The sequence below is a fragment of the Novosphingobium sp. fls2-241-R2A-195 genome (assembly GCF_030209485.1).
In the GTDB taxonomy this organism is placed as follows: Bacteria; Pseudomonadota; Alphaproteobacteria; order Sphingomonadales; family Sphingomonadaceae; genus Novosphingobium; species Novosphingobium resinovorum.
This window is the reverse complement of sequence record NZ_JARVRY010000025.1, coordinates 1-57,671: the sequence shown is the minus strand read 5'-3', so window position 1 is coordinate 57,671 and position 57,671 is coordinate 1. Positions and strand designations below refer to the sequence as shown.

At 65.7% G+C, this 57,671-nt stretch carries 46 protein-coding genes (1 of these 46 running past the window's edge); 27 read left to right on the top strand and 19 right to left on the bottom strand.

Annotation, left to right across the window (positions count from 1 at the left end; all coding sequences use genetic code 11):
- Positions 1 to 10 carry the beginning of a LysR family transcriptional regulator gene (locus QRN25_RS19020; protein ID WP_271184014.1) on the bottom strand. The gene continues 908 nt to the left of window position 1, outside the view, so only the first 10 of its 918 coding nucleotides appear in the window; it begins with the start codon at positions 8 to 10; its stop codon lies off the left edge, out of view.
- Positions 11 to 99: 89 nt separating this feature from the next.
- On the bottom strand, positions 100 to 660 hold the full coding sequence (locus QRN25_RS19015) for a DUF3598 domain-containing protein (protein WP_231958331.1): 561 nt from the start codon (positions 658 to 660) through the stop codon (positions 100 to 102).
- A 165-nt stretch (positions 661 to 825) separates the two neighbouring features.
- Between QRN25_RS19015 and QRN25_RS19010 the strand changes: the two genes are divergently transcribed.
- Both QRN25_RS19010 and QRN25_RS19005 read left to right on the top strand, forming a co-directional pair.
- On the top strand, positions 826 to 2,283 hold the full coding sequence (locus tag QRN25_RS19010; protein WP_285020810.1) for a flavin monoamine oxidase family protein: 1,458 nt from the start codon (positions 826 to 828) through the stop codon (positions 2,281 to 2,283).
- Positions 2,284 to 2,404: 121 nt separating this feature from the next.
- Entirely contained in the window at positions 2,405 to 3,412 is a 1,008-nt protein-coding gene (locus QRN25_RS19005) for an alpha/beta hydrolase (protein ID WP_285020809.1), read from the top strand.
- 19 nt (positions 3,413 to 3,431) lie between these two features.
- Here the strand turns inward: QRN25_RS19005 and QRN25_RS19000 are convergent, their stop codons facing one another.
- Both QRN25_RS19000 and QRN25_RS18995 read right to left on the bottom strand, forming a co-directional pair.
- A complete protein-coding gene (locus tag QRN25_RS19000) occupies positions 3,432 to 4,439 on the bottom strand; it encodes an alpha/beta fold hydrolase (RefSeq protein ID WP_285020807.1) in 1,008 nt (335 codons plus the stop codon).
- Positions 4,440 to 4,596: 157 nt separating this feature from the next.
- Entirely contained in the window at positions 4,597 to 5,802 is a 1,206-nt protein-coding gene (locus tag QRN25_RS18995) for an FAD-dependent oxidoreductase (protein WP_285020806.1), read from the bottom strand.
- Between the two features lie 404 nt (positions 5,803 to 6,206).
- On the opposite strand from QRN25_RS18995, the gene QRN25_RS18990 reads away from it, so the two are divergent.
- Positions 6,207 to 7,640: an aldehyde dehydrogenase family protein gene (locus tag QRN25_RS18990; protein ID WP_083274806.1), complete on the top strand. Its 1,434-nt coding sequence runs from the start codon at positions 6,207 to 6,209 to the stop codon at positions 7,638 to 7,640.
- A 231-nt stretch (positions 7,641 to 7,871) separates the two neighbouring features.
- Here the strand turns inward: QRN25_RS18990 and QRN25_RS18985 are convergent, their stop codons facing one another.
- Complete coding sequence (locus tag QRN25_RS18985) at positions 7,872 to 9,989, bottom strand: TonB-dependent receptor (protein ID WP_285020804.1); 2,118 nt, start codon at positions 9,987 to 9,989, stop codon at positions 7,872 to 7,874.
- Positions 9,990 to 10,271: 282 nt separating this feature from the next.
- On the opposite strand from QRN25_RS18985, the gene QRN25_RS18980 reads away from it, so the two are divergent.
- From QRN25_RS18980 to QRN25_RS18960, 5 genes are all read left to right on the top strand, one after another.
- Positions 10,272 to 11,006, top strand: coding sequence for an SDR family NAD(P)-dependent oxidoreductase (locus QRN25_RS18980; protein WP_271183785.1), 735 nt, complete (start codon positions 10,272 to 10,274; stop codon positions 11,004 to 11,006).
- Positions 11,007 to 11,101: 95 nt separating this feature from the next.
- A complete protein-coding gene (locus QRN25_RS18975) occupies positions 11,102 to 12,325 on the top strand; it encodes a class I SAM-dependent methyltransferase (RefSeq protein ID WP_285020803.1) in 1,224 nt (407 codons plus the stop codon).
- Between the two features lie 23 nt (positions 12,326 to 12,348).
- On the top strand, positions 12,349 to 12,684 hold the full coding sequence (locus tag QRN25_RS18970) for a hypothetical protein (protein WP_036529014.1): 336 nt from the start codon (positions 12,349 to 12,351) through the stop codon (positions 12,682 to 12,684).
- 8 nt (positions 12,685 to 12,692) lie between these two features.
- Positions 12,693 to 14,252: an FAD-binding oxidoreductase gene (locus QRN25_RS18965; RefSeq protein ID WP_285020802.1), complete on the top strand. Its 1,560-nt coding sequence runs from the start codon at positions 12,693 to 12,695 to the stop codon at positions 14,250 to 14,252.
- Positions 14,249 to 15,064, top strand: coding sequence for an alpha/beta fold hydrolase (locus QRN25_RS18960; RefSeq protein ID WP_271183788.1), 816 nt, complete (start codon positions 14,249 to 14,251; stop codon positions 15,062 to 15,064). The genes QRN25_RS18965 and QRN25_RS18960 overlap by 4 nt, the downstream gene beginning before the upstream one ends.
- Before the next feature lie 104 nt (positions 15,065 to 15,168).
- Here the strand turns inward: QRN25_RS18960 and QRN25_RS18955 are convergent, their stop codons facing one another.
- Positions 15,169 to 15,675: a VOC family protein gene (locus tag QRN25_RS18955; protein WP_271183789.1), complete on the bottom strand. Its 507-nt coding sequence runs from the start codon at positions 15,673 to 15,675 to the stop codon at positions 15,169 to 15,171.
- A gap of 261 nt (positions 15,676 to 15,936) precedes the next feature.
- Here QRN25_RS18955 and QRN25_RS18950 point away from each other — a divergent pair, with 261 nt between their 5' ends.
- The 5 genes from QRN25_RS18950 (at position 15,937) to QRN25_RS18930 (ending at position 21,087) form a co-directional block, all read left to right on the top strand.
- Complete coding sequence (locus tag QRN25_RS18950) at positions 15,937 to 16,698, top strand: maleate cis-trans isomerase family protein (RefSeq protein ID WP_211150940.1); 762 nt, start codon at positions 15,937 to 15,939, stop codon at positions 16,696 to 16,698.
- Positions 16,699 to 16,786: 88 nt separating this feature from the next.
- Entirely contained in the window at positions 16,787 to 17,701 is a 915-nt protein-coding gene (locus QRN25_RS18945; protein ID WP_271183791.1) for a polysaccharide deacetylase family protein, read from the top strand.
- Entirely contained in the window at positions 17,701 to 18,864 is a 1,164-nt protein-coding gene (locus tag QRN25_RS18940; protein ID WP_285020799.1) for an FAD-dependent monooxygenase, read from the top strand. Before QRN25_RS18945 ends, QRN25_RS18940 begins: the two co-directional genes overlap by 1 nt.
- Position 18,865: 1 nt before the next feature.
- Positions 18,866 to 20,377 (top strand): aldehyde dehydrogenase family protein, encoded by a 1,512-nt coding sequence (locus QRN25_RS18935; protein ID WP_285020798.1) that lies wholly within the window; start codon positions 18,866 to 18,868, stop codon positions 20,375 to 20,377.
- Positions 20,378 to 20,388: 11 nt separating this feature from the next.
- Positions 20,389 to 21,087: a hypothetical protein gene (locus QRN25_RS18930; RefSeq protein ID WP_285020796.1), complete on the top strand. Its 699-nt coding sequence runs from the start codon at positions 20,389 to 20,391 to the stop codon at positions 21,085 to 21,087.
- 124 nt (positions 21,088 to 21,211) lie between these two features.
- Here the strand turns inward: QRN25_RS18930 and dmeF are convergent, their stop codons facing one another.
- Both dmeF and QRN25_RS18920 read right to left on the bottom strand, forming a co-directional pair.
- Complete coding sequence (gene dmeF / locus QRN25_RS18925) at positions 21,212 to 22,147, bottom strand: CDF family Co(II)/Ni(II) efflux transporter DmeF (protein ID WP_271183795.1); 936 nt, start codon at positions 22,145 to 22,147, stop codon at positions 21,212 to 21,214.
- A 16-nt stretch (positions 22,148 to 22,163) separates the two neighbouring features.
- The gene (locus tag QRN25_RS18920; protein ID WP_008832657.1) at positions 22,164 to 22,439 is read right to left on the bottom strand and encodes a metal/formaldehyde-sensitive transcriptional repressor; all 276 of its coding nucleotides are present in this window, start codon (positions 22,437 to 22,439) and stop codon (positions 22,164 to 22,166) included.
- Positions 22,440 to 22,639: 200 nt separating this feature from the next.
- Here QRN25_RS18920 and QRN25_RS18915 point away from each other — a divergent pair, with 200 nt between their 5' ends.
- Together QRN25_RS18915 and QRN25_RS18910 are read left to right on the top strand one after the other, a co-directional pair.
- On the top strand, positions 22,640 to 23,821 hold the full coding sequence (locus QRN25_RS18915; RefSeq protein ID WP_285020795.1) for a mechanosensitive ion channel family protein: 1,182 nt from the start codon (positions 22,640 to 22,642) through the stop codon (positions 23,819 to 23,821).
- A gap of 80 nt (positions 23,822 to 23,901) precedes the next feature.
- Entirely contained in the window at positions 23,902 to 26,007 is a 2,106-nt protein-coding gene (locus QRN25_RS18910; protein WP_285020793.1) for a transglycosylase domain-containing protein, read from the top strand.
- Between the two features lie 142 nt (positions 26,008 to 26,149).
- Here QRN25_RS18910 and QRN25_RS18905 read toward each other — a convergent pair whose 3' ends face one another.
- Positions 26,150 to 26,614 (bottom strand): Lrp/AsnC family transcriptional regulator, encoded by a 465-nt coding sequence (locus tag QRN25_RS18905; RefSeq protein ID WP_285020792.1) that lies wholly within the window; start codon positions 26,612 to 26,614, stop codon positions 26,150 to 26,152.
- Between the two features lie 142 nt (positions 26,615 to 26,756).
- Between QRN25_RS18905 and QRN25_RS18900 the strand changes: the two genes are divergently transcribed.
- Positions 26,757 to 29,096: a thiamine pyrophosphate-binding protein gene (locus tag QRN25_RS18900; RefSeq protein ID WP_285020790.1), complete on the top strand. Its 2,340-nt coding sequence runs from the start codon at positions 26,757 to 26,759 to the stop codon at positions 29,094 to 29,096.
- 130 nt (positions 29,097 to 29,226) lie between these two features.
- On the opposite strand, the gene QRN25_RS18895 is transcribed toward QRN25_RS18900, so the two are convergent.
- Entirely contained in the window at positions 29,227 to 30,237 is a 1,011-nt protein-coding gene (locus tag QRN25_RS18895; protein WP_285020788.1) for a LacI family DNA-binding transcriptional regulator, read from the bottom strand.
- 201 nt (positions 30,238 to 30,438) lie between these two features.
- On the opposite strand from QRN25_RS18895, the gene QRN25_RS18890 reads away from it, so the two are divergent.
- Positions 30,439 to 30,585: a hypothetical protein gene (locus tag QRN25_RS18890; protein WP_285020787.1), complete on the top strand. Its 147-nt coding sequence runs from the start codon at positions 30,439 to 30,441 to the stop codon at positions 30,583 to 30,585.
- A 104-nt stretch (positions 30,586 to 30,689) separates the two neighbouring features.
- Positions 30,690 to 31,991, top strand: coding sequence for a sugar MFS transporter (locus tag QRN25_RS18885; protein WP_036529039.1), 1,302 nt, complete (start codon positions 30,690 to 30,692; stop codon positions 31,989 to 31,991).
- 207 nt (positions 31,992 to 32,198) lie between these two features.
- Here QRN25_RS18885 and QRN25_RS18880 read toward each other — a convergent pair whose 3' ends face one another.
- The gene (locus QRN25_RS18880) at positions 32,199 to 32,666 is read right to left on the bottom strand and encodes a MarR family winged helix-turn-helix transcriptional regulator (protein WP_285020786.1); all 468 of its coding nucleotides are present in this window, start codon (positions 32,664 to 32,666) and stop codon (positions 32,199 to 32,201) included.
- A gap of 113 nt (positions 32,667 to 32,779) precedes the next feature.
- Here QRN25_RS18880 and QRN25_RS18875 point away from each other — a divergent pair, with 113 nt between their 5' ends.
- From QRN25_RS18875 to QRN25_RS18850, 6 genes are all read left to right on the top strand, one after another.
- Positions 32,780 to 33,943 (top strand): HlyD family secretion protein, encoded by a 1,164-nt coding sequence (locus QRN25_RS18875; protein WP_285020785.1) that lies wholly within the window; start codon positions 32,780 to 32,782, stop codon positions 33,941 to 33,943.
- The gene (locus QRN25_RS18870; RefSeq protein ID WP_285020784.1) at positions 33,940 to 35,475 is read left to right on the top strand and encodes an MDR family MFS transporter; all 1,536 of its coding nucleotides are present in this window, start codon (positions 33,940 to 33,942) and stop codon (positions 35,473 to 35,475) included. The genes QRN25_RS18875 and QRN25_RS18870 overlap by 4 nt, the downstream gene beginning before the upstream one ends.
- Positions 35,476 to 35,483: 8 nt before the next feature.
- On the top strand, positions 35,484 to 36,911 hold the full coding sequence (locus QRN25_RS18865; protein ID WP_285020782.1) for an efflux transporter outer membrane subunit: 1,428 nt from the start codon (positions 35,484 to 35,486) through the stop codon (positions 36,909 to 36,911).
- A 138-nt stretch (positions 36,912 to 37,049) separates the two neighbouring features.
- Positions 37,050 to 37,499 carry a tRNA (cytidine(34)-2'-O)-methyltransferase gene (locus tag QRN25_RS18860; RefSeq protein ID WP_271183805.1) on the top strand — a complete coding sequence of 150 codons (450 nt, stop codon included), beginning with the start codon at positions 37,050 to 37,052 and terminating at the stop codon, positions 37,497 to 37,499.
- A gap of 87 nt (positions 37,500 to 37,586) precedes the next feature.
- Positions 37,587 to 38,954: an amidohydrolase family protein gene (locus QRN25_RS18855; RefSeq protein WP_285020781.1), complete on the top strand. Its 1,368-nt coding sequence runs from the start codon at positions 37,587 to 37,589 to the stop codon at positions 38,952 to 38,954.
- A complete protein-coding gene (locus tag QRN25_RS18850; protein ID WP_271183807.1) occupies positions 38,939 to 39,790 on the top strand; it encodes a TauD/TfdA dioxygenase family protein in 852 nt (283 codons plus the stop codon). Before QRN25_RS18855 ends, QRN25_RS18850 begins: the two co-directional genes overlap by 16 nt.
- Positions 39,791 to 40,102: 312 nt before the next feature.
- Here QRN25_RS18850 and QRN25_RS18845 read toward each other — a convergent pair whose 3' ends face one another.
- The 8 genes from QRN25_RS18845 to QRN25_RS18810 all read right to left on the bottom strand — a co-directional run bounded on the left by QRN25_RS18845 (position 40,103) and on the right by QRN25_RS18810 (position 49,559).
- Positions 40,103 to 40,900, bottom strand: coding sequence for a FadR/GntR family transcriptional regulator (locus tag QRN25_RS18845; protein WP_285020780.1), 798 nt, complete (start codon positions 40,898 to 40,900; stop codon positions 40,103 to 40,105).
- 71 nt (positions 40,901 to 40,971) lie between these two features.
- Positions 40,972 to 43,905, bottom strand: coding sequence for a PAS domain-containing protein (locus QRN25_RS18840; protein WP_285020779.1), 2,934 nt, complete (start codon positions 43,903 to 43,905; stop codon positions 40,972 to 40,974).
- The gene (locus tag QRN25_RS18835) at positions 43,902 to 45,374 is read right to left on the bottom strand and encodes a sensor histidine kinase (protein ID WP_285020778.1); all 1,473 of its coding nucleotides are present in this window, start codon (positions 45,372 to 45,374) and stop codon (positions 43,902 to 43,904) included. Before QRN25_RS18835 ends, QRN25_RS18840 begins: the two co-directional genes overlap by 4 nt.
- Positions 45,371 to 45,652, bottom strand: coding sequence for a circadian clock KaiB family protein (locus QRN25_RS18830; RefSeq protein ID WP_271183811.1), 282 nt, complete (start codon positions 45,650 to 45,652; stop codon positions 45,371 to 45,373). Before QRN25_RS18830 ends, QRN25_RS18835 begins: the two co-directional genes overlap by 4 nt.
- A gap of 2 nt (positions 45,653 to 45,654) precedes the next feature.
- Positions 45,655 to 47,331: a circadian clock protein KaiC gene (kaiC, locus tag QRN25_RS18825; protein WP_285020777.1), complete on the bottom strand. Its 1,677-nt coding sequence runs from the start codon at positions 47,329 to 47,331 to the stop codon at positions 45,655 to 45,657.
- Between the two features lie 93 nt (positions 47,332 to 47,424).
- Positions 47,425 to 48,840 (bottom strand): L-serine ammonia-lyase, encoded by a 1,416-nt coding sequence (locus QRN25_RS18820; RefSeq protein WP_285020776.1) that lies wholly within the window; start codon positions 48,838 to 48,840, stop codon positions 47,425 to 47,427.
- A 115-nt stretch (positions 48,841 to 48,955) separates the two neighbouring features.
- Entirely contained in the window at positions 48,956 to 49,252 is a 297-nt protein-coding gene (locus QRN25_RS18815; RefSeq protein WP_271183814.1) for a putative quinol monooxygenase, read from the bottom strand.
- 4 nt (positions 49,253 to 49,256) lie between these two features.
- A complete protein-coding gene (locus QRN25_RS18810) occupies positions 49,257 to 49,559 on the bottom strand; it encodes a putative quinol monooxygenase (protein WP_271183815.1) in 303 nt (100 codons plus the stop codon).
- A 313-nt stretch (positions 49,560 to 49,872) separates the two neighbouring features.
- Here QRN25_RS18810 and QRN25_RS18805 point away from each other — a divergent pair, with 313 nt between their 5' ends.
- The 3 genes from QRN25_RS18805 (at position 49,873) to QRN25_RS18795 (ending at position 57,380) form a co-directional block, all read left to right on the top strand.
- Positions 49,873 to 52,365: a TonB-dependent receptor gene (locus QRN25_RS18805; RefSeq protein WP_285020773.1), complete on the top strand. Its 2,493-nt coding sequence runs from the start codon at positions 49,873 to 49,875 to the stop codon at positions 52,363 to 52,365.
- 237 nt (positions 52,366 to 52,602) lie between these two features.
- Entirely contained in the window at positions 52,603 to 54,702 is a 2,100-nt protein-coding gene (locus tag QRN25_RS18800; RefSeq protein WP_285020771.1) for a PQQ-dependent dehydrogenase, methanol/ethanol family, read from the top strand.
- Positions 54,703 to 54,899: 197 nt separating this feature from the next.
- Complete coding sequence (locus tag QRN25_RS18795) at positions 54,900 to 57,380, top strand: AMP-binding protein (protein WP_271183818.1); 2,481 nt, start codon at positions 54,900 to 54,902, stop codon at positions 57,378 to 57,380.
- The last annotated feature ends 291 nt before the right edge of the window (positions 57,381 to 57,671 follow it).

Below are 57,671 nucleotides of genomic sequence, written 5' to 3'. Positions count from 1 at the left end.
CCAGGTCCATGCGCGTCACCGTTGATCGTCGGGCTCGGGTTTGTCCAGCCTTGCAAGCAGGGAGGGGCCATCGGCCGCACTCCCCGCCGTGCAGGGCGTTCAGTTCTGCGGAGCGCCGGTGTCTTGGAAGTTCTGCCAGTCGCGGGTGACGAGGCGTTCGTCGATCAGCGTGCGCTGGTAGCATTCGCCGTCGCGGAACCACTGCCAGGTGCGGGCGCGCTTGGTGAAGTCCTCGTTCACCTGGATCATCTCGTAGAGATAGATGCCGGGCTCGTTGTGGCGGGTCCAGTTGAGGCAGGTCGAGCGGTTGTAGTCGTCGGGCTGCATCGCGGCGGCCCAGCCCTTGATCAGCTCGTTGTCCCAGCGGATGCGGCCGTCTTCGTACCACGCCGGGAAGTCGCGCACGTCGACACGGCCGTCGTCCCAGAAGTAGTGGTTGGTCTGGTGGTATTCCTCGTGGCCCGGCTCGCCGACGAGGCGGCAGAACAGGCGCGAGCGATGCTGGTCGGTCAGTTCGCCGGTCTTCGCGTCGTAGTAGCGATACCAGCCTTCCCACACGCCTTCGTTGTTGCACAGCAGAGGCATGGCTTCCCGGATGCCGGGTTGCGAGACCTTGTTCACCATCATCGCCACTCCATAAGATGTCTTGAAAATGCCCATCGGCTGCCCCTTGCCTAGTTGCAGGAGGTGCACGCGCGAGCCTTTTGCGTCCCATTGATCGCTGTTCGATCATATTGATCGCTTGCCTGACCGCTTCCGCGCGGGCGTGGCATTGGGGTGTCGAATCAGTTGATCACTGCAAGAGAGTCTAGGAGTCTTCGAGCCATGACGATGGACAGGCGTAGCTTCACCCTTGGTATGGCCAAAGGCGCGATCGGCGTGGGAATGGCCGCGATGCTGCCCGCTGCGGCGCGTGGCGCCCCGGCGAAGAAGGCAGCGGCCGGGCTCGACGTGCTGGTGCTGGGCGCGGGTGTTTCCGGCCTGCAGGCCGCGTGGATGCTGGAGGAGCAGGGGCTCAAGGTCGCCGTCCTCGAAGGGCGCCAGCGCGTCGGCGGGCGGGTGATGACGCTGCTGGACGAGCCGGGCTATCCCGAGATGGGCTTCAACTCGATGGGCGAGGGCTATGGCCGCGGCATCGACGCCGCGCAGCGCGCCGGGGTGACGCTGGAGGACATCGGCGGCCGATACCGCGTCGGCAAGCCGCCCATGCTGTGGATGAACGGCCAGCCCCTCACGCGTGAGGAATGGGCGCGCCATCCCGGCAACCCGTTCCCCGATGCGATGAAGTCGGTACTCCCCGCCGAGATGGTCAACAAGCTCCTTGCCGAGCGCACGCCGCTCAAGGACTGGAACGCCTGGACCGACCCGGCCAGCGCCGTGCTCGACGTTCCGTTGCATGATTTCCTGCGCGCGCAGGGTCTTTCGGACACGGCGATCCGCCTCGCCAACGACGTATCGCCTTATTACGGCACCAATTCGTGGGACGTCTCCGCGCTGATGCTGGAGTTCAACGACGGCTTCGTGAAGGCCCAGTTCGAGGCGGGGACAAAGTCGTTCGGCGTCAAGGGGGGCAACCTGCACTTGCCGATGGGCATGGCCAAGCTGCTCAAGGGCGACGTCATCCTCGGCAAGGAAGTGGTCGCGATCGAGGCCACCGACAGCGGCTCGACCGTCTATTGTCGGGATGGCTCAACGTTCAGCGCCAGGCGGGTGATCTGCTCGCTGCCATTCTCGACGCTGCGCTACGTGAAGATTCTGCCGGGCCTGTCCGGCGCGCAGGCGGAGGCGGTGTCGCAGATCGCCTATCAGCCGCTGTCGATGGCTTTCCTCACCGCCACCGCGCCGTTCTGGGATGAGGACGGATTGTCGCCCGGCATGTGGACGGACGGCCTCGCGGGCACCGTCATTCCGCAGCACTACGGCGCAACGCCGGAGGAAGTCACCGGCCTGCTGGTGCAGGCGCGCGGCGGCCTCGCCAACTACTGGGACCGTCTGGGCCGGGACAAGGCGCTGGCAATGATCGTTGCGCAGATCGAGGCGATGCGCCCGGCGGCCAAGGGCAAGCTGGTGGCGCGCACGTACTTCAGCTGGTCGCAGGAAGTCTTCAACGGCGGCGACTGGGCCTACTTCGGTCCGGGACAGGTGAGCCGCCTCGTACCCGAAATGTCGAAGCCCGCCGGTCGCCTGCACTTCTGCGGCGAGCATACCGCCACCGGCGCGCGCGGTCTCGAAGGTGCGCTGGAGTCGGCTGAGCGCGTGGCCCTCGAAGTTCTCGAAGCATGACGCAAACACTTCTCCGAAGTGCGATCAGTTTTCGTAATCACTGATAATAATTTCCATTGAATGCGCATGATCCGGGTGGTTTTCGGCCACCCGGATTTCGGCCGTTTCAGGGAGATTGCACGTGCGTCGTTCTCTTTGCGCCTTGCTGCTTGCGGTAACTGTTCTTTCCCCGGTGTCGGCCTCTGCCGCTCTTTCCACGCTCGGCAATGCGCCTGCGGGCCAGCAGGCCGATGGGGTTGAGGTGCAGGCGCCCACCGTGATCTGGCCCAAGGGCGCGCCGGAGCTGAAGGGCTGGCCGGGCAAGGCCAGCGCCCCGGTGACCGAAGAACTGCGCGATGACGGCGAGACGCTGTGGAACGTCACCGTTCCGTCCTATCAGGCGTTCCTGCCCCCGCCCGGCAAGGCCACGGGAGCGGCGATGATCATCGCGCCGGGTGGCGGCTTCCGCCTGCTCGCCATGCGGCACGAGGGGACGCGCGTGGCGCAATGGCTGGCGGAGCACGGCATCGCGGCCTTCGTGCTCAAGTATCGCTTGATCCAGACCCTTCCCGGCGAGACCAACGAGGCGATGCGCAAGCGTGTCAACGCGACGATTCCCGCCGGTGTCGGCGGCGATCCGGGCGTTGCGGACGGGCTGGAAACCTTGCGCCTGCTGCGCTCACGCGCGGCCGAGTACCGCATCGATCCCAAGCGCATCGGTGTCGTCGGCTTTTCGGCGGGCGGTCATGTCGCGGGCATGATGGCTTTTGCTCCCGAGGCCGTCCGGCCCAATTTCGCCGGGCTGATCTACGGCATGCCATTCGGTGCGAAGCTGCCGGAAATCCCGCCCGCGAACCTTCCCTATCCGGAAGGCGCGCCCAGCGATCCCTGGTTGCGACCTGCGCCCGAGCCCGCGCCGGGCCGCCTGCCGCCTCTGTTCCTTGCCATGGCGCAGGACGACATGGCGGTCGGCTATGGCTTCCGGCCCTTCTACGATGCCCTGTTCGCCAGCGGCTACCGCCCCGAAACCCACCTGTATGAGCGGGGCGGCCACGGCTTCGGCATGAAGCAGACCGGCGGCACGACCGACTATTGGCTCGAGGAATTCCGCTGGTGGATCGCGGGCGAGGGCTTCACGCCCGGCAAGTAGCCGGGCGCGGGTTCCGGCCTCAGGGAGCGGTGGTTTCCGCAGGCAGATTGGGGGTGCCCGCCTCGACATAGGCGGCGATGAACTGGGCGAAACGCTCGGGCACTTCCAGCGGCGGATAGTGGCCGACGTCGGGCATCATCACGCGCGAGATCTGCGCGTTCTTGAGGTAGCGCGCGATCGCATTAGCGGCCGATTCCGGGAGCAGATGGTCGGCGGCGCCCCAGATCAGGAAAGTCGGCTTGCGGACTTTGGCCATTTCGACGGTGGCCTGCTTGCCGTCGCCGATGCGGGCGACGAGGGCGATCAGGTTCTTCTCAGGGATACGGCGGTAGAAGTCGTAGTATTCCTTGCGCGTCTGGGCGGAGATACGCGTAGCATCGCCCGCGAAATAGCTCAGGAATTCGTTCCAGAAGGTCTGGTCGCGAAAGCCTGTCTGCTTGGCCCGCTCGGTCGCGTCGGTGAACGACTTGGGCATGACGAGGTGGCTGGTATCCACCGGATCGGACGGGGTGTTGGACAGGATCAGCCGCTCGACGAGGTCGGGGCGGCGGGCGGCCAGATACATGCCCATCGTGCCGCCGCTCGACACGCCGACGAACGTGAGCTTTTTCACGCCGAGGCGGGTGAGCAGTTCCACCGGAATGTCGGTCGGTTGCATCGTCTTCGCAGCAGCGTCGGTGGCGCCGTCGGACAGGCCGTAGCCGGGAATGTCGTAGCGGATGATGCGGTAGCGGCCCTTGAGCGCCAGCGCGATCCGGTCCCAGGTGCGCAGGCTGCTTTCCGATCCATGGACCATGAACAGCACCGGCGCGTTCCTTGGCCCTTCATCCTTGTAGTGGATTTTGAGCCCGCCGATCACGGCATAGCGGCTCTGCGCATCGGCATACTTGCGGCGCAGTTCCTCGATGGTGAGGTAGGGCACGGCAGGCTTGGTCGCGGCTGCGGCGCTCTGCGCATGGGCGGCAGCCGGAACAACGCCCAGCACCGAAATTGCGACTGTTGCGGCAAGCAGCGGAATGCGGATCATGGCTAACCTTCTTTATCAGGGACAGGCCGAGTTTATCGACTGCTTTCCCGATGTCCGAAAGATCGCCCGGACTATCCGACTGGCGGGCGTGCCCATACGCAAAGGCCCCGGCGAACTTGCGTCCGCCGGGGCCTCTATCTGTTTGCGATTCGGACGATCAGACGATCGCGGCCGCCTTTTCAAGACTGCGGAACATCGCCTGCTGTACGATGTACTCGTGCCGCGCATCGGCATCAGCCTCGAGGTGGGCGAGGTGCGTTTCGCGGGCATCGACCTTGTCCTCGACCGCCGCCTTGTTGGCGATGGTCTGCGCCTGCACGAAATCGCGCGTCACGGTGCGACGCTGGCGGTCGTAGAGCGAGAGCTGCGCTTCGGCGTCTGCGCCTTCGAGTATCACGCGGCTCAGCTTCTCGACGAGGTTCACCGCGTCATGGATGCCCGAGTTCATGCCGAAGCCGCCCAGCGGGTTGTTGAGGTGAGCGGAATCGCCCGCCAGCATGATGCGGCCCTGACGGAAGCTGTTCGCCACGCGCTGGTGGACGCGGTAGCAGGTGCGGTGCTCGGTCTCGACGGGAATGTTGACGCCCAGCAGTTCGGCGAAGACCGCGTCCTTGGCGGCGTCGCTGGTCACTTCAGCGACCGAAGCGCCCGACTTCTGCGGCACGAGGACGCGCCACAGACCGGGAACCTTCAGCAGGACGCACCAGAACGGATCGCCGCTGACGTAGTTGACTTCCTTGACCCAGGGCAGGTGCTCCTCGATCGGATAGGCGGTCGAGAGGGTCAGGAAGGTTTCGTCGTAGGTGAAGCCATCGAAGCCGATGCCCAGCCACTTGCGCACGGTCGAATTGCCGCCGTCGGCGCCGATCAGGTAGTCCGCGTGGAACAGCTTGATGTCGAACGGGGTCTCGACCGAAACCTGTACACCGTTGGAGCCCTGCACGCAGTTGGCGACCTGATGCGAGAACAGCACTTCCGCGTTCGGCATCTCGGCCAGCTTGGCGGCGATAAGGCGGGTCAGCTTCCACTGCTCGCACTGCAGGCGATAGGGATAGGGCGTGATGTCGCCGATTTCGCTCATGTCGAGCGAGAAGGTGCGGCCGGTGTTGCGGTTGCTGTACTGGTACAGCGGCGCGCGTAGGCCCTGGTCTTCCAGCGTCTGGCGCAGGCCGAGCTTTTCCAGCATCTCGAGCGTCGGCGGATGCAGGGTGGAGGCGCGCATGTCCTCAAGGCAGGTCGGCGCGCTTTCCAGAACGCGGACTGAAATCCCCTGCAGTGCCAGAGCATAAGCAGCCACCATGCCCACTGGGCCGCCACCGGCGACCAGTACCTGCGAGCGTGAATTGTCTAGTGGTAGCAGCAAGGCGTCCCCCGATGAGTAAATGCCTGTCAGGTAAGGTCGCCAAACGTCGCCGTGACTTGCACGACTGCGCGAAGACCGTCCCCCAGTGAACTGAAAACGACGTGTCGGACTGTGCGCCGCCTGCAGGACTGCCCTTCGACTTTTCGCGAATTCTGGTCCCAAGAGGCGCGCTGCCCTGTTTCGGCATAAGCGAGTTTGGCGGGAGGTGATCCGGTGATTGCACCGATGTTCGCGCTGCGATCACTCGGCCTTGATCACCCCTTGCCGTCCGGGGCATGTGGCAGAACGCAGGACAGGGAAACTCGGCCATGCCGGCCTACAGAATTGGAAAACCGATGTTACTTGACCCCAAGCCCCAGAGTTCCGCCGTTTCCGCGCTGCTCGATGCCCCCAAGGCCGCCCGCATGCTCATCGGCGGACAGTGGGTCGATGCGGCGGACGGCGCCGTCGTCGAGACTCTCGATCCGGCCAGTGGAAAGATCATCGGCACGATCCCTGACGCCTCCGCTTCCGATGTGGACGCCGCCGTCGCCGCAGCGCGCAAGGCGCAAGGGCCGTGGGCCGCGACGCCGCCCGCCGAGCGTGCGCGTATCCTCTGGAAGATCGCCGACCTTATTGAAGCGAACATCGACGAATTGTCGGAACTGGAAGCGCTCGACCAGGGCAAGCCGCTCTACGTGGCGCGCTGGGCCGAGATTCCGGGCGCGGTGGGCCAGTTCCGCTTCTTCGCCGGGCAGGCCATGGCGATCGAGGGGCAGACCATCACCCCGTCGATCACCTATCAGCCGCAGGGCAAGGAAATGCGCGCCTGGACCGTGCGCGAGGCCGTTGGCGTCGTTGCGGCAATCGTGCCGTGGAATTCGCCGCTGGTGCTCACCGCGATGAAGCTGGCCCCGGCCTTCGCGGCGGGCTGCGCGGTCGTGCTCAAGCCGGCAGAAGACACCTCGCTCTCGGCGATTCGCCTGGGTGAGCTGATCCAGGAAGCGGGCCTGCCCGACGGTGTGTTCAACGTGATCACCGGTCGCGGCGCGATTTCGGGTGCGGCGCTGGCCTCGCATCACGACGTCGACAAGGTTGCCTTTACCGGCAGCACTGCGACGGGCCGGGCGATTCTCGACGCGTCGAAGGGCAACCTCAAGCGCGTCAGCCTTGAACTGGGCGGCAAGTCGCCGGTCGTGATCATGGGCGATGCCGACCTGAACCTCGCGATTCCCGGCGCGGCGAACGCGATCTTCTTCAACGCCGGGCAGGTCTGCGTGGCGGGGTCGCGCTCCTACGTCCACGCTTCGGTCTACGATCAGGTGGTCGAGGGGCTGGCGGCTTATGCAGGCGGGCTCAAGCTCGGCCACGGTCTTGACCCGGCGACGCAGATGGGCCCGCTCGTCAACGCGCGCCAGGCCGAACGCGTCAGCGGCTTCATCGCCGGTGCGCGCAGCGAAGGCGCGGCCATCGTCGCGGGCGGCGAGCGCCTTGGCCCGGCCGGCACTTTCATCACCCCGACCGTGGTGGCGAACGTGACCGCCAGCATGGAAATCGTGCGCGAGGAAGTCTTCGGTCCGGTCCTTGCCGTGCAGAAGTTCGATGACGTGGAAGAAGTCGTCGCGATGGCCAACGACAGCGTCTACGGCCTTGCCGCCAGCGTCTGGACGGAATCGCTCTCGCACGCGCATCGCCTGTCGTCGCGGATCAAGGCGGGTACGGTGTGGATCAACTGCCACTCGATGTACGACGCCAGCCTGCCGATCGGCGGCGTCAAGCAGTCCGGCTACGGCCGCGACAGCGGGCGCGAGGCGCTGGAAAGCTACCTCGAGACGAAGACCATCTGCGCTGTGGTGTGACGCATAGAATCCTCCCTGTCCCGAAGGGATGGGGAGGGGGACCGCCGACGCAGTCGGTGGTGGAGGGGGAATTTCCCCTCCGTCAGCCGCTTCGCGACTGCCACCTCCCCATTGCTACGCAACAGGGAGGATGAAGGACAAAAAAGAAGGCCCGGTAGGACTTGCATCCCGCCGGGCCTTTTAGGGTGAGGGTGGGCCGGGCACCATTTCTGGCACCCGGTCCGGGAGAGATCAGAAGCTGTAGCGGGCAGTCGCCAGCACGGTGCGCGGGTCGGTCATGAAGCGCGGGTTCACGACCGAGAAGCCGAAGCCGGTCTGCCAGTTGATCTGGTTGAGCAGGTTCTTGCCAGCGACCTGGAACTGCCACGGCCCGACGTCGTACCCGACATAGGCATTGACGATCTGCGTCGAGGTCACCGCGCCGATTGCGGCGTTGTCCGCGGTCGAGAAGAACTTGTCGCGGAAGTTGGCGTCGGCGCCGAACTTCACCTTGCCCGAGCCGAGATCGAAGTTGTAGTCGAAGCCGACAGTCGCCTGGTAATCCGGCAGGAACGGCGGCGCATTGCCTGCGAGTGAACCGCCCGAAGTGCGATACTTGCCGCGGTTCAGTGCGCCGTTGCCCCAGATCTGCAGGCCGTAGGCCGGCTTCCACGCGATCTCGGCTTCGAGGCCCTTGATCGTCATGTTGTAGTTTTCGATCAGGAAGCCGCCGTCGCCGAGGTTGATCGATTCCTGACGGTTCTTGATCTTGTTGACGAAGCCCGAGAGCGCCACGCGCACGGTGCTGCCGAGGTCGGCCTTGATGCCCGCTTCGAAGGCGTCGGTGCTCTGCGGCTTGAACGCGGCGGCCAACTGCGCGGCGGTCGATGCGAGGCCATTATAGCCGCCCGACTTGAAGCCGACGCTGTACGAGCCGTAGAGCAGCACGTCGTTGCTCGGCTTGAAGTTGACGCCCAGCTTGGGGGTGAACTTCTTGTAGTGGTCGCGGCTCACGGCCGGATCGCCGCCGATGTCGGCGTTGAGCGCCTTGTCCTCGAGCGTGTAGCGGCCGCCGGCGATCAGGGCGAGCTGGTCGGTGACGTTGAAGGTCAGCTGGCCGTAACCCGCCCAGGCGTCGGTCTTGGCATGGAAGTTGGTGCGCGAGGGCACGAAGAACGTCGTCGTGTCGACGATCTGGTCGCCGTTTTCGTGGAAGTAGTAGAAGCCGACCACGTAATCGACGAGGCCGTCAGCCAGCGAGCCGGCGGCGTTAACTTCCTGGCTGAACTGCCACTGTTGGGAATCGCTGCTGCGCACGAACAGAGCAAGCGGTGTCGTGCCGGTGGAGCCGATCATCGAAGGATAGACGCCGCCCGAGAAGTCCTGAATCCAGAAGTCGTCCATCTCCGAGTAGCCGGTGATGGAGGTCAGCGTGCCGCCCGGATAGTCGGCCGAGAGGTGGAGCGATCCGCCCTTCTGCTTGACGCGGGTGTCCGATGCCACCGGCGAGAGCACGGTGCGGTAGGAACCCGAGAGCGGGACGATCTTGCCCTCGTCGTTGGTGGTGGTGTTGACCGACCACTGGCCGTCCGAGTTGAGGTCGAGGTAGAACAGGTTCAGGCGGGCCTTCACCACGTCGCCCTTGTAGGCGAGGTCGAACTGGCCGCCCTTGAAGTCTTCCTTGCCCACCTTCTTGTCGAGCGTGGCGTTGTACTGGCGGCCGCCGTCACGGGCGCGCACGATGCCGTTGAACGATGCGGCCCACTTGCCGTCCTCGCTCAGCGGGACCGAGATGTAGCCCTTCACGCGGCGCTCGTTCCAGGTGCCGTAGCCGACCTGCACGTTGCCGGTGAACTCGTCCGAGGGCTGCTTGGTGATGATGTTGATCGCACCGGCCGAGGCATTGCGGCCGTAGAGCACGCCCTGCGGGCCGCGCAGGACTTCGATCCGCTCGATCTCGGCGAAGTCCATCAGCGCGCCCTGCATGCGGGCGTTGTAGACGTCGTTGATGTAGAGCGCGACTTCGGCTTCCGACATCACGTAGCCGCCGTCGGTGCCGCCGCCGCCGCGGATGTAGGCCTTGAGGCCCGCCGAGCCGCCGGTCACGCCGTCCAGCTTGAGGTTGGGGACGAGGCGCGCGACGTCGGTGGGGGTGTTCACCTGACGGGTCTGGATTTCGTCAGCGGTGATGGCGGTGACGCTGATGGGCACGTCCTGCAGGCGCTGTTCGGTGCGCTGCGAGGTGACGACGATGTCGCCGAAGCCGTTGGCATCGCTGCTCGCATTTGCGGCGGCGTCCTGCGCGGCGGCCATGGCGGGGAAGGAGCCGATCGCGGTCGCGAGCAGCAGCCCCTTGGAGAATGCCTTCATCATGGTGTCGAATGAACCTTTGTGCGTAGTATCTTCTGAACCCTGGCCCGTGGCGACGTGGCTCTTTTCGAAAGGAGCTTTGCGTCGGCGCCCGTCAGGCAAAGCGGAAGCTGTCGGTGATAAGGTTTTGTGGCAATGCTGCGCCGCAAACTGTCCGCAGGATGATAACTCAGACGCATCGCTCCATGCATGAACCGCTGTGCGGATAAAAACGGCCGGGTAGCGCGCCACTTTTCGGGGCAAGCGTCAGACTGCGGCGAAATCAACGCAGTGGAGGTCATGATGGCAGAGCTTACCGCAACGCAGGGCGCGGGCGTCGTACTGGTCACGGGCGCGGCGTCCGGCATCGGCAAGGCGGCGGCGGACCTGATCGAAGCGGCCGGGCGCACGGTGGTTCGCGCGGATTTGCACGACCAGGACGGACGCGGCGTCGCGCTCGATGTCGCCGATCCCGCCGCATGGGATGCACTCGTCGCGCGGCTGGAGGCCGAGGGTGGTATCGACGGCCTCGTCAACTGCGCGGGCGTCGGCGGCCTAGGCGCCATCGACGAGATCGCCATCGAGGACTGGGACCGCATCATGGCCGTCAACCTGCGAGGCACGGCGCTCGGCTGCCGCGCGGTGCTTCCGGCGATGCGCGCGCGGGGGCACGGGTCTATCGTCAATATCGGTTCCACCTTCGGTCTCGTCGCGCGCAACGACTGCGTGGCCTACGGCGTGAGCAAGGCGGCGGTCATCCACCTGACCCGCTGCATGGCGGTAGACCTTGCCGACGCGGGCGTGCGCGTGAACTGCGTGTGCCCCGGCCTGATCGAGACGCAGATGACGGCCCCGCTCGCCGATGCCGGGCTGGAGGCGCTGATGCAGGCCAACCTTCAGGCCCACGCGCTGCGCCGCATCGGCAAGCCCGCCGAGGTTGCGGAAATGGTCGCTTTCCTTATCTCGGATGCAGCCAGCTTCGTGACCGGGGCGGCGATCCCGGTCGATGGCGGCTACACCTCGGGCAAGTGGGTGTGACGCCCCACTGTCCGAGGAGTGGAGATTCCACTTTCGCAGGTGCGTGATCGCCGGCCCCGCTTATAGTTTGCGCATACGTCTTCAGGGATAACCCAATGCTCAACACCTTCCAGCAGCAGCTCCATGGCATGCTGCCCACCCCGACCTCGGAAGAAGCCTCGCGGCAGGAGTTCGCGAAGAGCCTCAAGCACTTCATCCAGCAGGGCCTGCTGCCCGGCCTGCACCCGATCTATTCGGGCCGCGCCGCCCAGCGCTTCGAGAAGGAAGCGGGTCGCGCGCCGATCGATCGTCACGACATCCGCAAGGCGATGGTGCCGGACAACTACTTCCGCCACTACGCCGCCGTGAACCGCATCAGCCAGGAACTGCTGTGGGACAGCGTGATCGATTCGATCGAGCGCGAGGAAGACCGCCTCAAGGCCGCCGCCGCAGAGAATTCGGCGAAGAACAAGGGCGAGCTGCGCATCCCCGAGGGCTTCGAGGTTCCGCGCTACGTCTCCTCGCTCGACATCCACTGCATGCCGGGTGGTTATGCGGGCGGCCCGGACGATGCTTCGGACGTCTCGCTCGGCGTGCTCTACGACCGCGGTGTGTACCTCTATTCGATGGGGTACACCGGCCCGTTCAACGACGACATGGGCCGCTCGGTGGTGAACTACCTCAAACGCAACATGCCGGACTTCAAGCCCAGGCGCATCCTCGACCTGGGCTGCACGGTCGGCCACTCGACGCTGCCGTACAAGGAACTGTTCCCCGAGGCGGAGATCTGGGGCGTGGATGTCGGCGGTCCGATGGTGCGCTATGCCCACGCCCGCGCCGGTGCGTTCGGCCTCGACGTCAACTTCGCGCAGATGAACGCCGAGAAGACCGAGTTCGAGGACGCCTCGTTCGACCTCGTCGTCAGCCACATCCTGCTGCACGAGACCAGCGGCAAGGCGATGCCCCGCGTGTTCGAGGAATGCGCCCGCGTCCTCAAGCCCGGCGGCCTGATGATCCACGCGGATCTGCCGCCGTTCGACCTGATGGACCCGTTCACGCAGTTCATCCTCGACAACGAGACGTACTACAACAACGAGCCGTTCTGGGGCGCGATGCGCGACATGGACCAGATCGCGCTGGCCACCAAGGCGGGCTTCGACCCGGCGACCATCCGCTTCGACACCGCTCCGATGGCCGTGATGGAATATGCGGGTGCGGGCTATACCGAGGAATCGGCCGCCGACGTCGCCGAGCGCGAGTTCACGGCGGGCGAGTTCGCTCCCGGCGGCGGCTGGGAAGTCCTCATCGCCCAAAAGCCCCACGCTCAGCCGACTGCCTGACCCCTTAGGAACGAGACAAAGACATGAAGCGCGACGCACGGGGCAAGCGGCCCCAGTTCTACCAGGACCCGGCCCTCGACCAGATGATGGGCATGATCATGGTCCTCGCGGGTGAGGTTTCGGTGCTGGCCGACCAGCTCGATTCCACCCAGCGCGTGCTGGCCAACCACAACATCGACGCGCGCGCCGAAGTCGATGCGCTCGTCCTCGACGACGCGGCGCTGGAAGCGCGCGAGGCGCGCCGCCAGCAGATGCTGGAACGCATGTTCTACCTCGTCCGCAAGGAAGCTTCCGAGGCGGCAGGCAAGGAAACAACCGAAGGCTACATCGCCACCCTCGACGCGATCGCGGAAGGGTAAGCGATACAATGAGCATGAATGCGAGCGCGCTGGCGAACATCGTCGGTGCGGACAACCTGCTGACCGACCCGGCCAAGGTCGCCTACTTCGCCACCGACGTCTACCGTGCACAGATCATGCCGGGCGCGGTCGCGCGTCCTGGCACGATCGAGGAACTGCAGGCCGTGGTGCGCGAGGCGGCGGCCGCCAAGCTGCCGTTCACCGTGCGCGGCGGCGGCGCGTCCTACACCGATGGCTACAATGCGGTGGACGGCTCGCACCTGCTGATCGACATGAGCCGCCTGAACCGCATCGTCGAGATCGACGAGTTCAACGGCTACGTCACCGTCGAGGCGGGCGTTACCTGGCTCCAGTTGTCCGACGCGCTGGAGGCCAAGGGCCTGCGCACGCCGTTCCGTGGGCCGTTCTCGGGGATCGCGGCGACCATCGGCGGATCGATGTCGCAAAACTCGATCAGCCACGGTTCGGGCGCATGGGGCATCTCGGCGGAATCGGCACTGGCCTTCGACATCGTGCTTGCCGACGGCAGCCTGCTGCGCACCGGCACAGGCGCGCTGGGCGAGAAGCCGTTCGGCCGTCATGCCGGGCCGGACCTCACGGGCCTGTTCACCGGCGACTGCGGCGTTTTCGGCCTCAAGGCCCGGGTTACGCTGCCGTTGCTGCGTCACAAGCCTGCGCATCGCGTGCTGTCCTTCGCCTTCGCCGAATTCGCGCAGATGCACGAATCGATGCGCCGCATCGCCATGGAGCGGGTCGAGGATTCGCACTTCGCGCTCGACGCCGCGCTGTCGCAGGGCCAGATCGCCAAGCAGGAGCGTGCGGGCGGCCAGCTGGCGATGGCGATGTCCATCGTCAAGAGTTCGCCCTCGGTCTTCGCCGGGCTCAAGCAGGTCGCGGCGGCGGGCATTCTCGCCCGCAAGCAGATTTCCGCTTCGAACTTCATGACGCACTACATCGTCGAGGGTTTTGACGATGCCGAGTGCCGCGCCAAGCTGCAGCGCCTGCGTGACCTGACCGCAGACCTCGGCCGCGAAATCGTCGCGACGGTGCCTTCGGTGGTGCGCGGCATGCCCTTCGCACCGCTCTACAACACGCTCGGCCCGGGCGGCGAGCGCTGGGTGCCGCTGCACGGCGTCATGGCGCATGACCGCGTGCGTGATTTCCACGAAGCGCTCCAGCGCTTCTACGCGGACCGCGCCGCCGACATGAAGCAGCACGGCGTGTGGGGCGGCGGCATGTATTCCACCGTTGGGTCGAGCGGTTTCCTTTACGAAATCGCGCTCTACTGGCCGGACGAGCAGACCGCCTACCACGCGGAATCGGTGCCCGGCGACTACCTCGCCAGCCTGCCGAAATTCCCGGCGAACCCGGCCGCGCGTGAGTACGTCCATCGGCTCAAGGGTGAACTGGTCGACCTCTACGACGCCCACGGCGCGCTGCACTTCCAGCTCGGCCGAGCCTATCCCTACGCCGCGCGCCTCGGCGCGGAGCCCAAGGCGCTGGTCAGCGCGATCAAGTCGGCGCTCGATCCGCAGGGCCTCGTCGGTCCGGGCGTGCTGGGCCTGTGACCCGCAACAGCGTCCGCAAGTCCTACGTGGACCTTGCGGACGGGCAGCTGCACGTGCGCGAGGTGGCGGGCCTTGAAGCGCCGGGCGGGGAGCCCGCCATCGTCTTCCTGCACCAGACCGCGTGCTCGGCGCAGAGCTACGACCCGCTGCTGGCCGAACTCGATCTGCCCAACCGGCTCGTCGCGATCGACACGCCGGGCTTCGGGGGCAGCTTCGATCCGGTCGGCTGGCCTTCGCTCGCGGACTATGCGGCGTGGATTCTGGAAGGGATCGACGCGCTCGGGATCGGGCGTTTCCATGTCTTCGGGCATCACACCGGCTCCAGCCTTGCGGTGTACTTCGCCGCGAACCATCCCGAGCGGGTGGCGTCAATCATACTGGCGGGCGCCGAGCTGATGACGCCGGATGAGCGCGCGCACTTCGAGCAAACGCATGGCGAGCCGATCGGCCTCAAGCGCGACGGATCGCACCTCCAGACCAACTGGGACTACGCCGCCGGCTACAACGAGGGCATCGACGTGGAGATCATCCATGACGAAGTCGTCGCCATGCTGCGCGCATGGAAAGCCCGGCCGCAGGCCTACATGGCGGTGGCAAAGTCCGACACGCCTGCACTGGCAGCGCGCGTCACCGCGCCAGTGCTGCTGCTGACCTCACCCGACGACTACTTCCACGCCGAGCTGGACCGCGCGAAGGCCGCTTTCCCCGGCGCGAGCCTTGCCGTCACCGGCGGGGCGAACTTCCAGGCCACCGCGGACCCGCAAGGCGTCGCGCGCGCGGTGGAAGAGTTTCTGGCGTCGTCCCGGACTTGATCCGGGACCGCTGGCGGTCTTTAGGCGCGCGCTATCAGGACGATCCCGTCGAGAGGCGGGCTGGTCCTGATAGCGGTCCCGGATCAAATCCGGGACGACGTGTATCAGGAATAGTCCAGTTCCGGGCGGGTGCGCTCCTGCTGCGCGGGGTCGGTTTCAACGAGGTTGATGAATACCCCATCGCAGTCGCGGATGCAGACTTCCAGCTGCGCGCGGTGTTCCATCGCGAAGACCTGCGGCTCCGGCGCCCACGTTGCGCCGAGGGCGCGCAGCCTTTCCATCGTTCCGGCCATGTCGGTGACGTAGAAGACCAGCGCCACCTCGCCGATGCGCGCCGGGCCGGTTGCGGGGGGGATGGCCTCGTTCGTGGTGCCGTCCGCCAGCTTGAACAGGCCGACCATGCCGTAGTTGGGGCCGGGGCGCTTGACGATGCGGATCTCGAATGGGCGCGGGTCGTCGAAGCCCAGGATCTCGGTCGCCGAAGGATGGCTCAGCTTGCCCTCGAAGTAAGTCTCGGTGAGGCCGATGGCGCGGTAGAACTGCGTCGCCTTGTCGAGATCGCGCACGAAGATCGTCGCACGCACGAGGGCGGAGGAGGGATGCTCGGTCATCGGTCTGCCTTTGCTGGTTCGCCCCGATAGTTCCCGTCCTGCCGCGCCGCCGCGAGCGCGCGGGCGCCAATGGTCGTCAGGTGGACAACGGGACGGGTGCCGCCTTGCGGAAGGTCGGCCCGGGGCGCGATGAACGGTCATGATCGGGAGCATCAGCAGCCCCCGGTCCGCAAGGGCGACACGATCTTCCGGCCAGGGTTCTGCCGGCCCGTCTGCAACTCTTTCGGAGAGTCCGCTCTCCAGCTGCGTGGGATATAGAAAATGACGGATTCTCTCGGTTACCGCATGAAGTTCGCGGTGGTCGCCCCCTCGACCAACACCAGCGTCGAGCCCGAGTACGCGGACATGCGCCCGCGCGGCGTGACCAACCATTTCTCGCGCATCGCGATTCCCGACACCAAGGTCGTGGACGACGCGACGTTCGTGGAGATGCTGGAGAACATCCGCAGCGCCACATTCGATGCGGTCGACGTGTCGATGTCGATGGACCCGGGCTGCGTCGTCATGGGCATGTCGGCCGAAACTTTCTGGGACGGCGCCGAGGGCGCCGAGCGCCTGCACCAGCGCATGCTGGAGCGGACCGGCGGCGTGCCGGTGATCATGGGCTCCACCGCCGTGGACGCCGCGATCCGGGCCTATGAGGAGGCTGACGGCAAGAAGATCCGCAAGATCGGCATCCTCACCCCTTATGCGCCGGTGGGCGACGCCAACGTCAAGAAGTTCTTCGAGGACCAGGGCTACGAGGTCGTCCACGTCGAGGGCCTCAAGTGCCAGTCGCCGATGCTGATCGCGCACGAGAGCAAGCAGACCCTCAAGCGCGCCGCCATCAAGGTAAGCGAGGGCGTCGACGCGGTGATCCAGGCGGGCACCAACCTCGCCTTCGCCGAAGTCGCCGCCATGGCCGAGTTCTGGCTGGAAAAGCCGGTGATCGCGATCAACACCGCCACCTACTGGCACGCCCTGCGCACGATGGGCTTCACGGACCAGAAGGAAGGCTTCGGCCGCCTGCTTGCGGATTTCTGATCCGCCACTTGCAAAGCAAGCACTGGCGATACGGCATCGGCGCTCTAAGCTGACCTCAGGGTCGAGAGATTAGAATACGGAGTTCACAATGGAATACGATTACGTCCCGATGCCGCAGCGCCAGCCGCTCCAGTGGCCGGACGGCAAGCGCGTGGCGCTGCTGATCACCTTCAATCTCGAGACCTGGGATCTCACCAAGGATACCGACAAGCCTTACTACGCGGGCGGCCCGGCGATCCTGCCCGACATCCTGCCCGGCAACACGCCCGACTTCCCGAACTACACTTGGCGCGAATACGGCCAGCGCGTGGGCATCTGGCGCCTGTTCGACCTGTTCGACGAACTGGGCGTCAAGGCCAGCTGCACCACCAACGCCGTCACCTTCGAGCGTCGCAAGGCGATGACCGATGCGGTGCTGGAGCGCGGCTGGGAACTGCTCACCCACAACTGGGAGCAGGGCGAACTGCTCACCACCTTCGCGCACGAGCCCGAGAAGGAGCGCGACATCATCATGCGCTCGCTCGAGCAGTTCGAGAAGTACACCGGCCGCAAGTCCAAGGGCTGGCTCTCGTCGTCGCTGCGCGGCACGATGCAGACGGCGGACATCCTCGCAGGGGAGGGCTGCACCTTCTACTGCGACATCATGAACGACGACCAGCCGTACCTGCTGCGCACGCCGAACGGCCCGATCGTTTCTGTCCCGTATTCCAACGAGATCAACGACTTCACCTTCATCACCCGCAAGAACTTCACCACCGACCAGTTCCGCGATGCGCTGATCGAGGAACTCGACGTCCTCTATGCGGAAGGCGCCAAGAGCGGCCGCATCATGAACATCGGCCTGCACCCGCACGTCGCCGGCCGCGCCCACCGCGTCCGCGCGGTGCGCGAGTTCATCGAGCACGCCAAGTCGCTCGACGGCGTCTGGTGGACCACGCGCGAGGAAATCGCCGAGTGGTATCTCCAGAACCACGAAAGCCATATTCCTGGCCAACTCGGCTGATGGAAAAGGCCCGGGTTCTCGTCGCCGGCGGCGGCATCGGCGGGTTGACGGCGGCCATCGGGCTCCTGCGCAAGGGGTTCGAGGTCGAAGTCTTCGAAGGCGCGCAGAGCTTCGGGGAAGTGGGGGCGGGCGTCACGCTCGCGCCCAACGCGATGGCCGGGCTGCAGTACCTCGGGCTCGGGCCAAAGATCGAGGCTGCGGGTAGCGAGCCGGTGCGGCAGGTCGTGCGGCACTGGGAAGATGGCCGCGTTCTCAAGACCTTGGAGCGCGGTAACCAGATGCGCGAGAAGTACGGCGTTCCGTACCTCTACATGCACCGTGCCGATCTTCACGCGATCCTCGTCGAGACGGCGCGGGAGCTGGGCGGCAAGCTGCACCTCTCGGCCCGCGTGGCCGAGGCCGGGCATGATGGCGCGGAGGCCCGGCTGAAGCTGGAAGACGGCACCGAGCATCGCGGCGACCTGCTCGTCGGCGCTGACGGACTCAAGTCCGTAGTGCGCAAGATCTTCGAGCCGATCTCCGCTCACTTCACCGGCCACGTCGCGTGGCGCGGCGTGGTGCCCGTGGACGAGCAGCTGCGCGAGCTGGCAGAGAATCCCGGCAACTTCATCGGGCCGGAGCGCATGGCGGTGTGGTATCCGCTGCGCGGCGGCACGCAGCTCAACCTCGTCTTCTTCGCCCGCGAGGAAGGCTGGACCGATGACGGTTGGACGATTCCGGCCAGGCGCGCCGAACTGCAGCAGGTCTTCGCCGGCTGGTGCGAGCCGATCCAGTACATGATCGCGCATCTGGAGGAAGACCGCCTGTTCAAATGGGCGATCAACGCCCGCTCTGCGCTCTCGACCTGGAACCAGGGCGGCTGCATCACCCTGCTCGGCGATGCGGCGCACGCGATGACGCCGTTCCTGGGGCAGGGCGCCTCCTGCGCGATCGAGGACGCGGTCGTGCTCTCCCGCGCGATGGAGGGGAGCGACACGGTGGCCGAGGCGATCGAACGCTACGAACGCGCGCGCATCGAGCATGCGACGTTCATCCAGGCGGAATCGAACGCCAACGCCGAACGCCTGCAGAGCAAGGACGCGGACAACTTCGGCAAGAAGGAAGTCCGCAACGAGGAAACGCTGGGCCTGTTCGCCTACGATGCCGGCAAGGTGGAAGTATAAGATGACCCTGACTGCAGCCGATTTCCCTGTCGAACTATCGCCCGGCACCTGGGACGTCCTGCGCGGCGACTTCCCGCTGCTGATCGACGGCAAGTTCGTATCCTCCGCAAGCGGCGCGGCGGGCGTAACCCACGATCCCGCGACCGGCGCCGCGCTGGCGGACTTCGCGCTCGGCGATGCGGTGGACGTGGACCTTGCGGTCCGCGCGGCCCACAAGGCCTTCGGCGGCCCGTGGTCGAAGCTCTCGCACTTCGAGCGCGCAAGGCTGCTGCGCAAGCTGGCCGACCTGTTCGAGGCCAACACGCAAGTGCTGGCCGAACTCGAGGTCATCGACAACGGCATGCCGATGTGGCTCGCCGGACTGACCGCGCGCAACAATGCCGAACTGTTCCACTACTACGCGGGCTGGGCGGAGCGGATCGAGGGCACCACCACGACCCCGCCCGCGCATGTCCTCGCGGCGGGAGAGGCGCTGACCTACACCCTGCGCGAGCCGGTCGGCGTCGTCGGCCAGATCGTGCCGTGGAACGTGCCGCTCTCGATGGCGTGCCTCAAGCTCGCTCCGGCGCTGGCGGCGGGCTGCACCGTGGTCCTCAAGCCCGCCGAGGAGACGCCGCTCAGCGCCGTCGTGCTCGGCCGGCTGATCATGGAGGCGGGCTTCCCCGAGGGCGTCGTCAACATCGTCAATGGCGATGGCGCGACGGCGGGCGCGGCGCTGGTCAGGCACCCGCTGGTGTCCAAGATCTCGTTCACCGGGTCGACCGAAGTGGGCAAGCTGATCGTGCGCGAATGCGCCGACGATCTCAAGAAAGTCAGCCTCGAACTGGGCGGCAAGTCGCCGGTGATCGTCTTCCCGGATGCGGACATGGCCAAGGCCGTGCCGGGCGTTGCGATGGCGACCTTCTTCCTGCAGGGCCAGAACTGCATGGCGGGCACGCGCATCTTCGTCCACGCCGATATCTACGACGAACTGCTCGAAGGCATGGCCGCGTTCGCCGGGTCGATGAAGATCGGCCACGGCCTGCATGCGGACACGATGATCGGCCCGCTGATCTCCGCCAAGCAGAAGGCCCGCGTCATGAGCTACGTGGACGAGGCCAGGGCAGGCCCGGCGCGCATCGTCGCGGGGGGCAAGGCGCCCGAAGGCCCGGGCCACTTCGTCGAGCCCACCATCGTCGCCGACACCACCCCCGACATGCGCGTGGTGCGCGAGGAGATCTTCGGCCCTGTCATGGCCGTCCAGCGCTTCGAGGGCGACGATCTCGACGCCATCGCCGCGATGGCGAACGACAGCGACTTCGGCCTTTCGGGCAGCGTCTGGACGCAGGACCTGTCCACCGCGCACAAGATGGCGGCGCGGGTGCGGTCGGGCCATGTCTCGGTCAACACTCACGGTGCGGTCGGCGCCAACATCCCGTTCGGCGGCTTCAAGCAGTCGGGCTGGGGGCGTGAGTTCGGGCGCGAGGGGTTGGACCTCTATCTGGAGACCAAGGCCGTGACGGTAGCCCTATGATGGAAAATGCATTGACTTATCTTCGCCGCCATGCGGGCCGCATCGTCTATCATCACGCCGATGGTCCGCAGGGGATCGAGGACTTTGGCATCGACGTGCGCGCCGATGGCCGCACGTTCCGCGCCTATTGCGAGATGGGCGACGGCGCCCTGACCCGCGACGCCTCGTGGAGCCTCGATGCCGATCTGCGCCCGGTCGAGGGTCAGGTGCGCGTCGTCCAGCACGGCAAGCTGACCGGCAGTTCGTGGTACTATTTCACGCCCGACGCCACGCACTGCGAGTCGCTGACCGTGAACCTCGGGCGCACCAGCCAGACCTTGCCCGGACGGGTCGATTATCTCGGCCTGCATCCGCTCGTGGGCGACGGTGCCATCGCGCTTGCGCGCGGGATCGACGAGCCGGGTGCGGAGCGGATGATCCCGAGCGTCACCTGTTCCTACGACATCAACGGCGAAAGCTCGCTCGTCGCGCTGCCGATCACGATCGGCGTTACCTATGTCGGCAAGGAAGAGCTGACCGTCCCGGCGGGCACGTTCACGGCCGACGTCTACGAACTGCGCTGGCAGCCGCACTGGCCGCCGGCGCGGCTGTGGGTGCACGGCGAGGATGCGGTGTTTCTGCGCCTGACCTGGGAATTCTCCGGCCTCGACAGCCAGCTGGAGCGCTACGCGACCGCCACCGGCGAGGATAGCGCATGGTTTGCCGCCTAACGCTGGCCTGGCTCACCCCTTCCTCGTCATTGCGAGCGTAGCGAAGCAATCCAGGGCAGTTGAACGCCGCCCTGGATTGCTTCGCTACGCTCGCAATGACGAGGGGTGTGGACGACGCCTGCCCTCAATGTCGCTCGATCGAGACGTGGCGCAGTTCATGCACCGGCGCGAGGCGGCGGCGCAGTTCGCCATGGTCGCGTGCCGAACTGGCCGATATGATCGCGGCATGGGCGTCGGGGCCGATGCGCCAGACGTGGAGGTCGGTGATGCGCGCGTCGCCGGGGCCTTCGATGGCCTCGCGCACTTCTTCCGCGACGTGGTCGTCGGTGCGGTCGAGCAGGATGGCGGCGGTGTCCTTCATCAGCGACCATGACCAGCGCGCAATGACGACCGCGCCGACCACGCCCATCAGCGGGTCGAGGAAGGTCCAGCCCAGATAGCGCCCGGCCAGCAACGCGACGATAGCCATGACCGAGGTGAGCGCATCGGCCAGCACGTGCAGGTAGGCCGAGCGCAAGTTGTTGTCGTTGTGCGCGTGGCCGTGATGATGCCCGTGATCATGAGCGTGCTCATGATGGTGCCCATGCCCGTGCCCATGGTGGTGATGGTCGCCCGACAGCAGCAGGGCGCTGACGATGTTCACGATCAGGCCGATCACCGCGACGATGGTGGCGTCCCCGAACGCCACCGGGCCGGGGTTGAGCAGGCGCTCCACGGATTCCACCCCGATCCCCACCGCGAACAGCGCCAGAACCAGAGCCGAGGCGAAGCCGGCGAGGTCACCGACCTTGCCGGTCCCGAAGCTGAAGGCCGGATTTCGGCGGTGCCTGCGGGCATAGCGATAGGCCAACGCGGCGACGCCGAGCGCTCCGGCATGGGTTGCCATGTGGAACCCGTCGGCGAGCAGCGCCATCGATCCGGTGGCATATCCGGCGACGATCTCGCCCACCATCATGACGGCGGTGAGCACGACGACCCACTGCGTCCGGCGGGCGTTGGCGTCGTGCGAGGCGCCGAGGAAATCGTGATCGTGAACGGATGGGTGAGGCAGGGAAGCCATGGGAAATGCGGTCTTTCTACTTCGCGTAACGGCGGATGGCGGCGATCACGGCCTGCACGCCGTCCTCGCGCTCGGCATCGGAGAGGTCGGGCGCGGAGACGTGGGTGCGCAGGTGATCCTCGATCAGTTCGTCGATGAAGCCGTTGACCGCGCCGCGCACCGCCGCGCTCTGCAGCAGCACTTTCGCGCAGTCCTCGCCCTCGACGAGCGAACGCTCGACCGCCTGCAACTGCCCGACCATGCGACGTATCCGCATGATGAGCGCCTGATTGTCCTTGCCGAGATGTGCCATACCTATACCCCCTTAGGGTATAAGCGGCAAAGCCGCAAGGTTTGACCCGCCCGGGCGGTCCCGATACGGGAACAAAGTCGAGGGCCGTTCATTTCAAAAGCCCGCGCCGACGCTCCGTTTCGCTTCGGGAGCGTCGCCCATCCGCCGGTTCGGGTCGCCATCCGCAGCCGGCGCCACAGACGCAGGATCACGAGCACGCGATGAGCGTAATCACCACTATCGCCGCAGCGGCAGCTGCCCCCGCCGCCACTCCGGCTCCCGCGAAGTCCCCCATTCCCGACATTTCCGTGCAGGTCCGCGACTTGTCGAATTCGACCTTCGCGTGGTTCCAGACCTACTGGCTGCAGATCATCATCGCGGTGGCCATCGCCGTCGCCATCGTCTCGGCGCTTTACGCGCTACGCCGCCTCGGCGCGCGGTTGTGCCGGGAAGAGCGCGGGCGCGGCGACTGGCTCACCATCGTCGGCCGGGTGGTCAACAAGACGACCAACTATTTCATCATCATGGTCGCGATCCGCGCGGTCGACGGCTACGCGCAGACGCCGCCGATGATCGACCGGATGGTGACCTTCTTCTTCACCCTCGCCGCCGTGCTGCAGGGCGCGATCTGGGCGCGCGAGTTCATCCTCGGCGCGATCGAGCACAAGACTTCGGCCGAGCACTTCAAGGGCGAGGCGATCATCAACGCCATGGGCCTCATCCGCCTGCTGGTGAGCGTGGTCGTCTTCGCGGTGGCGACGGTGGTTCTGCTCGACAACATCGGCGTCAACGTCACCGGCCTCGTCGCGGGTCTGGGCGTCGGTGGCATCGCCATCGGTCTGGCGGCGCAAGGCATCTTCGCTGATCTTTTCGCGGCGCTGGCGATCATCTTCGACCGCCCCTTCAGCAAGGGCGACCAGATCAGCTTCGGCACCAGTTCGGGCGTGATCGAGGCGATCGGGCTCAAGTCCACCCGCATCCGCGCCTATACCGGCGAGCTGCGGATCATCGCCAACAAGAACCTGCTCGACAAGGAAATCCTGAACGTTAGCGGGCGTGACCACATCCGCCTGCCGTTCACCATCGGCGTCGCCTACGAGACCCCGCCGGAGACGCTGGCGCGCATTCCGGGCATCCTGACCGAACTTGTCGAGGCGGAAGGCGGCAAGGCATCGCGCGCCGGTTTCGAGAGCTTCGGCGCCAGTTCGCTCGATTTCAGCCTGCTGGTGGACGTGCCCGGCAAGGACTGGGGCATCGCCCACCCCTTGCGCGACCGGTTGATGGTGGCGATCGTCAGGCGGTTCGCGCAGGAGGGCATTGCGATCCCCTATCCCACGCAGACGACCTTCACCGCCGCGCCCGACGGCACGATCATCATGCCCTATCCCGAAAAGGCGACCTGACGACGATGGCAGGGCGCTGTACGCCTTTCGTCGAAACCCCGGATGCGTTTGCCGGGAGAATCAGCTAAACGCAGGCGGCAATGGAGCTTTCCCGCCATATAGCCGCCGACCCCCGCGAGCCCGAACTGGACAACGTGCTCGTCGAGACCCCCTTGCCCGAAGGCAGGGGGTGGCGCACTTGGCCGCGCCGACTGTTGGCATGGCTGTGGCGGCTTCTGCCGTGGCACCGCTGGACGTGGAAGCAGCGCATCGTCCGCACTTTCGCGGGGGTTCTGGCGCTGTTCGTGCTGACCGTGGGCTATCTCGCGGTCACCGCGCCGCTGTCCAAGTCGCTCCAGCCGATCGCGCCGCCCGAGATCACCCTGCTCGCCGCCGACGGTACGCCGATCGCCCGCAACGGCGCGGTCACCGACGATCCGGTCAAGGTAAAGGACCTGCCGCCGCACGTCGTGCAGGCGTTCCTGGCGATCGAGGACCGGCGGTTCTATTCGCACTGGGGCATCGACCCGCGCGGCATCGCCCGCGCCGCGCTCAGCAACGTGACCGGCGGGAATACGCAGGGCGGCTCCACCATCACGCAGCAGCTGGCCAAGTTCACGTTCCTCAGTTCGGAGCGCAGCCTCACGCGCAAGGCGCGCGAGATGCTGATCGCGTTCTGGCTGGAGGCATGGCTGACCAAGGACGAGATCCTCGAGCGCTACCTTTCCAACGCCTACTTCGGCGACAATACCTACGGCATCCGCGCGGCCTCGCTGCACTACTTCCACCGCCAGCCCGAGAAGCTGACCGAGGGGCAGGCGGCGCTGCTGGCAGGGCTGATGAAGGCTCCCTCGCGCCTGGCGCCGACCAACAACTTCGCCGCGTCCGAGAAGCGCATGCGGGTGGTCCTGCAAGCCATGGCCGATGCGGGATACATGACCCCGCAGCACGCGAAGGCCGTATCCACGCCCCGTCTCGACGTGCGCAACCGGGCCGAGCTTCCGACCGGCACCTACTTCGCCGACTGGGCGCTGCCGCAGGCGCGCCAGCTCGAAGCGGCGGGCCACGCCGAGTCCTATCGCACCACGCTGGATTCGCGCCTGCAAGCCGCCGCGCACCGCGCCACCCGGCAGGTTCCTGCAGGCACGCAAGTCGCGCTCGTGGCCATGCGCCGCAACGGAGAGGTCGTCGCCATGGTCGGCGGGCGGGACTATTCGCAAAGCCCGTTCAACCGCGTCACGCAGGCGCGCCGCCAGCCGGGCTCGACCTTCAAGCTGTTCGTCTACCTCGCCGCGATCAAGTCCGGGATGAGCCCCGAAGATACGATCCCCAACACGCCGATCGAGACCGGCTCCTACCGACCGCAGAACGCCGGCGGGGCCTATTCGCCGACGATCACGCTGGAGGACGCCTTCGCGCGGTCCAGCAACGTCGCAGCGGTGCGGCTGTTCAACCGGGTCGGGGACGAGTCGGTGATCGACATGGCGCGGCGGCTCGGCGTGTCTTCGCCGCTGCCGATGGGCGATCCCAGCCTTGCGCTCGGCACCGCGACGATGACGCTGCTGGAACTGACCTCCGCCTATGCGGGCGTCGCCGCCAACAGCTTCCCGGTCGAGCCGCGCGCCTTCCCGGTGCCGGAGGCGGGCTGGTTCGACTGGTTGCTCGACGGCAAGCGCTCGCTCTCGAAGCATGATCACGAGGCGATCGAGGGCATGCTGCGCGCGACCGTCAATCGCGGCACCGGCCGTGCGGCGATGTTGCAGGCGCCGAACTTCGGCAAGACCGGCACCAGTCAGGAGAACCGCGATGCGCTCTTCGTGGGCTATTCGGGTGATCTCGTCGTCGGCGTCTGGGTCGGCAAGGACGATAATTCGCCGCTGAACGGGGTCTCCGGCGGCACCGTCCCGGCGCGCATCTGGCGCGACTTCATGCGCGAGGCATTGGGCGAGAAGGCCGCGCCGCCGCGCAAGGCTGCCGATCCGGACGGCCCGGTCCAGCCGCTCGACGTGCCGGACCTCGGCGACATTCCGGTGGGCGACGACAACCACATCCGCATCGAGAACGGACAGGCAGTGCTGAGCACCAAGGTCGAAGGGGTGCCGCTCGACGTGACGCTGGACGGGCAGGGCCTGCGCATCGAGCCGAGCGGCAGCGCTTCACCCGCACCGAGATCATCGGTCGCGCCGAGTCCTTCGGGGTCGCCGTGATCAATTACTACACCATTCGTCATTGCGAGCGTAGCGAAGCAATCCAAGGCAGTTGAACGCCGCCTTGGATTGCTTCGCTACGCTCGCAATGACGATGAGTGGGGAGCAAATGTTGCGGATTAGCAGGCGCAGCCTGCCGCCATCACACCGGGATTTTCGTCCGGTACACCACCGGCCTTAGTGCAAAGCTGGTGGTGACTTGCGAGACTCCCTCGATCCGGGTCAGCCTGTTGCGCAGGAAATCCTCGAAAGTGCCCAGCGAAGGCACCAGCAGCCGCAACTGATAGTCCGCCTCCCCGGTCATCAGGTAGCATTCCATCACCTCGGGAAACTGCATGATCGCGGTCTCGAAGGCTTCGAGGTGGCGGTCGTCCTGCTGGTCGAGCCGCACGCGGACGAAGGCGGTGACGCCAAGACCTACCGTCTCGGGATCGACCAGCGCGACGTAGCGGGTGATCACGCCTTCGCCTTCCAGCTGCTTGAGGCGGCGCAGGCAGGGGGAGGGGGACAGGCCGACCCGCTCCGACAATTCCTGATTGGTGATACGCCCGTCCGACTGCAGCTCGTCGAGAATCCGGCGGTCAATCGAGTCCAGCGATGATGGCATGATTATGGCGTCCATTGTGGAGTTATCGGCAGGTTCTGCCAATGGATACGCGCCGAGAGGCCGAACACGCAAGGACATGCGAAGCCTGACGGGCGTATCCTGCCGCGATGGCGCTCGAGCGCCATTCAGGGAGCATGAGCAGATGGCCGACACGATCACCCAGACCCGCGCCGACCTTGTCGCGACGCTGGAGGCACTGGAGAAGCGGCTGCTGTGGCTTTCGGCATGGACGATCCACAACGCCAACCACCTGCGCCCCAAGCGCGATGGCCTGAAAGTCGGCGGGCATCAGGCCAGCTGCGCCTCGATGACGGCGATCATGTCCGCGCTCTATTTCCACGCGCTGCGCCCGCAGGACAAGGTGGCGGTGAAGCCGCACGCCGGGCCGGTGCTCCACGCCATCCACTATCTGCTGGGCGAGCAGACGCGCGAGAAGCTGGAGCGCTTTCGCGGCCTCGGCGGCGTGCAGAGCTATCCCTCGCGCACCAAGGACACGATCCCCGTCGACTTTTCGACCGGTTCGGTCGGTCTCGGCGTCGCGGTGACGGCGTTCTCCAGCCTCGTGCAGGACTACCTCGTCGCGCATGGGCAGGTCCGTGAGGAAGACGCAGGCCGGATGATCGCGCTGATGGGCGATGCCGAACTCGACGAAGGCAACATCTACGAATGCCTCATCGAAGGCTACAAGCACGACTTGCGCAATTGCTGGTGGGTGGTGGACTACAACCGCCAATCGCTCGACAGCACGACGGCCGACCGCATGTTCCGCCGCTTCGACGACATCTTCGAGACCTGCGGCTGGCGCGTCGTCACGCTCAAGTACGGCAAGCTGCAGCGCGAGGCTTTCGCAAAGCCCGGCGGCAAGGCGATCGAGGAATGGATCGACCAGTGCCCCAATGCCGACTTCGCGGTGCTGACCTATCAGGGCGGCGCGGCATGGCGGGCGCGGCTGATGGCCGACATCGGCGGCAAGGCGCAAGTGCGCAAGCTGCTGGACAGCTACGACGACGATGCGCTGGCGGCGCTGATGACGAACCTTGGCGGCCACTGCATCGAGAGCCTGATCGACGCCTTCGATGCCTGCGACGATGACCGGCCGACGCTGTTCATCGCCTACACCGTCAAGGGCCACGGGCTACCGCTGGCGGGGCACAAGGACAACCATTCGGGCATGATGAACCCGCCCCAGATGGAGCAGTTCCGCAGCCTGATGGGCGTGCCGGAAGGGCAGGAATGGGAACCCTGGGGCGGCCTTGGCGACAATGCCGCCGCCGCGCTCGACGCTTTCGTCAAGGCCAGCCCGATCGCCCGCAAGCCCGCCGAGCCCCTGGCGCCGATGGTTGCCGTGCCCGCGCTGCCGGCGCCCGAAGGCGCGGAGCAATCGACGCAGGCGGCCTTCGGGCGCATCCTGCTCGACATCGCCAAGTCGGGCGAGGAACTGGCCGACCGCATCGTCACCACCGCGCCCGACGTCACGCAGACCACCAACCTCGGCGGCTTCGTCAACCAGCGCGGGCTGTTCCGGCGGCAGGAACTGGCCGACGTGTTCCAGAAGGCGAAGATCCCTTCGGCGCAGAAGTGGTCGGCGCACGGGGCGGGCCAGCACATCGAACTGGGCATCGCCGAGAACAACTTCTTCATCATGCTCGCCTCGCTGGGGCTGGCCGGGCCGCACTTCGGCACGCGGCTGCTGCCGGTGGGGACGGTCTACGATCCGTTCATCTCGCGCGGGCTCGATGCGCTGAACTATGGTTGCTATCAGGACTCGCGGTTCCTGCTGGTGGGCACGCCCTCGGGCCTGACGCTGGCGGCGGAGGGCGGCGCGCACCAGTCGATCAACACGCCGCTGATCGGCATGGGCCAGCCGGGGCTGACGGCGTTCGATCCGGCTTTCGCCGACGAACTCGCGCTCATCATGGGCTGGTCGTTCGACCACATGCAGCGCGAGGACGGCGGCTCGGTCTACCTGCGCCTCTCCACCCGCGCGATCCCGCAGGTGGAGCGCGAGGACGACGACTGGCAGGCCGATGCCTTGAAGGGCGGATACTGGCTGAAGAAGCCGGGTCCGGACGCGCAGGCGGCGATCGCCTTCTCCGGCGTCGTCGCGCCCGAGGCGCTGGCGGCGTGGGAGCAACTGGCGGAAGACCTGCCGGGTATCGGCCTGCTCAACGTGACTTCGCCGGACCTGCTCCATCGGGGCTGGTCGGCGCGGCGGGCGGCGCGCTGGAACGGGCAGAAGCAGGCGCCGAGCCATGCCGAAGCCTTGCTGGGCGCGCTGGCGCCGGGGGCGGGGCTGGTGACGGTGCTCGACGGATCGCCGGGGGCGCTGTCGTGGCTGGGCGGGGTCAAGGGCATGCGCGTCAGCCCGCTCGGCACCGACCGCTTCGGGCAGACCGGCGACCTCTACGACCTTTACCGGACCTACCGCCTCGATGCCGACGCCATCATCGACGCCGCCGCAGAGCTGTTCCTGGAGGATTGAGCGCCTTCGGCGCGAGATCGACCCACTCTGCCGTCATCGCGAGCGAAGCGAACCAATCCAGGGATATCTACGCCGCCCTGGATTGCTTCGCTTCGCTCGCAATGACGATCCGATGTGAGATCAACAGGCTCTAGCGGCGAGAAGGCGCGGTCGATCCCCTCGTCACCAAGGTGCAGTCGAAGGTCTTCTTGCCGACTTCGCTGGTCTTCCTGAAGTCGAGGAGCAGCCGCACGGCTTCCTCGGCCATTTCGAAGATAGGCTGGCGCATCGTTGTCAGTTCCGGCCAGACGCTGCGGGCGATCCAGCTGTCGTCGAAGCCGACGACGGAGAGGTCATCGGGTATCTTGACGCCCAGCTGCGCGGCGGCGGCGAAAACACCGGCAGCCATGTCGTCGTTCTCCGCGAAGATCGCGGTCGGCGGCTGGGGCGCGCGCATGATCTGCAGGCCAGCGCCGATCCCGGAGGAAAACGTGAACTCGCCGGTGGCGGTGACGATATCGGACGGGGCGTGGCCACGTTCCTCCAGCGCGGCGACGAAAGCTTCGCGCCGCCATTGGCTCGCGCCATGCGTCGCCGGGCCGTCGATCAGGCCGAACCTGCGGTGGCCGAGGCCCCAGAGGTGGCGGACGAGATCGTGCACCGCCGCTGCGTCGTTCGAGCGGACGCTGGCGACTTCGGGATTGTCGCGGATCGGGGCGAGCAGGACGTAGGGCAGCTTGCGCGCGTCGAGGGCGGCGATCACGGCCGCGTTGTCGCAGGCGGGCGGGGTGACGACCATCCCGTCCAGGCGGGCGCTGGCGAGCAGGCCGTCCATGGTCTCACGGATGTCGCTGGCCGAGGTGTCGACGCTCTCGATGACCAGTTGAAAGCCTGCCGCGCGGCAGGCGGCATAAGCGCCGTTGAGAATCTGGAGCGTGTAGCCCGGACTCGGGTTGTCGAACAGGATGCCGAGGAAGAACGAGCGCCCGGCCGCCAGCGCACGCGCGGCGAAGTTGGGGCGGTAACCCAGTTCGGCGACGGCCTTGTCGACCTTGGCCTTGAGGTCGGGGCGGACGCTCGCTTCGTTGTTGATGACCCGGGAGACGCTTTTCATCGAGACGCCCGCCTGACGGGCAACGTCCATGATGGTGACCTTTTTCATTTCCCCCGGTGCGTCCTCAGATTGGCTTTGTGCATGGCCTCTGTTTCACCAAGCCCGCCCGAATGCAAGGCAATCGCCATCACGCGGGAAGCGGGTTCAGTATGAAGACAGCGTTGTATCAAGCAATCCTGTTAGCGGTCACTTTCTACCTGCAATCGCAAGCATCTTTTTTAATGACAGCGCTGTTTTTTGGAAATACATATGCAGCAGATCAAACGTCAGGCGCAATCTTCAAGCGCGCCGGCAGAGCGGGAGGGGACAGTGAGCGAATTCCTTGCAGTCGCTTCGGCGCAAAAGCCGGGCGAACCCGTGGCGGCGCGGCCGGGCGGAGAGCTTTGGGAGGGTTGATCCTCCCAGCAAGGCCGGTCGCACCCTCCTCCGCGACCGGCCTTGCAGAAACCCCCGCTTGATCTACGACCGCTCCCGACACGCAGCACAAGGAATCCCCAGTCATGGCGATGGCGCCGTCCACCAGCAGTGATCCGCAATTCGCCGAGGAAGTGCCCGGAGGCCACGTCGATGCGGCCGAGCTGCGCTATTTCGTGATGGCGCTGTTCTTCATCTTCGGCGGCATCACCAGCCTGAACGACGTGATCATCCCCAAGCTCAAGGAACTGTTCACGCTCAGCTACACGCAGGCGATGCTGGTGCAGTTCTGCTTCTTCACGGCTTATGCGGTGATCGGCATTCCGGGCGCGATGCTGGTGCGTAAGGTCGGCTACATGCGCGGCGCGGCCGCCGGTCTGGTGATCATGATCGCGGGCTGCCTGGCGTTCATCCCGGCCTCGCAGACCGCGAGCTACTGGCTGTTCCTGGCCGCGTACTTCGTGCTCGCGGCGGGGGTCGTGATCGTGCAGGTGGTGGCGAACCCGCTGATCAGCCTGCTCGGCAAGCCGGAAACCACCAGTTCGCGTCTGACATTTGCGCAGGCGTTCAATTCGCTGGGCACCACGATCTTCCCGATCGCGGGGTCGGTGCTGATCCTCGGCAGTCTGGCCAAGGTGTCCGCCCATGACCTGACCGGAGAGGCGCTCGACGCCTATCGCCGCGCGGAAAGCGCCGCGATCGTGCATGGCTATCTGGGCATCGCGGTCGCCCTGGCGATCGTCGCGGGAGCCGTGTGGATGTTCCGCAATCGTCTCCCGGTCGAGAAGCACGGGGACACCGGCGGCTTTGCGGGCTTCGACCTGCTGAAGCGCCCGCGCTTCGGCTACGGCGCGCTATGCATCTTCCTGTATGTCGGGGCGGAAGTGTCGATAGGCTCGCTCATCGTCAGCTATCTGATGCAGGACCATGTGATGGCGCTGCCCGAGCAGTCGGCGGGCAAGCTGATCGGCCTCTACTGGGGCGGAGCGATGGTCGGCCGCTTCATCGGTTCGGCGGTGCTGCGCGTGCTGAATCCCGGCATCGTGCTGGCTTTCAATGCCTGCGCGGCGATAGCGCTGATCGCTCTTTCGGTGACGTCCAGCGGCCATGTCTCGGGCTATGCCCTGCTGGCTGTGGGTCTGATGAACTCGATCATGTTCCCGACCATCTTCAGCCTCGCCTGCGACAAGCTGGGCATGCGTGCGGCGGACGGGTCGGGCATCATCAACGTCGCGATCTGCGGCGGTGCGATCGTGCCGCTGGCGACCGGCGCGATCGCCGACGCGGCCGGGGGCAATCTCGGCGTGGCGCTGGTGCTTCCGGCGCTATGCTATGCGGTCATCGCGGGCTTCGGCCTCTTCGCGCGCAAGAGCGCCGCACAGGCGTAGGCCAACGCCGCCGCGATGCATTCATGGCCCGTCAGCCGCCGCTGGCGGGCCATTATCGTCCGTGGTATTCTTCCTGACGCACTCAAGAATGAGGCGGCATGGAGAGAGGCTATGGACGGTTTGGAATCCGTATTTTGCGCCTGCGAATTCCGCATCTTGTGCATTGCGGTGATGTGCACCGGCACGATCGCGGCTCTGACGGTCGCCTTACTGACCTGAGGCCGCACCCGGGATCAGGCCGACTGGCGCGCCCATCTCGATGATCCGGTCGTTCAGCGTTTTCAGGATGCGCAGGAACTCTGCCATGTCCGCTGCCGGAAGAGTCTCGAAGAACTCGGCGGCGAACGCATCCCGGTAAGGCGCGACTTCCTGCACCACCACCGCCCCGGCCGGCGTCAGGCTGATCCGCTTCGCGCGGCGATCGTTCGGATCGGGCGTGCGCATCGCCAGGCCATCGCGTTCAAGCGCATCCACCGCCTCGGTCACCGTGCGCGGCGCCTGATTGAGGGTGTCGGCTATATCGGTCGAGCGGATTGGCCCGGCCCGATCCAGCAGCATCAGCAGCTTGAGCTGCGCAAGGGACGTGCCCCGCTCGCGCACGCGATCGTTGAACAGGCGATGCATCCGCTGGTGCAGATCGCGCATCTCTTCGAGGATTTCGTGCTCGATGCTCATGACGAGAAATAGTGTGGGACCATATAAAATGGTGTTGCCATACATCGCGCTTAGGTGCAAGTGCGAGCGCAATCGCCGCTGCGATGCAGCAATAACGGTATGGATTTCGATTGATGGCAACGGATTTGAGCGAATCGCAGGGACAGTCTGCTGCGAATCAGGGGCAGGAGCGCGTGCCGCCGCTCAAGCGTCCGGGTGTGCGCCGGGGCCTGCTGGCGGCAGGCGTTCTGGTGCTGGTCGCAGGCGGCATCTGGCTCGCCCAGTACCAGATGTACGGCAAGTTCGAACAGGACACCAACGACGCCTATATCCAGGCTGACGCCGTCACGATCTCTCCCAAGATTTCCGGCTATGTCGAGCAGGTCCTCGTCGGTGACAACCAGGATGTGAAGGTGGGCCAGCCACTCGTCCGCATCGACCCGCGTGACTACGATGCGCAGGCGCAGCAGTATCAGGCCCAGATCGACGTCGCCAAGGCCAATGCCGACAATGTGCGCGCCACGATCGGCGAGCAGGAAGCGGCCATCGCGCAGGCGCGCGCGCAGCTTGCCTCGGCCGAGCAGGACGCGCGCTTCGCCGCCGGAGAGGCGGCCCGCTACGCGCCGCTCGCCGCCAGCGGAGCGGAGAGCGCCGAGCGCCTGTCCAGCTTGCGCAATCAGGCGGTGAAAGCCCGCGCCGTCGCGGATGCACAGCGCGCCACGCTGCTTTCGGCCGAGCGCCGGATCGCTTCGCTCAATGCGCAGGTCCGTCAGGCCGACGCGCAGGGCGAGGCGGCGCGCGCGCAGCTGGCCGCCGCGCACGTCAACGTAGGGTCGACCGTGCTGAAGAGCAGCGTTGCGGGCCGGATCGGCGACCGCACGGTGCGTGCCGGGCAGTTCGTGCAGGCGGGTACGCGGCTGATGTCGGTGGTGCCGCTGTCCAAGCTCTACGTCACCGCCAATTTCAAGGAAACCCAGATCGGCCTGATGCGTCCGGGCCAGCCCGCAACGATCGAGATCGACGCGCTGGACGGCACGAAGATCGCCGGACACGTCGAGAGCATCTCGCCGGGTACGGGCGCGCAGTTCTCGCTGCTGCCGCCGCAGAATGCCACGGGCAACTTCACCAAGATCGTCCAGCGCGTGCCGGTGCGCATCGCCATCGACGCGGGCACCGAAGCGCGGCGCGTGCTGGTGCCGGGCCTGTCGGTCGTCGTCACCGTCGACACGATCTCGGCCAAGGGCGCGCAGCACAGCATCGCCGCTCAGGAAGAGGCGCGCCGGGACGCCAAGCAGTGAACGACGCGGTTTCCGCGCCTCAACCTGAAAAGCGCGCTGATGCGGCGGCTTGGCTGGCCGTGGCGGCGGGCACGCTCGGTGCGCTCATGGCGACGCTCGACGTGTCGATCGTCAACAGTTCGCTGCCGACGATCCAGGGCGAAATCGGCGCCAGCGGCACCGAGGGCACGTGGATCGCGACGGCTTATCTGGTGGCGGAGATCATCGTCATTCCCCTCTCCGGCTGGCTTGAGCGGCTGCTCGGCCTGCGCACGCTGCTGCTGGTCGCCTCGATCCTGTTCACCCTGTTCTCGATCGCCTGCGGTCTTTCGACGACGCTGCCGATGATGATCGCCGGCCGCATCGGACAGGGCTTCACCGGCGGTGCGCTGATCCCGACGGCGATGACGATCGTGGCGACACGATTGCCTCGCGCACAGCAACCGGTAGGCAACGCCCTGTTCGGTGCGACCGCGCTGCTGGGGCCGGTGGTCGGCCCTGTGCTCGGCGGCTGGCTGACCGAGAACGTGAGCTGGCACTACGCCTTCTTCCTGAACCTGCCGGTCGGCATCGCGCTGGTGACGCTGCTGCTCCTCGCGATCCCGCACCAGCCGGCCAAGCTGCACCTGATCCGCGAGGCGGACTGGCTCGGCATCCTCGGCCTTGCGCTGGGGCTGGGTGCGCTGACGGTGGTGCTGGAAGAGGGTGAGCGCGAACAGTGGTTCGAATCCTCGCTGATCATCACACTGACGCTGATCTCGCTGCTGGGCTTCGCCTTGCTGGGGCTGGGGCAGGTCATTGCGCGCAAACCTGTCATCCGGCTGAGCCTCCTGCTCAACCGGCAGTTCGGCAGCGTCGTCGCCATGGTCACCGTGGTCGGCATGGTGATTTACGGCACGTCCTATGCGATCCCGCAGTTCCTTGCGACCATCGCCGGGTACAATTCGCTGCAGGCGGGGCAGGTGGTGATGCTCTCGGGCATTCCGGTGATGCTGATGATGCCGATCACGCCCTGGCTGCTGCGCAATGTGGACATCCGCATTTCCGTCTGCCTCGGGCTGTGCATCCTGGCGCTCAGCGCCTGGCTGGAGACCGGGCTGACTGCCACGTCCGACAGTTCGGATTTCACCGATTCCCAGCTGCTGCGCGGCATGGGCACCGTGTTCTGCATGATGTTCCTGAATCAGGCGGCGATCCGATCGGTGCCGTCGGAGCAGGCGGGCGACGCCTCGGGGCTCTACAATTCCGCGCGCAACCTGGGCGGCTCGTTCGCTCTGGCCGGGATCGCCATCATCCAGGACCAGCGGCTGTGGCTGCATAGCCGCAGGCTCGAGGAGAGCCTCAACGCCAACTCGCTGGCGGTGCAGGACTACGTTGCCGGGCAGGGGAGCGGCGCCTTGCGCTCGATCGCGGCGACGATCCAGACCCAGGCGCTGACGATGACGTACAGCGACATGTTCTGGATCATGTCGGTGGGGATCGTGTTCGTGATCCCGCTCGTGCTTTTCCTGCGCCCGCTGCCCAAGAACGCGCCGCTGGCGTCCGGACATTGAGGAAGACCATGCGTTCCCAGATTCTGCTGCTTTCCCTCGCCACCGGCTTGCTGGCCGGTTGCACCGTCGGCCCCGACTATGCCGGGCCGCCCAAGACGGCATCGGATGCCGCTGGCGCGGCCTTCGTGCGCGCCGATGCGGGCACGACCAGCGCGCCGCCGGTCGCCGACTGGTGGAAGACCCTCGGCGATCCACAGCTCGACGCCCTGATCACCCGCGCTCTTGCCAGGAACACCGACATTCGCGCTGCCGAAGCCCGGTTGCGGCAGGCCCGCGCGGCGCTGGGCGAGCAGCGCGCGAACAGCGCACCCAAGGCGAGCGCCTCGGCGCTCTATGCCCATGCGCACATTCCCGGGGCGAACCTTGGATCGAGTGACAGCGGAGAGGAAAGCGGCAGTTCCAGCAGCGACCTCAACCTCTACAATGTCGGCTTCGACGCGAGCTGGGAGATCGACCTGTTCGGCGGCCAGCGCCGCGCGGTCGAAGCCGCGCGCGCACAGATGGAAGGCACCGAGGCGAGCCTTGCCGACGTGCAGGTCAGCATCTCCGCCAACGTTGCGCAGAGCTACCTGAACTTGCGCGATCGCCAGCAGCGCATTGCGCTGGGCGAGCAGTCGGTGGCGATGCAGCAGGACATGCTGGTGCTCACCCGCCAGCGCTTCGATCGCGGCACTGCGACAGCGGCGGACGTCGCGCAGGCCGAGAGCCAGCTGGACGCCACGCGCGCCCGGATCGCCCCTCTGGCAGCCGAGCGGGACGCCTATTTCAATGCGCTGGCGGTGCTGACCGGTCAGCAGCCCGGTGCGGTCGATGCGGACCTGTCCGGGGGCGGTGAGATACCCTTACCCCCCGCCTTGGTGCCGGTGGGGGACCCTTCGGTGCTGCTTGCGCACCGTCCCGATATTCGCGCTGCCGAGCGTACGCTGGCCGCCGATACCGCGAAAATCGGCCAGGCGGAGGCGGCGCGCTTCCCGCGTCTGTCGTTCATGGGCCTCATCGGCATCGGCGGCACCAAGATCAGCGATCTGGGCAATCTCGACGACTTCGTGGCGGTCGGAGCGCCGCAGCTGAGCTGGAGTTTCCTCGATTTCGGCCGCACCAAGGCGAAAGTCGGACAGGCCAGGGCGACCCGTGACGAAGCGGAGGCCCGCTACGACGGCGCCCTCCTGTCGGCCCTGCAGGATGCGGAAGACGCCCTTGCACGGTTCCGCGAGGCCCGCGTAACGGTCGCCTCGCTGGCGCGAGTGCGGGACAAGGCGGCGCTGACCGAACGGCTGGCGCAGAGCCGCTATAAGGCGGGAACGACGACCAAGGTAGCCGCGCTCAGCGCCCGCAACGACCTCAATCGTGCCGAGCAGGACCTCGTCTCCGCGCGCGCCGCCCTGACGGGCGATTACGTCGCCATCCAGAAGGCGCTGGGCTTCGCCTGGCGCTGACCGGACTTACTTGAGCAGATCGGCCGGCAGGCAGGGGACGCTGTCGGGCGTCCAGTCGATCTGGTACGTCGCGGGATTGCATTGCAATCCTGCGCTGCCGGGCTTGCGTGGTCCGTATCCCGGTGCCTATTAGCCACGATGCGCATTGCTCTCTTCGAACCGGAAATCGCCGGAAACGTCGGCGCCGTCTTGCGGCTGTGTGCCTGTTTCGGCGCCGGGGTGGACCTCATCGAGCCGATGGGCTTCGCGTGGGACGATCGCCGGGTCCGCCGGACGGCGATGGACTATATCGATCACGTCAGCGTGACGCGGCATGCCGATTTCGCGGCATTCAAGAGTACCGTCGGGACCAGCAGGTTGGTGTTGTTCACGACGAAGAGCAGCGAATCCGCTTACGAATTCAGCTTCTGGCCGGACGACGTGCTGCTGTTCGGCAAGGAAAGCGCAGGTGTGCCCGAATTCGTAGCCGAGGCGTGCCAGGCCCGCGTACGCATTCCGATGCGTCCGCAGGTCCGCTCAATGAACCTCGCGACATCGGCGGCACTCGCACTCGGCGAAGGATTGCGGCAGACTTCGACGCTTCCATAACCCGGCCGATCAACAAAACTGCCGCGCTCGCTCAAGTGCCGCCCGGTGTCTGAGCTATAGTCGCAGCCATCACCACGGCGGGGACGCATGCAGGCAGACACCATCATTACCGGCGCAACGGTCATCACGATGGATGCCGGGCGCCGCGTCATCCGCGACGGCGCGGTGGCCTTTTCTGGGGACGCCATCGTGGCGGTGGGCAAGGCCGCCGACCTTGCCGGGATCGCTGCGCTCGAAGTCGTGGACGGTTCCGGGTTCCTGCTGACGCCGGGCTTCGTCAATGCCCATGTCCACGTCACGGAGACGCTCATCCGGGGCTTCGTACCCGGCGATCTGCCCTTCGACGAGACGCTCGGCCGGTGGGTGATCCCGCTCTACAAGGACCATTCCCCCGCCGAGCAGGCGGTGGCGGCCAGGCTTGCCGTCGCGGCGATGCTGCGCACCGGGACGACGACCTTCCTGGAGGCCGGAACGGTCATCGCCTTCGACGAAGTCATGGCCGCGATCGCCGGTACGGGTATCCGGGGCCGTGTCGGCCGCTGGACCGAGGACCGCGCATGGGATCCCGCTGCCGACGCCGAGGCGCTCACCCGCGATGCCTTCGCGGCGCTGGAGCGCGACATCGAAGCTTATCCGCAGGACGGTCGCCGCATTGCCGCCTGGCCCAACCTCATCGGGCATATGACCGCGACCGACAGCTTGTGGTGGCAGGTGACGGAACTCGCCCAGCGAACCGGAACCGGCGTTTCGGCGCACATGAGCCCGGTCGCGGGCGATTCCGAATGGTATCTTGCCGCGACCGGGAAGCGCGCGGTCGAGCATCTGGCCGATCTGGGCGTGCTCGGGCCGCATCTCAACCTCGTCCACATGGTCCACATCGATGCGCGCGAGGCGGAACTGGTCGCGGCGAGCGGAACCCGTGTTACGCACTGCCCCGACGCCGCCCTGCGGGGCGGCTATGGCGTGACGCGGCGCGGGCTGTTCCCCGAACTGGCGGCGGCGGGCGTCACGATCGCGCTCGGCACCGACGGGGCGGACAACCACGACATGATGCGCGTCATGGCGCTGATGGCCTCGCTGTTCCGCGATGCGCGTGAAGACCGCTCGCTGTTCCCCGCCCACGCTGCGCTGGAGATGGCGACGCTGCACGGCGCGACAGTACTCGGGCTGTCGGACAGCATCGGGGCTCTCGCACAGGGCATGAAGGCGGACATCGTCGCCCATGACATCCGGCGTCCGGAATGGGTGCCGCTCAACAATCCGGTCGAGCAACTGGTCGCCTCCGCCGACGGGCGGGGTGTCCATTCGGTCTGGGTCGATGGCGTGCGTGTGGTGCAGGACCATCGCTGCACCCTCATCGACGAGGATGCGCTGTGGGCCGAGGGGCAGGCGATGGCGCAGGCCCTGCTCAGCCGATCGGGGTTGCCGTTGGTCAGTGAATGGCCGATCATCTGATGCAGGAAGGGACGAACAAGGTGGAATATTCGGCGATCACGGTAACCCCGCTCACGCCCGGTATGGGCGGGGTGGTATCGGGCGTGGACCTCACGCAGCCGCTCTCCAATATCGAGGTGGAGGAACTGCACCGCGCGCTGGAGGACCGGCTGGTGATCTTCTTCCGCGACCAGCCGATCGACCACGCGGCGCACAAGCGCTTTGCCAACTATTTCGGCGGCATCCATATCGCGCCGAGCACGAAACCCTGGCAGGAGCCGGGCCATCCCGAGATCACGATCATGCACGCCGACGGGGATTCCACCTTCGTCGCAGGCGAGGACTGGCATTCGGATATGAGCTGTGACGCAGAACCGCCGCTGGGCTCGGTGCTCTACCTGCACACGGTGCCTCCGGTAGGAGGGGATACCGCGTTCTCGAACATGTACGCGGCGTACGATGCCTTGTCCGACCGGATGAAGGCGCATCTGGAGGGGCTGACGGCGGTGCATGATGCGGTGGTCGGCTTCGGCGGCATCACGCCCGAGGGGATGAAGCTGCCGCGCAGCAGCCATCCGGTGATCCGGACGCATCCGACTTCGGGGCGCAAGGCCATCTACGTCAACAAGGGCTACACGACCTATATCGAGGGCCTGCCGCGCGCCGAAAGCGACGCGCTGCTGGCCTACCTGTTCGACCATGTGAAGCACCCGCTGTTCCAGTGCCGCTTCTCATGGGCGCAGCATTCGATCGCGTTCTGGGACAACCGCTGCACGCAGCACTCGGCGACCTGGGACTACTTCCCGCAAGTGCGTTCCGGCTATCGCGTGCAGATACTCGGCGATACTCCTGTATGATAATCAGTTGAATTATAAGAATAATAAAAACTATTGATCGGTCGCGAAGAATGTGTCCGGCGCTGGAAAAGGGCAGATATTGCCGTTGCTTCAACGTGCGGCTATCAAACCGATGAAGCGGGCGTACAGCCTTGCGCAGGCTTACACGACGGCCGTGGCCCACGTGCGTGCCACGTGGCAAAAGGGGGCAGGTCTGCTTTTTGCAGCACTACATGAAACGCGGTCTGGATAGCGATCAGCGTCTGTTCCTGGCGGCACACACGCATAAGCCACGACGAGCGCAGGCCATAACGATGTTTGCGATCATGTACGTTATTGCGTGCTTGCTCCGTCGATTGAGGGGATGCGATCCTCGATCAGCACGAGTACGTCACCGATAATCGTGCGCATGGCGATGCGGGCGACGTCGGGATCGCGCGACGCGATGGCGTCGCGTACCTTTGCGTGCTCGGCAACGTCAGCGGTACGACCCTTGATGCGGTTGGTGAAGCGGATCGACGTGCGCAGCGCGGTGCTGACCACTTCACGAAGCTGGATGTAAAAGGGATTTTTCGAAGCCCTTAGCACCGCAACGTGAAAGGCGATGTCGGCTTCCAGCGGATCGTCGAAGCCGCATTCAGCCGCCTGCATGCGGCACAGGCCCTCGTCAATGCGGCGGATGTCGTCTTCTCCGGCGACACGCGCGGCGAGAGAAGCCGCTTCAGGCTCCACCGCCACCCGCAACTCGTTGAACTGGCGCAGCAGGTCGATCGAAAGCTGTCGCTCCAGCATCCAGCGGAGCACGTCGGCATCGAACAGGTTCCAAGACGATGTCGGTTGGACAATCGTACCCTGGCGCGGTCGCGCGCTGAGCAAACCTTTCGCGGTCAACATTTTCACCGCTTCGCGCGTGACCGACCGACTGACCCCATGTTGCTTGGCGAGCTCCGCTTCAGTTGGGAAGACAGCACTGCCAAACTGCCCGGTGACGATCGCGCGGCCGATGCTGTCGAGCAAGCCGAAGGTAAGGTTCCGGCCGAGCTGAACTACCGGTTCATCGACGATGAGATGCGAAGACCCTGCCACGAAGCCGTCCTTGTCCTTCCAACCGGGCCATTGCCGCAATGCCATGGTAATCTGTACGTCCAGCTGAACAAGAACGTTTCATATGATAATTATGACTCTACAAGGTGATCCTTCGATCAAGGTTGGTCGGCGATTTCCCGGATGCGATCGGCCAACGCATCCATCGCAAATGGCTTAGTCATGATCGCCATGTTCTTTGCCAACTGGCCGCTGCCCATTACCGCCTGCTCCGCATACCCCGTTATGAACAGCACTTTGAGCGAGGGCAGGCGGGTCAGCGCGGCATCGGCTATCTGCCGCCCGTTCATGCCACCGGGCAAGCCCACGTCCGTGACCAGAAGGTCGATCGGCTGTCCGCTGTCGATCACGCGGATTGCGCTTGGTCCATCTTGTGCCTCCAGCACCCGATAGCCCAGTTCCTCTACGACCTCGACCACGAGCATCCGCACTGTCGGTTCGTCGTCCACCACCAGTACCCGGCCGACGCGCCGGGGCTGCTCGGCCGCTGGTTCACCTTCGAGAACCGGCACCATGATCGCGGATGCCTCGAGCGTTGCGTGGCGCGGCAGGTATAGGCGCATGGTGGTGCCGCAGCCCGGTTCGGTTTCTATGTCGATCTGTCCTCCGGACTGACGTGCGAAACCGTATATCATCGACAGGCCGAGCCCGGTGCCCTCACCGATCGGCTTGGTGGTGAAGAACGGATCGAAGGCGCGTGCGACCACCTCCCTGGCCATGCCTGTGCCCGTGTCGGCCACGCTGAGCTCGACATATTCGCCGGGTTGCAGGTCGTGCTCGCGCGCCTGTTGCGCCGACAGCGCGACATTGGCGCTCGAAATCCGGATGAGGCCACCGTCGGGCATGGCGTCTCGGGCGTTGATGCACAAGTTGAGCAGTGCATTCTCGAGCTGATTGGGATCGACCAGAGTGGACCACAGCCCGCCGTGAGAGGATGTCTGCACTTCCACATGGGGCCCAACCGTGCGCCTTACCATGTCCTCTATCCCGGCCACGAGCTTATCGACGTTCGTGGGCATCGGAGCAAGCGTCTGGCGGCGGGAAAAGGCCAGCAGGCGATGGGTCAGCGCCGCTGCGCGGCGCACCGCGCCTTGCGCTGCCGTCGAATATTTCTCGAGTTCGCCGGTGCGGCCCTGGGCGATGCGCGTCTGCATCATCTCCAGCGCGCCCGAAATCCCGGCCAGCAGGTTGTTGAAATCGTGCGCGAGGCCGCCAGTAAGCTGTCCGACCGCCTCCATTTTTTGCGACTGGCGCAGGGCCTCCTCGGCGCGGTCGCGTTCGGCGGCCGTCTCGACCACTTCGTCGTGGAGGCGGCGGCGCTCTTCCTCGAGCTGGCGTTCCACGGCCTTGCGGGCCGATACGTCCTGCATGGCGCCGACCATGCGCTGCGGCCGCCCGGCTTCGTCGCGGATGACGTAACCGCGGTCGAGAACGTCGGCGTAGCTGCCATCCGCACGGCGGAAGCGGTACTCGTCGCTCCAGTCGGTGTCCTGACCGGCTATGACCTGGAAGATGCTGTCGTGGATGCGGGTGGCGTCGTCCGGGTGGATTTGCGCCAGCCACCATTCGCCTGTCGGGGCTACCGTCTCCGGAGCATGGCCGTAGGCATGGGTGAGTGCCTCGTTCCAGTTGACGAGGTCGGCGCGCAAGTCCCAGTCCCATACCGCGTCGTTGGTGGCCCGCCCGGCAAGCCGCAGGCGCTCGCCGGTTTCGCGCAGGGCGGCATTGGCCTCGCGGTCACTGGTGACGTCCTGCACCGTGCCAATGAGCCGGACGGGCGCACGCCCGTCGAAGAAGGCCAGACCATGGGCGCTGATGTGGCGCAGTTCGCCATCCTCGATGCCGATCGTCCGGTATTCGACCTCGAAGTGATGCGAGCCATCGGGATCGAGTGATGCCGCGACGGCGCGATCGGCGCGGTCACGGTCTTCGGGGTGGAGACCGGCCAAGAACGCGGTTTCGTAACTGACGCTTACCCCGGGAGAGAGGCCGAACAATTCGCGGCACCGGTCGTCCCACGTCAACGTGCCCTCGCGGGGTCGGTAGTCGAAGCGGCCCAGCTCGGCCGCACGGACGGCCAGCTCCAACTCCTCGCGGCTGCGTTCCAGTGCGCGTTCGGTACGGCGGCGCACGGTCAGGTCGGTAAACAGGACGGCGACATGATGCCGTGCCGGATCGTCGACGCGATAGGCTTGTACGGCGTACCAGCGGTCGGCCAGCTGGCGGGCGGGGAGTTCGATCCTTTCGGAAATCCCGGTCTTCGCGACGCGCCCGTAGAGGTCGAACCAGTGTTGCTCATGGGCCGGCGCGATCTCGCGCATCCAGCGACCTGGGGCCTCGGCAATCCCGGTATAGGCCTCGAAAGAATCGTTGACCTCGATGAAGCGATAGTCACTGGCCTTGCCGTCATCGTCGAAGACAACCTCGACGACGCAGAAGCCGGCATCGATGGAATTGAAAAGGGAGCGATAGCGCAGTTCGCTGGAACGCAGTGCCACTTCGCTGCGGGCGCGATCCACCGCATCGCGCGTCCGCAGGGCTACGTCTTGCACTTGCAGGCTCTCGCGCCCGGTCCAGACGCGCGGGCTCGCGTCGTGGACGTAGAGGACGCTGTCGAGCCTGCCTTCGCGGAAGATCGGGCAGACCAAGAGTGCGCGCGAGCCGATGGTACGCCAGCCTTCCGCGAAGGCTCTGGTGCGTGGGTCGATGTCGCTGTCGGAAACCGCCAGAGTGCGGCCGAGTCGCAGTTCCGCGATGATCTCCGGACCGAAGCTGTCGAGCACGCGGGTCTCGCCGGCAAGGCTGGGCAGGCTGGACGACCAGTCCGCGTCGAGGTAGGCCCTCGTACCGTCTTCGCTGATCGTCGCGAAGCCGCATCGCCCGGCTGCCAGGTGCTCACCCAGCAGTTGCGCGGCGGCCGCCAGGATGTCCTCGGCGTCGTCGCTGCGCCGCATCGCGTCGAGGAGACGCAGCTGGAACGCCTGCCGCTCCAGCAGTTCCTCGTGGCTGGGCCTCTCGGGTTCGTTGCTCACGCTCGGCCTTCGATGGGCAGGATCATGCGGCAGACTACACCGCCGGGTGCGAAATCGACGGTGGCCCCGGTGCCGTCGCCGCGTGCCAGGCTGCGGGTGATGAGGGTCTGGCCGAAGCCGTGGCGCCTGGGCATTTTCACATGCGGGCCACCGCTTTCCGTCCAGGCCACTTCGTAAAGATCGCGTTCCAGCTGTCGTCCGGTGACGGTTACGCAGCCGCTTTCTGCCGACAACGCGCCGTACTTGACCGCATTGGTCGTCAGTTCATGCACGACAAGGCCGAATGCGATGGCAACGTCCGGGGCGACCGACCGATCGAGTTCACCGATCTCCATGCGAGGTCCGGAGGACGATAGATAGGGCGCCAGTTCGCTGCGGATCATCGCCGACAGGTCTATGCCCGTCCATGAGGCGTCGGCGAGCAGGTTGTGCGTGGCGGCGAGCGCCTGAATGCGGCGGGTGAAGCGCACGCGGAAGTCGTCTAGCCCGTCAGAACCCGACAGAGTACGGCTACAGATCGACAGAACCATCGTAAGCGTGTTCTTCACCCGGTGGTCCAGCTCATGCATCAGCAGGGTCTGGCGTTTTTCTATGGCCTTGCGCTCGGACAGGTCGATCAGGGTGATCACGCTGCCGCCCGGCGCCTCTCCCGTCAGGCGCAAGGGGGCAACGCTGACCAGCAGGTCCTTGGGCGGACTGGCGAAGGGCGCGAAAGCTTCGAGCCCCTTCACCGCCTTGCCCGCGCCCGCCATGGCGATCAGGTCCTCGGTGCGGGTGGCGGCGCTGCCGTTCGGGAAGATCAGCGGCATGGCCTGCTCGAAGGGGCGGCCGATGAGCGCTCCGGGCATGACGGCGCAGGCGGCGGCGTTGGCGTTGATGATCCGCCCTGAGCGATCACAGACGACCACGGCCTCGTTGGCGGAGGCGATGACGGCCTGCGCAATGCGCTCGGACTCCTCGGCGACGGCGGCCTCGACCCGGACCGTCACGTCGCTGAAGGTCAGCGCGGAGCCGATCCCGAATGCAAGGGGAAGCGGGGCGGCCGTGACCATTAGGTGCCGGTCGGCACCGTCGTGGGTCTGGACGAACTGTGTCTGATGCCGACCGTCGCGCGCCTGGACGATCGTTCCGCGCACCGTATCCGCCGTGCGGGCGTCCAGCCGGGCGAACAGCCCTTCACGCTGCAGGTCCACCGCGCCGCAGCCGATCAGGGCGCAGAAGGCTGCGTTAGCGTAGAGCAAGCGCTCCTGGTCGTCGAGCGCGACGGCGCCGATATCCATCGCCTCCATCATCGCGCGATAGCTGTCTTCTCCCCCGGCGAGGGCGAATACGGTGTCCTCGTCGGCGCTGCGCACGACGACTGCGTCGGCGTCACCTTCGCGGATCGCGCGCAGGGTTTCCTCCGCGTCGTGGAGGCGGTGTCTCAGCTCCTCTATCGAGAGCGCGTCGAGCCCCGGCCCGGTCGTCACGCGGCGTCACCCAGCTGGAGGTGGACCAGCACTTTCTCGGTGTCCGACAGGTCGCCAATGATCTTCTGGATCGGCACCGGTAGTTGCCTTACCAGAGTGGGGATGGCGACGATGTTGTGCTCCCGCGCGAGCCGCGGGTTTTCCTTCAGATCGATGACTTTGACCGCATAGCTGGAATCGAGGTATTCCTTGCAGATCCGCTCGAGATTGCGGATCGCGGCGACTGACTTGGGGGTCTGCCCAGCGACGTAGAGGGTGAGTTCGGTAGACCTGTCCATGATCATCCCCTAAAAGCGCTTCGGCCGGTCGCAAGTTCCGCCAGATCGGACGCGGCCTGATCGCGGAAATCCGTTTCCGCCTGTATCAGCCGGAGCAATTCCGCCTCCTCCGCTGCGACGTCGGCCTGGAGCGCGGCGATTTCCACTTCGGCCTTGCGACGACGCTGCTCGACCTTCTGCTGCAGGGCGGTGACGGTAGTTCGTCGGTCTACCTCGTTGCGGCGGGCCTGCGCCTCGGCAAACCGCCGGGCCGAGCCGGTCAGCGCCCCATTCTCGCCCAGATAGGGTTCGACCAGGCTGATACCGTCGTCGCTCATGACGAATTCGCGCACCTGATTGGAGTGCGCCATGCCGCGCGCCTTCAGCAGATAAAGCTCGCGGTTGAACTCGCCGTTCACCTCGCGGTTGAGCAGCAGCAGCCAGGCATCCATCAGCGAGGACAGGCCGGCATCGGTCTGAGCCAGCGCCTGGTCGTGGGCGAGGTGGGTGAAGACGGCGGTGATGCCGTTGGACTTGAGGTAGTCCACCATCCGCAGCAGCATAGACTGCACTTCGAGTGTCTCGCCGCTGTCCATGAAGGCGGAGATCGGGTCGAGCACCACCAGCGAGGGACGGAAGCGCGCGATCTCGCGGATCATGATCGCAAGGTGCATCTCGAGACTGTAGAAGGTCGGCCGCGCCGATACGCAGCGCAGCAGGTCTCCTCCGATCCATGGCGCGATGTCGAGGCCGATCGAGCGCATGTTGCGCACGATCTGCCCGGCCGATTCCTCGAACGAGAAGATCATCGCCCGTTCGCCCCGGCGGCATGCGGCATCGACGAAGCACATCGCCATGGAGCTCTTGCCCGACCCGGCCACGCCTGAGACGAGGATGCTGCTGGCGCGATGAAAACCGCCGCCCGTCAGCATCTGATCGAGGTCGGCGATGCCGCTCGACACCCGTTCCTCGAAGACCTTGTGCGCAAGGCCGAGCGAACTGACCGGCAGGACGCTGAAGCCTTCCTCGCCGATCAGGAAAGGGTATTCGTTGGTGCCGTGGGCGGTGCCGCGATACTTTACGATGCGCATCCGGCGCGTCGAGATCTGGTTGTGGACGCGGTGGTCGAGCAGGATCACGCAGTCGGAGACGTATTCCTCAAGCCCCTGCCGCGTGAGCGAGCCGTCGCCGCGCTCGCCGGTGATCACGGCGGTCAGGCCCTTTTCCTTTAGCCAGTCGAACAGGCGGCGGATTTCCGCGCGCAGGATCGCGGGATTCTGGAAGGCCGAGAACAGGCTCTCGATCGTGTCCAGGACAATGCGTTTGGCGCCGACCTCGTCGATGGCGAGTTCGAGGCGCAGGAACAGGCCCTCCAGGTCGTAGTCGCCCACTTCGGCCAGTTCGGAAGGTTCGACGGCGATGTGCTCGATGGCGACGAGGCCCTTTTCGACGAGGCTGTCGAGCCCGAAGCCAAGCGAGGCGACGTTATCGACGATGTCCCTCGGGCGCTCCTCGAAGGTCACGAACACGCCCGGCTCGCCTTCCCGCGCGCCGTTGACGAGGAACGTAGAGGCGAACAGCGTCTTGCCGCAGCCTGCCGAGCCACATACGAGGGTGGGGCGTCCGCGCGGCAGGCCGCCCATGGTGATGTCGTCGAAGCCTTCGATACCCGTCAGGGCCTTTTCGATGCCGGCAGTCATGCTCGTCCCGATTTGATCACAGAATCGGTGCTTATGCGAGCCCCCGATGCGAGGCAAACGATCTCATCCGCGCCGGGTTCCGAGTTGGCCGGATCAGCATTCCACGACGTTGGCGGCAAGACCGCCAAGGCTCGTTTCCTTGTACTTGCTGGCCATGTCTACGCCCGTCTGGCGCATCGTCTCGATCACCGCGTCGAGGCTGACGATATGGCGTCCGTCGCCCTGAAGCGCGAGGTAGGCGGCGTTGATGGCCTTGACCACGCCCATCGTGTTGCGTTCGATGCAGGGGATCTGGACGAGGCCACCGATGGGATCGCAGGTGAGCCCGAGGTTATGCTCCATGCCGATCTCGGCGGCATTCTCGATCTGCTGGTTGGTGCCGCCGAGCGCCGCTACGAGCCCCGCCGCCGCCATCGAGCAGGCGACGCCGACTTCGCCCTGGCACCCCATCTCGGCGGCCGAGATCGACGCGCGCTTTTTGTAGAGGAAGCCGATGGCGGCGGCGGTCAACAGCAGCGTGCGCTCGCCCTCACGGTCGGCACCGGGTACGAACTTGCGGTAGTAGAGCAGGGTTGCCGGGATGACCCCGGCGGCGCCGTTGGTAGGGGCGGTGACGACGCGGCCGCCCGCTGCGTTCTCCTCGTTCACGGCAAGCGCGAAGAGGCTGACCCATTCGAAGGTCTGGGCCGGGCCGAAGCTGTCCTTCTGGGCGCGCAGGCGGGTGTGGATGGTGCGGGCGCGGCGACGCACCTTGAGGCCGCCGGGCAGCAGCCCTTCCTGCTTGAGCCCTCGCTGGACGCAGGCGTCCATGGCGTCGATGATACGGTCGAGCCCGGCCAGCGTCTCCGCCTCCGGGCGCCAGATGCCTTCGTTGCGCAGCACCAGCGTGGCGAAGCAGAGCCCGGTTTCCTCGCCCAGCGCAAGCAGCCCTGCACCGGAGGAGAACGGGAAAGGCTGGCGCAGGTTGTGGCCGCTCTCGGGCGTCAGGGCTGCAAGGGACGTCGCATCGCCGCGCACCACCGCGCCGCCCCCGACGGAGTACCAGTGCTGCTCCACCGGCTTCGCCCCTTCGCTGAACCATGCGGTGAAGCGCATGCCATTGGCGTGGGCGGGCAGGAACTCGCCGAAATGGAAGACGAGGTCGGTGCTCTCGTTGAACGCGATCTCGGTGTCGAACGCCCGGCTGGCAAGGCGGCCGTGCTCGCGAATGTCGGCGACGATCGCGGGCACCGCATCGGGATCGGCCGATTCCGGGCGCAGGCCGGAGAGACCCAGTAACACCGCCGCGTCGGTCGCATGGCCGCGCCCGGTCAGTGCGAGTGAGCCGTAGAGCTCGCAGGCCACACGTGACGGCGTTTGCGGTAGGCTCTCCATGAATGCCAGCGCCGCGCGCATCGGACCGACTGTGTGCGAACTCGACGGACCTATACCGATAGAGAAGATGTCGAGAGCGCTGATCGCAACTGCCGAGAGTTCGGCGTCGGAGGGGGGGAGGGCGGTCGTGTGCATATCGGTTTCCGATGCCGGTATAGCGCAGTGGATCATCGGGGAAAGGGGCCAGTTCCAGCTGAAGTGCCGGGGCCAGCAGCACGCCGATCGTCAGGCCCTGTCGGCAGATCGGTGTTCAAGGCAGCGAGCGGTAGAACTCCAGTTTCATGTCCTCGGCCACGCATTCGAGGATCGGCGGGACCAGCCGGTCGTGAAAGTCGATATGCATGTGCTTTTCGTAAGCGGCCTCGTCGCGAAAAGTGGCGACGACCTGGAACAGGTCGGGGTCCGCCTCCGACTGGAACAGTTCATAGACGAGGGCATCGGGCTCGTTTTCGAACACCAGACCCTTCAGTTCGGATTGCAGGGCGATCATGTCGTCGCGCTTTTCCGGCCGGGTGCGCAGCTGGGCGATGAAGCTCTTGGCGGGCATAGGGTCAGGCCCTTCCATGAGGTGCGAGGTCGAACAGGAGCTCGCGTTCGTACGTGCCTTCCATGCAGCCGACGATCTTCTCGATCAGCGGCTTGTTGTGATCGTAAGCCATGTGGGCCTCGTCGGCGGCCTCATCGACGAAACTTTCGTGGACGGCGAACATGCCGGGTTCGGCGAGGCGGAAGAACTTGTAGACAAGCGTGCCCGGTTCCTGCTTCGACAAATCCTCCATCTGGCGGGCGAGGGCGATGAAATCGTCCTGCCGGTCGTGGCGGACGCGGAAGCGGGACAGGAAACTGAAGGCCATGAGGCACTCTCTCCTTTCAGTGCGGGACGAGTCGCTCTCGTTCCCGCAGGTTCTCTCCGAATGCCGCGCCTATCTTGGCGCGTGCTCCGTGGAATCGAGGATAGGCGATCACAGAATAAAAACAATCATGAATGCATTCTATATCGCGTTTCCCTGCCCCCCGAGAGGTTTGTCGACAACCACCGCATGAGCCCGGGGCATATGATGAAAATAGTCATCAAAAAAACATACATGAATGATTGCCAAACGCCGTCTTCGTGATAATCCTTGATGCAACCCGCAAACAAATGGCGGGACACAAGGAGAGAGAGGCATGTTCACCAGGCAGCTTTACTGCTCGTCTTGCGCGTTCGCGCTCGTCGCCGGAATCGCAAGCACGCCAGCCTTCGCACAGGACACTTCGACCACGGACGCAGCGCCACAAGAATCGGGGCAGCAATCGGGGCCGCAATCGTCGGGTGGCCTGGCCGAGATTGTCGTCACCGCAACCCGCCGCGCCACCGACCTTCAGTCCACGCCGGTCTCGGTCTCGGCGGTGGACAGCACGTTGATCGCGCAGGCCGCCCCGCGCGACCTCGGCGACATCGCGGCGTTCGTGCCGAACTTCTCGGCCGCGACGATCGCCAACTTCAATGCCGCCAGCTTTGCGATGCGCGGCGTCGGGCAGACCTCGATCATCGTCTATTTCGAGCCGCCGGTGGCGGTGCTGGTGGACGACTTCGTAGTGCCCTCGGTCCAGACTCAGCTGCTCGACACTTTCGACATTGCGCAGGTCGAAGTGCTGCGCGGCCCGCAGGGCACGCTGTTCGGCAAGAACACTACGGGCGGCGTCGTCACCGTGCGCACCAAGCGCCCGCAGATGGAGTACGTGGGCGTCGATGCCCGCGCCGAGTACGGCGACTTCGGCCAGAAGAAAGTGCAGGCCGCGCTCAACGTGCCGATCGGCGATATCGCCGCCTTCCGCCTCGTCGGCGGTTACGAGAAGTCTGACGGGTTCTACAAGAACGGGGCCTGTTACGGCCCGGTCACCGGCTTCGTCGACAACAAGTTCCAGGGGCGCAGCGGCTGCCTTGGCGGCGAGACGATCGGCGGCAAGGACGTTTGGCAGGCCCGGGCCAAGCTGCTGGTCGAGCCTTCGCCCAATTTCAGCGCGCTGTTCCAGTACGAATGGATTCGCGACCGGTCGGACTCGGTGCCGTCGGTGAACGAGAACTACCTCTATACCGGCACCAATCCCTTCGTTACCGACCTGCTCGGGCTGACCGATCCGAATGCGCAGGGCACCGATCCGCTGAAGCGGGCGGCCTACACCGGACGGCACGACGGCCTGCTGTTCATGGACAAGGGCCAGCGCATTTCGGTCGACGGGCTCTACGCCAACCTCGAATATGACACCGGCATTGGCACCGTCACTTCGGTCTCGGGCTATCGCAACCAGCGCTCGCGCATTCCCAACTCCTACGCGGGTGCGACGGCCGTGGCGGAAGACGGCCAGTACCTGTCGTTCTTCGACGCGACCCGCGATGACAACCGCAAGACTTGGCAGCAGGAACTGCGCTTCGCCTCCGACCTGCAGGGGCCGTTCAATTTCGTCGCGGGCGGGTTCTACCAGCGCGACAAGATCGATTTCTGCGTGGCGCAGATACTCGGGTTCCTCGACCTCACCTCCGGTCCGCTGCCGTTCGGCAACTGGAACGATACGCCGTACGTCCTGTGCAACGCGCAGCGGGCCAAGTCGCGCGCGGTGTTCCTCGAAGGCACGCTGAAGCTGGGCGAGAAGCTGACGATCGCGGCGGGCGGGCGCTATACCTGGGACGACAAGACCTGGCTCGGCCGCCAGCAGACCTTCATCCCGGCATTGAACGGCGGCTTCGACCCGACGATCACCATCAACGAGGCGCTCGACGCCAGCGTCTACAAATACCCGGCGGGCGTCGTCAGCGTGAAGGGCAAGTGGCGCGAGCCGACCTACCGCGCCAGCATCAGCTATCAGGCGACCGACGACATCTTCGTCTTCGGCGGCTATTCGCACGGTTACAAGGGCGGCGGTTTCAACGACCAGATCGGCGGCTTCGCGGCCTTCGGCACCGACCTCGACGCCTTCCGCGCCGCCGCGCGGCCGACCGATCCGGAAAAGGCCGACAGCTTCGAACTGGGCTTCAAGTCGCAGTTCCTCGACAACCGGCTGCGCTTCAACCTCACCGGCTTCTACGTGAAGTACAAGGATCTGCAGAAGCAGCTCAACGTGCCGATCGTGGTCAACGGCCAGCCCAATCAGGTTACGTTGTTCGTCAACGCCGCCAGCGCCGACGTGAAGGGTATCGAGGCGGAACTCTCCGCCACTCCGGTCGAGGGCCTGACCCTGCGCGGCGTGCTCGGCTACCAGGACGGTAAGTACAAGACCTATACCGCCGAGAACGCGGGCTATGACCTGGCCTCCGCTCCGCTGGACCGCGCGCCGAAGTGGCAGTGGACGCTGGACGGCTCCTATGCGCTGCCGCTGGGCAGCGACTACAAGCTGACCGTGAACGGCAACGTCGCGTATACCGGGCGCAACCTCAATACGCAGGCGATCGACGATCCGCTGGGCAACACGTTCCTCAATGCGAGGACGCTGGTGAACGGCTCGATCACGCTCGCGCAGGCGGATGACCGCTACTACGTGCGCCTGATCGGCAAGAACCTGACCGACAAGCGCTACCGCGTGGCGGTGCAGAACGTCGCGGGGCTGTGGCTCAACTCGCAATACGGGGCGCCGCGCTACTTCGGCGTCGAACTCGGGCTGTCGTTCGGCGACCATCTGTGAAGGACGGGCATCTTTGAGCACGAGGTGGGGGAGCTCGAACTCCCCCACCCAACGAGAGGTGATTGAGTGGTGATTGACGGCAAGGTGCGAGCATGCCCTCCTGGATCGTCATTGCAAGCGGCGAAGCCGCGCGGCAATCCACGGCGTCGCGGCGCTGCCCTGGATTGCTTCGCTACGCTCGCAATGACGAACGGGGTATTCGCAGGTCGGGGAGCGGCAGGCGCGGCGGCCATCGCCATGGCCCTTTCCCTCGCGGCCTGCGGATCGGCGGATCAGCAGGCGCTGGCGGGTAAGGGCGCTCCCGAAGGCTGGGAGCGCCAGCTGGACGATGCCAGCGACGGTGACGACTGGCCCGCCTTCGGCCGCACTTACGGCGAGCAGCACTACAGTCCGCTTGATCAGGTCAATGCCGGTAACGTCAAGGACCTCGGCCTTGTCTGGGCGGTGGACCTTCCGGCGGGCAACCCCGCGACCGGGCCGATCGAGGTGGGCGGCACGGTCTATCTCGCCAGCGGCTATTCGGTGGTCCGCGCGATCGACGTCGCTTCCGGCAAGGTGAAATGGGAACACGATCCCAAGGCCCCCGAAGCCTCCGGCATCCGGCTGCGGCAGGGCTGGGGCAGCCGCGGCATCGCCTACTGGAACCACAAGGTCATTACCGCCACGCAGGACGGCCGCCTCGTCGCGCTCGACGAGAAGACCGGCAAGCCCGTCTGGACCGTGCAGACGCTGGAGGAGGGCGCGCCGATGTTCATCTCCGGTCCGCCGCGCGTGTTCGACGGCAAGGTGATCATCGGCAATGCCGGGTCCGACGAGAGCGCGGTGCGCGGCTTCGTCACCGCCTTCGACGCGGACAGCGGCAAACAGTTGTGGAAGTTCTACACCGTCCCCGGCGACCCGGCGAAGGGCTTCGAGGACGAAACGCAGAAGATGGCCGCGAAGACCTGGAGCGGCGACTGGTGGAAGTACGGCGGCGGCGGTTCGGTGTGGAACGCCATCACTTACGACAAGGCCAACGACCAGATTCTGCTCGGCACCGGCAACGGCGCGCCTTGGAACCACAAGATCCGTTCTCTGGGCAAGGGCGACAACCTGTTCGTCTGCTCGATCGTCGCGCTTGATGCGAAGACGGGCAAGTACAAGTGGCACTACCAGATCAACCCCGGCGAAAGCTGGGATTTCAACGCCGCGATGGATATGGAACTGGCCGACCTGACCATCGACGGCAAGCCGCGTCAGGTGGTGATGACGGCGCCCAAGAACGGCTTCTACTACGTGATCGACCGGAAGGATGGAAAGCTGATCTCGGCCGAGCCCTTCGTGGAAGTGACGTGGGCGAAGAAGATCGACCTTGCCACCGGCCGTCCGGTCGAGAACCCCGGCGTGCGCTACGAAAGCGGCAGGACTTCGTTCCGCCCCACGCCGCTGGGCGCGCACAGCTGGATGCCGATGGCTTACAGCCCGAAGACGAAGCTGACCTATATTCCCGCCATCGATTTGCAGGCGCACTTCGACGACACCGGCATCACGCGGGAAAACTTCAAGTTCGCCGAAGGCATGGGACTGTCTCCGGGCGTCGGCTACGCGATCGACGCGGGGGGCAAGGACGTCACCGGCTGGCTTGTCGCCTGGGACCCGGTGGCGCAGAAGGCGCGCTGGAAGCTGCCGATGCCCACGCACGGCAATGGCGGCATCATGGCGACGGGCGGCAATCTCGTGTTTCAGGGGCGGCCCGACGGCGGCTTTTCCGCCTATAACGCCGAGGACGGCAAGCGCTTGTGGAACTTCGATGCGCGCGCGGGCGTGGTGGCGCCGCCGATCACGTACCGCGTCAACGGCAAGCAGTACATCACGGTGATCGCCGGGATCGGCACCAGCGTCGGCCTGTTCGGCCCGATGTTTGCGCAGTACGGCATCGATTACCGCACGCAGGCGCGGCGGGTGCTGACTTTCGCGATCGGCGGCAAGCAACAGTTGCCGCCGCGCGAACCTTACAAGGCCGTCGCCTTCGAGGATGCCAGCTTCAAGCCGGATGCCGGCAAGGCCGCGCGCGGAGAAGGCATCTTCGGCGGTCGCTGTGCGGTCTGCCATGGCACCTCGGTCATCGCAGGCGGCACCGCGCCGGACCTGCGCACTTCGCCGATCCCTGCCAATTCGGAGGCGTTCGCCGAAGTGGTCCGCAATGGCGCGCTGGTTCCTGCGGGAATGCCGAAATTCGGCGAATTCACGCCCGATCAGGTCGAGGCCCTACGCCAGTACATCCGCACCCGCGCCGAAGTCCTGCGCAGCGGACGGCCCGACAGTGCAGTAGGGTCTGCGCACAAGACCGGGGAGTGATCTGCGTTTCGGCAAGGGGCGCCCGGAAAGGGCGCCCCGATCCTCCGATCACGCTTCTCGGTTGGTATTTCTCAGCATTTTCCTGAAGTAAAAAGAGGATTTACCCTTCCGCTCATTGCGCGGGGGTGTGTTGCGCAAGAACTGATTCGTGTCGTTCGTCACCATCGCCCGCCGGCGATCAGTAGAGGGGCTCTGCAGTGCGCAAACAGAAGTTTACAGCGACCGCGCTCGTTACTCGCAGTTCACTGTCTTACATCCGCAGCGTGTTCGCGCTTGGCGAGGCCCGCCAGGCCTTCGTCAACGTTCATGACGAGGCCCACGCGGAAGGCCTTACCGGACTGGAAATCGTTTCCTGCATCACGCCGGACGACGGAGGCGGCTGGTTCGATGAAAGCCATCCGCTGATCCATGAAGATCGGCCTGCGCAGGTCACGTACACTTCGGGCACCGAAGGCAAGCCCAAGGGCATCGTCCTGACTTACGCCAATCTTGCGGATGCAGCGGAGCGGATCATCGACCAGATGGGCCTGACCGCAGAAGTGCGCGAGTATGTTGGCGTGCCGGTCACCTACAGCTTCGGCATCGGCCGCATCCGCGCAGTCAGCGCGGTCGGTGGATGCGCATATCTGCCGCCGCGAGGTTTCGATCCCCTCGAACTGGCTCGCATGCTGAGGTCGGGTGAGGTGAACGCCTTGTCCGCAGTCCCCACTCTTCTGCGTATCCTGCTGCAGCGGCGGTCCGTCATCGGGGATGCAGGCAAGAAGCTGCTGTGGCTGGAGATCGGTTCGCAATACATGTCGGGCGCTGAAAAGCGCGGCATTCGCGAGATGTTTCCCAATGCCCGCATCGTACAGCATTATGGCCTGACGGAAGCCTCGCGCAGCACTTTCCTCCAGATTTCCGACGTTCCGGATGCCGCGCTGGATTCAGTCGGCAAAGCCGTCGGCGCGACCGAGGTGGCGATTTCCGAAGAAGGACGCATCTGCATTCGCGGTCCGCACGTTGCGCGCTGGAAGCTGGATGCCGGCGAAATGCGCGATCTTTGCGGCGCCGACGGCTGGCTGGAGACCAGCGACCTCGGCCATATCGACGATGGCTATCTCTATTACGACGGGAGAGCGGACGACCTGATCAACTCAGGCGGCGTGAAGCTGAACCCGGATTTGCTCGAGATGCGCATTTCCCAGCTTCTCGGCCAGAGCGGCAGAGCTGTCGTGGCGAAAGTGCCTGACGCGCTTCGGGGCGAGGGCGTGCTGGTCGCCACGGATGCGACGGACATCGCCGCCGACCGGCTTCATTCGGCGGCGGCAGAGGCCCTGAAGGAATTCGGCGTCGTTGCCGGGGATTCCCTCCACATCCGTGTCATCCCGAAGATTCCGCGCACGGCGACGGGCAAGGCCATGCGCCGCGTCATGACCCAGGATTTCGTCGAGGAGCGCAAGGCTGCCGTCGTCGATCCCGTGCCCGATCGGGCACCCGAAGCGGCGCCGCGCGACGTCCAGGGGTTCTTCCGGCAGTTCTTCCCCGGACGGCGCATCGGCGCCCACGACAGTTTCGAAAGCCTGGGCGGGGACTCACTAAGCTACATCCAGTTCTCGCTTGGTTTCGAAGGACGTTTCGGTGCCCTGCCGGACGGGTGGGAGTCGCTCACTGTCGAGCAACTGGAAAAGAGCGCCGGCCCGCCGGCAGGAGACAACTGGCGCAAGCTCGACACCGCGATGCTGACGCGCGCGTTCTTCATGATCTGCATCGTGGCCTTGCATCTCGACACGTTCGTCTACAGCAAGAACTGGGGCGCAGCCTATTTCCTGTTCATGCTGTGCGGCTACAGCGTCATGCGCTTCCAGTGGCCGGAGATCAGCCGGACCGGAAAGCTGGGTACGATCTTCGGGACGGTGCTGAGCGTAGCTATCCCGACGTTGATGGTGACGATCGCAATGCAGCTGTGGGCCAGGAACCTCGAACTGAAGCCCCTGCTCTTGATATCGAACTGGTTCGACCCGCATCAATATCATGTGGCCTATTACTATTTCGCTGAAATCTACATGCAATTGCTGCTCGTCGTGGCGGCGCTCTTCTCTATCCCGGCCATTCGTAGATTTCTCAAGGCGAGGCCGATGAGCTTCTGCACGATGCTGCTGATCGCCGCGACCGTAGGAAGCTGGATGGTCGAGAAAGTCTGGGACACCAACTACATTTTCCATCGCACGCCGATCTGGTATCTGTGGACGGTTGCCGCGGGCATGCTGATAGCAAGTGCGCGAGACTTGCGGAGCCGCATCGTGGCGATGCCGATAGTGACGGTCGCGGTGCTTCTGCACCACGGTTTCACGTCTGCCAGTGGCTATATCGTGGGCGGCGTGGCCCTGTTGCTCTTCGGGACATCCATCAAGGTTCCGCCTGTTGCGAAATCCATCGTTTCCGAGGTCGCCGGATCTTCGATGTTCATGTACCTCAGTCACTATCAGGTCCGGTCGCTGATCATTCGGGTGTTTCATGGCCCGAAGCCATGGGTTGCGCTTTCCGTCGCCATCGGGTTCGGCATCGTCTTTGCCCATGCTTACGCCTGGACCGAACGCAAGGTGCGCGGCTTCCTGCGGGCGCGGGAGGAGGGTACGGGCAGTCCGGCCACCTATGCATACGAAGAGCCTGCAGGACTGGTCAAAGCAATCAGTTGAGCGTCTTGCCGGTGTCGATGACTCTGCTCGCGACAGCCACCTTTGGGGTGGTGATGCCGGCCGGCAATATGCGAATGCAAAAAAGGAGCGGCCGCAAGCGACGGGGCGATGCATGCGGCCGCTCCCTGCGCTTTTGTCAGCGCCCCGCTAGCAGGCGCGGGTGAAATGAAAAGCGTGAGCCTTGGCGAATTTCGCAATTCGATCGCCACGCTTGCCGGACGGATACGAACGGACACGGGTCGTGTCCCGCGGGGTGGTGTAGGAACCGTCGATCTACGGCAGGATCAGGTT

Coding starts and splice junctions, on each gene's coding strand:
- QRN25_RS18890 (WP_285020787.1), top strand. CDS start 30,439: ATGCAGCAGATCAAACGTCAGGCGCAATCTTCAAGCGCGCCGGCAGAG.
- QRN25_RS18905 (WP_285020792.1), bottom strand. CDS start 26,614: ATGCCATCATCGCTGGACTCGATTGACCGCCGGATTCTCGACGAGCTG.
- QRN25_RS18815 (WP_271183814.1), bottom strand. CDS start 49,252: ATGCCCGCCAAGAGCTTCATCGCCCAGCTGCGCACCCGGCCGGAAAAG.
- QRN25_RS19010 (WP_285020810.1), top strand. CDS start 826: ATGACGATGGACAGGCGTAGCTTCACCCTTGGTATGGCCAAAGGCGCG.
- QRN25_RS18855 (WP_285020781.1), top strand. CDS start 37,587: ATGCAGGCAGACACCATCATTACCGGCGCAACGGTCATCACGATGGAT.
- QRN25_RS18980 (WP_271183785.1), top strand. CDS start 10,272: ATGGCAGAGCTTACCGCAACGCAGGGCGCGGGCGTCGTACTGGTCACG.
- QRN25_RS18850 (WP_271183807.1), top strand. CDS start 38,939: ATGGCCGATCATCTGATGCAGGAAGGGACGAACAAGGTGGAATATTCG.
- QRN25_RS18900 (WP_285020790.1), top strand. CDS start 26,757: ATGGCCGACACGATCACCCAGACCCGCGCCGACCTTGTCGCGACGCTG.
- QRN25_RS18885 (WP_036529039.1), top strand. CDS start 30,690: ATGGCGATGGCGCCGTCCACCAGCAGTGATCCGCAATTCGCCGAGGAA.
- kaiC (WP_285020777.1), bottom strand. CDS start 47,331: ATGACTGCCGGCATCGAAAAGGCCCTGACGGGTATCGAAGGCTTCGAC.
- QRN25_RS18990 (WP_083274806.1), top strand. CDS start 6,207: ATGCTCATCGGCGGACAGTGGGTCGATGCGGCGGACGGCGCCGTCGTC.
- QRN25_RS18935 (WP_285020798.1), top strand. CDS start 18,866: ATGACCCTGACTGCAGCCGATTTCCCTGTCGAACTATCGCCCGGCACC.
- QRN25_RS18800 (WP_285020771.1), top strand. CDS start 52,603: ATGGCCCTTTCCCTCGCGGCCTGCGGATCGGCGGATCAGCAGGCGCTG.
- QRN25_RS18955 (WP_271183789.1), bottom strand. CDS start 15,675: ATGACCGAGCATCCCTCCTCCGCCCTCGTGCGTGCGACGATCTTCGTG.
- QRN25_RS18880 (WP_285020786.1), bottom strand. CDS start 32,666: ATGAGCATCGAGCACGAAATCCTCGAAGAGATGCGCGATCTGCACCAG.
- dmeF (WP_271183795.1), bottom strand. CDS start 22,147: ATGGCTTCCCTGCCTCACCCATCCGTTCACGATCACGATTTCCTCGGC.
- QRN25_RS18875 (WP_285020785.1), top strand. CDS start 32,780: ATGGCAACGGATTTGAGCGAATCGCAGGGACAGTCTGCTGCGAATCAG.
- QRN25_RS18895 (WP_285020788.1), bottom strand. CDS start 30,237: ATGAAAAAGGTCACCATCATGGACGTTGCCCGTCAGGCGGGCGTCTCG.
- QRN25_RS18920 (WP_008832657.1), bottom strand. CDS start 22,439: ATGGCACATCTCGGCAAGGACAATCAGGCGCTCATCATGCGGATACGT.
- QRN25_RS18830 (WP_271183811.1), bottom strand. CDS start 45,652: ATGGACAGGTCTACCGAACTCACCCTCTACGTCGCTGGGCAGACCCCC.
- QRN25_RS18975 (WP_285020803.1), top strand. CDS start 11,102: ATGCTCAACACCTTCCAGCAGCAGCTCCATGGCATGCTGCCCACCCCG.
- QRN25_RS18965 (WP_285020802.1), top strand. CDS start 12,693: ATGAGCATGAATGCGAGCGCGCTGGCGAACATCGTCGGTGCGGACAAC.
- QRN25_RS18945 (WP_271183791.1), top strand. CDS start 16,787: ATGGAATACGATTACGTCCCGATGCCGCAGCGCCAGCCGCTCCAGTGG.
- QRN25_RS18950 (WP_211150940.1), top strand. CDS start 15,937: ATGACGGATTCTCTCGGTTACCGCATGAAGTTCGCGGTGGTCGCCCCC.
- QRN25_RS18820 (WP_285020776.1), bottom strand. CDS start 48,840: ATGCACACGACCGCCCTCCCCCCCTCCGACGCCGAACTCTCGGCAGTT.
- QRN25_RS18910 (WP_285020793.1), top strand. CDS start 23,902: ATGGAGCTTTCCCGCCATATAGCCGCCGACCCCCGCGAGCCCGAACTG.
- QRN25_RS18805 (WP_285020773.1), top strand. CDS start 49,873: ATGTTCACCAGGCAGCTTTACTGCTCGTCTTGCGCGTTCGCGCTCGTC.
- QRN25_RS18810 (WP_271183815.1), bottom strand. CDS start 49,559: ATGGCCTTCAGTTTCCTGTCCCGCTTCCGCGTCCGCCACGACCGGCAG.
- QRN25_RS18970 (WP_036529014.1), top strand. CDS start 12,349: ATGAAGCGCGACGCACGGGGCAAGCGGCCCCAGTTCTACCAGGACCCG.
- QRN25_RS18985 (WP_285020804.1), bottom strand. CDS start 9,989: ATGAAGGCATTCTCCAAGGGGCTGCTGCTCGCGACCGCGATCGGCTCC.
- QRN25_RS19015 (WP_231958331.1), bottom strand. CDS start 660: ATGGGCATTTTCAAGACATCTTATGGAGTGGCGATGATGGTGAACAAG.
- QRN25_RS18845 (WP_285020780.1), bottom strand. CDS start 40,900: ATGGCATTGCGGCAATGGCCCGGTTGGAAGGACAAGGACGGCTTCGTG.
- QRN25_RS18860 (WP_271183805.1), top strand. CDS start 37,050: ATGCGCATTGCTCTCTTCGAACCGGAAATCGCCGGAAACGTCGGCGCC.
- QRN25_RS19000 (WP_285020807.1), bottom strand. CDS start 4,439: ATGATCCGCATTCCGCTGCTTGCCGCAACAGTCGCAATTTCGGTGCTG.
- QRN25_RS18915 (WP_285020795.1), top strand. CDS start 22,640: ATGAGCGTAATCACCACTATCGCCGCAGCGGCAGCTGCCCCCGCCGCC.
- QRN25_RS18940 (WP_285020799.1), top strand. CDS start 17,701: ATGGAAAAGGCCCGGGTTCTCGTCGCCGGCGGCGGCATCGGCGGGTTG.
- QRN25_RS18865 (WP_285020782.1), top strand. CDS start 35,484: ATGCGTTCCCAGATTCTGCTGCTTTCCCTCGCCACCGGCTTGCTGGCC.